General features: G+C 48.0%; 57 protein-coding genes (2 of these 57 cut by a window edge). 39 read left to right on the top strand and 18 right to left on the bottom strand.

The genetic code is table 11. The features are described from left to right. The 4 genes from BZ167_RS05625 to BZ167_RS05610 form a co-directional block, all read right to left on the bottom strand. On the bottom strand, positions 1 to 369 hold the beginning of the coding sequence (locus BZ167_RS05625) for a shikimate dehydrogenase (RefSeq protein WP_077391969.1). The gene continues 516 nt to the left of window position 1, outside the view; the window shows 369 of its 885 coding nt (coding positions 1–369); its start codon is at positions 367 to 369; its stop codon lies off the left edge, out of view. A gap of 65 nt (positions 370 to 434) precedes the next feature. Then, positions 435 to 1,196, bottom strand: a complete 762-nt coding sequence (gene aroD / locus BZ167_RS05620; RefSeq protein WP_015417031.1) for a type I 3-dehydroquinate dehydratase — start codon at positions 1,194 to 1,196, stop codon at positions 435 to 437. Positions 1,197 to 1,222: 26 nt separating this feature from the next. Beyond that, on the bottom strand, positions 1,223 to 2,416 hold the full coding sequence (locus BZ167_RS05615; protein ID WP_053573587.1) for an MFS transporter: 1,194 nt from the start codon (positions 2,414 to 2,416) through the stop codon (positions 1,223 to 1,225). Between the two features lie 336 nt (positions 2,417 to 2,752). Beyond that, a complete protein-coding gene (locus BZ167_RS05610; RefSeq protein ID WP_108702396.1) occupies positions 2,753 to 2,968 on the bottom strand; it encodes a DUF1128 domain-containing protein in 216 nt (71 codons plus the stop codon). A 155-nt stretch (positions 2,969 to 3,123) separates the two neighbouring features. Here BZ167_RS05610 and BZ167_RS05605 point away from each other — a divergent pair, with 155 nt between their 5' ends. Genes BZ167_RS05605 through BZ167_RS05595 form a run of 3 tightly spaced genes read left to right on the top strand, consistent with a single transcriptional unit; the run spans position 3,124 to position 4,788 of the window. After that, positions 3,124 to 3,597, top strand: coding sequence for a low molecular weight protein-tyrosine-phosphatase (locus BZ167_RS05605; protein WP_053573589.1), 474 nt, complete (start codon positions 3,124 to 3,126; stop codon positions 3,595 to 3,597). A gap of 13 nt (positions 3,598 to 3,610) precedes the next feature. Then, positions 3,611 to 3,937 (top strand): hypothetical protein, encoded by a 327-nt coding sequence (locus BZ167_RS05600; RefSeq protein WP_015239397.1) that lies wholly within the window; start codon positions 3,611 to 3,613, stop codon positions 3,935 to 3,937. Between the two features lie 11 nt (positions 3,938 to 3,948). Beyond that, entirely contained in the window at positions 3,949 to 4,788 is an 840-nt protein-coding gene (locus BZ167_RS05595) for a YihY family inner membrane protein (RefSeq protein WP_007408509.1), read from the top strand. A 186-nt stretch (positions 4,789 to 4,974) separates the two neighbouring features. On the opposite strand, the gene BZ167_RS05590 is transcribed toward BZ167_RS05595, so the two are convergent. Next, positions 4,975 to 6,153 (bottom strand): MFS transporter, encoded by a 1,179-nt coding sequence (locus BZ167_RS05590; protein WP_031378888.1) that lies wholly within the window; start codon positions 6,151 to 6,153, stop codon positions 4,975 to 4,977. 158 nt (positions 6,154 to 6,311) lie between these two features. Between BZ167_RS05590 and cax the strand changes: the two genes are divergently transcribed. Then, positions 6,312 to 7,367, top strand: a complete 1,056-nt coding sequence (gene cax, locus BZ167_RS05585; RefSeq protein WP_007408511.1) for a calcium/proton exchanger — start codon at positions 6,312 to 6,314, stop codon at positions 7,365 to 7,367. A 70-nt stretch (positions 7,368 to 7,437) separates the two neighbouring features. Then, on the top strand, positions 7,438 to 8,232 hold the full coding sequence (locus BZ167_RS05580; RefSeq protein WP_023356782.1) for a YfkD famly protein: 795 nt from the start codon (positions 7,438 to 7,440) through the stop codon (positions 8,230 to 8,232). Between the two features lie 28 nt (positions 8,233 to 8,260). Here the strand turns inward: BZ167_RS05580 and BZ167_RS05575 are convergent, their stop codons facing one another. After that, complete coding sequence (locus BZ167_RS05575) at positions 8,261 to 9,094, bottom strand: mechanosensitive ion channel family protein (RefSeq protein ID WP_007408513.1); 834 nt, start codon at positions 9,092 to 9,094, stop codon at positions 8,261 to 8,263. A 6-nt stretch (positions 9,095 to 9,100) separates the two neighbouring features. Then, positions 9,101 to 10,222, bottom strand: a complete 1,122-nt coding sequence (gene yfkAB, locus BZ167_RS05570) for a radical SAM/CxCxxxxC motif protein YfkAB (protein WP_014417201.1) — start codon at positions 10,220 to 10,222, stop codon at positions 9,101 to 9,103. 146 nt (positions 10,223 to 10,368) lie between these two features. Between yfkAB and BZ167_RS05565 the strand changes: the two genes are divergently transcribed. Both BZ167_RS05565 and pdaA read left to right on the top strand, forming a co-directional pair. Next, complete coding sequence (locus BZ167_RS05565) at positions 10,369 to 10,554, top strand: SE1561 family protein (RefSeq protein WP_003155558.1); 186 nt, start codon at positions 10,369 to 10,371, stop codon at positions 10,552 to 10,554. Between the two features lie 100 nt (positions 10,555 to 10,654). Next, positions 10,655 to 11,446 (top strand): delta-lactam-biosynthetic de-N-acetylase, encoded by a 792-nt coding sequence (pdaA, locus tag BZ167_RS05560; protein ID WP_003155556.1) that lies wholly within the window; start codon positions 10,655 to 10,657, stop codon positions 11,444 to 11,446. 34 nt (positions 11,447 to 11,480) lie between these two features. On the opposite strand, the gene BZ167_RS05555 is transcribed toward pdaA, so the two are convergent. The 3 genes from BZ167_RS05555 to corA form a co-directional block, all read right to left on the bottom strand. Continuing rightward, on the bottom strand, positions 11,481 to 12,341 hold the full coding sequence (locus tag BZ167_RS05555; protein ID WP_015417037.1) for an NAD(P)-dependent oxidoreductase: 861 nt from the start codon (positions 12,339 to 12,341) through the stop codon (positions 11,481 to 11,483). Between the two features lie 50 nt (positions 12,342 to 12,391). After that, the gene (locus BZ167_RS05550; RefSeq protein WP_061890495.1) at positions 12,392 to 13,039 is read right to left on the bottom strand and encodes a hypothetical protein; all 648 of its coding nucleotides are present in this window, start codon (positions 13,037 to 13,039) and stop codon (positions 12,392 to 12,394) included. Between the two features lie 63 nt (positions 13,040 to 13,102). After that, complete coding sequence (gene corA / locus BZ167_RS05545; RefSeq protein ID WP_012117086.1) at positions 13,103 to 14,062, bottom strand: magnesium/cobalt transporter CorA; 960 nt, start codon at positions 14,060 to 14,062, stop codon at positions 13,103 to 13,105. Between the two features lie 106 nt (positions 14,063 to 14,168). Between corA and BZ167_RS05540 the strand changes: the two genes are divergently transcribed. The 21 genes from BZ167_RS05540 to cyoE all read left to right on the top strand — a co-directional run bounded on the left by BZ167_RS05540 (position 14,169) and on the right by cyoE (position 40,097). Next, positions 14,169 to 15,032 (top strand): DNA-3-methyladenine glycosylase family protein, encoded by an 864-nt coding sequence (locus BZ167_RS05540; protein ID WP_031378890.1) that lies wholly within the window; start codon positions 14,169 to 14,171, stop codon positions 15,030 to 15,032. Positions 15,033 to 15,166: 134 nt separating this feature from the next. After that, the gene (gene rlmD, locus BZ167_RS05535) at positions 15,167 to 16,567 is read left to right on the top strand and encodes a 23S rRNA (uracil(1939)-C(5))-methyltransferase RlmD (RefSeq protein WP_015417040.1); all 1,401 of its coding nucleotides are present in this window, start codon (positions 15,167 to 15,169) and stop codon (positions 16,565 to 16,567) included. Between the two features lie 400 nt (positions 16,568 to 16,967). Further along, the gene (locus BZ167_RS20310; RefSeq protein ID WP_202631770.1) at positions 16,968 to 17,087 is read left to right on the top strand and encodes a class III lanthipeptide; all 120 of its coding nucleotides are present in this window, start codon (positions 16,968 to 16,970) and stop codon (positions 17,085 to 17,087) included. A 266-nt stretch (positions 17,088 to 17,353) separates the two neighbouring features. Beyond that, positions 17,354 to 17,653: a YfzA family protein gene (locus tag BZ167_RS05530; RefSeq protein WP_015417041.1), complete on the top strand. Its 300-nt coding sequence runs from the start codon at positions 17,354 to 17,356 to the stop codon at positions 17,651 to 17,653. Positions 17,654 to 18,354: 701 nt separating this feature from the next. Then, positions 18,355 to 19,338, top strand: coding sequence for a tRNA dihydrouridine synthase (locus BZ167_RS05525; RefSeq protein WP_007408522.1), 984 nt, complete (start codon positions 18,355 to 18,357; stop codon positions 19,336 to 19,338). A gap of 156 nt (positions 19,339 to 19,494) precedes the next feature. After that, a complete protein-coding gene (locus BZ167_RS05515; RefSeq protein ID WP_015417042.1) occupies positions 19,495 to 19,974 on the top strand; it encodes a DUF6884 domain-containing protein in 480 nt (159 codons plus the stop codon). Between the two features lie 276 nt (positions 19,975 to 20,250). Then, entirely contained in the window at positions 20,251 to 21,252 is a 1,002-nt protein-coding gene (gene acoA / locus BZ167_RS05510) for an acetoin:2,6-dichlorophenolindophenol oxidoreductase subunit alpha (protein WP_003155540.1), read from the top strand. 1 nt (position 21,253) lies between these two features. Continuing rightward, positions 21,254 to 22,282: an acetoin:2,6-dichlorophenolindophenol oxidoreductase subunit beta gene (gene acoB / locus BZ167_RS05505; RefSeq protein ID WP_061861978.1), complete on the top strand. Its 1,029-nt coding sequence runs from the start codon at positions 21,254 to 21,256 to the stop codon at positions 22,280 to 22,282. A gap of 14 nt (positions 22,283 to 22,296) precedes the next feature. Further along, positions 22,297 to 23,490 (top strand): dihydrolipoamide acetyltransferase family protein, encoded by a 1,194-nt coding sequence (locus BZ167_RS05500; RefSeq protein WP_015417044.1) that lies wholly within the window; start codon positions 22,297 to 22,299, stop codon positions 23,488 to 23,490. Positions 23,491 to 23,504: 14 nt separating this feature from the next. Further along, complete coding sequence (lpdA, locus tag BZ167_RS05495; protein ID WP_077391968.1) at positions 23,505 to 24,884, top strand: dihydrolipoyl dehydrogenase; 1,380 nt, start codon at positions 23,505 to 23,507, stop codon at positions 24,882 to 24,884. A 106-nt stretch (positions 24,885 to 24,990) separates the two neighbouring features. Continuing rightward, positions 24,991 to 26,799: a sigma-54-dependent Fis family transcriptional regulator gene (locus tag BZ167_RS05490; protein ID WP_015417046.1), complete on the top strand. Its 1,809-nt coding sequence runs from the start codon at positions 24,991 to 24,993 to the stop codon at positions 26,797 to 26,799. A 65-nt stretch (positions 26,800 to 26,864) separates the two neighbouring features. Next, entirely contained in the window at positions 26,865 to 27,047 is a 183-nt protein-coding gene (locus tag BZ167_RS05485; protein WP_003155535.1) for an H-type small acid-soluble spore protein, read from the top strand. Positions 27,048 to 27,217: 170 nt separating this feature from the next. Then, a complete protein-coding gene (gene glvA / locus BZ167_RS05480; RefSeq protein WP_031378893.1) occupies positions 27,218 to 28,567 on the top strand; it encodes a maltose-6'-phosphate glucosidase in 1,350 nt (449 codons plus the stop codon). Between the two features lie 68 nt (positions 28,568 to 28,635). Continuing rightward, positions 28,636 to 29,397: a MurR/RpiR family transcriptional regulator gene (locus BZ167_RS05475; RefSeq protein WP_077391967.1), complete on the top strand. Its 762-nt coding sequence runs from the start codon at positions 28,636 to 28,638 to the stop codon at positions 29,395 to 29,397. 16 nt (positions 29,398 to 29,413) lie between these two features. Then, positions 29,414 to 31,000 (top strand): alpha-glucoside-specific PTS transporter subunit IIBC, encoded by a 1,587-nt coding sequence (locus BZ167_RS05470; RefSeq protein WP_012117097.1) that lies wholly within the window; start codon positions 29,414 to 29,416, stop codon positions 30,998 to 31,000. Positions 31,001 to 31,188: 188 nt separating this feature from the next. Further along, positions 31,189 to 33,513 carry a peptidase G2 autoproteolytic cleavage domain-containing protein gene (locus BZ167_RS05465; RefSeq protein WP_053573599.1) on the top strand — a complete coding sequence of 775 codons (2,325 nt, stop codon included), beginning with the start codon at positions 31,189 to 31,191 and terminating at the stop codon, positions 33,511 to 33,513. Positions 33,514 to 33,806: 293 nt separating this feature from the next. Next, positions 33,807 to 35,540 carry an ABC transporter ATP-binding protein gene (locus tag BZ167_RS05460; protein WP_015239413.1) on the top strand — a complete coding sequence of 578 codons (1,734 nt, stop codon included), beginning with the start codon at positions 33,807 to 33,809 and terminating at the stop codon, positions 35,538 to 35,540. Beyond that, positions 35,521 to 37,338: an ABC transporter ATP-binding protein gene (locus BZ167_RS05455; protein ID WP_060674556.1), complete on the top strand. Its 1,818-nt coding sequence runs from the start codon at positions 35,521 to 35,523 to the stop codon at positions 37,336 to 37,338. The genes BZ167_RS05460 and BZ167_RS05455 overlap by 20 nt, the downstream gene beginning before the upstream one ends. Before the next feature lie 167 nt (positions 37,339 to 37,505). Beyond that, on the top strand, positions 37,506 to 37,910 hold the full coding sequence (locus tag BZ167_RS05450) for a DoxX family oxidoreductase CatD (RefSeq protein WP_012117101.1): 405 nt from the start codon (positions 37,506 to 37,508) through the stop codon (positions 37,908 to 37,910). Positions 37,911 to 37,926: 16 nt separating this feature from the next. Beyond that, on the top strand, positions 37,927 to 38,784 hold the full coding sequence (locus BZ167_RS05445) for a catechol 2,3-dioxygenase (protein WP_015417049.1): 858 nt from the start codon (positions 37,927 to 37,929) through the stop codon (positions 38,782 to 38,784). A gap of 365 nt (positions 38,785 to 39,149) precedes the next feature. Beyond that, positions 39,150 to 40,097, top strand: a complete 948-nt coding sequence (gene cyoE / locus BZ167_RS05435; RefSeq protein ID WP_015417050.1) for a heme o synthase — start codon at positions 39,150 to 39,152, stop codon at positions 40,095 to 40,097. A 37-nt stretch (positions 40,098 to 40,134) separates the two neighbouring features. Here cyoE and BZ167_RS05430 read toward each other — a convergent pair whose 3' ends face one another. Next, complete coding sequence (locus BZ167_RS05430) at positions 40,135 to 40,686, bottom strand: PadR family transcriptional regulator (RefSeq protein ID WP_012117104.1); 552 nt, start codon at positions 40,684 to 40,686, stop codon at positions 40,135 to 40,137. A gap of 232 nt (positions 40,687 to 40,918) precedes the next feature. Between BZ167_RS05430 and BZ167_RS05425 the strand changes: the two genes are divergently transcribed. From BZ167_RS05425 to bstA, 5 genes are all read left to right on the top strand, one after another. Beyond that, positions 40,919 to 41,521 (top strand): NAD(P)H-dependent oxidoreductase, encoded by a 603-nt coding sequence (locus BZ167_RS05425; RefSeq protein ID WP_007408540.1) that lies wholly within the window; start codon positions 40,919 to 40,921, stop codon positions 41,519 to 41,521. Further along, the gene (locus tag BZ167_RS05420) at positions 41,512 to 42,600 is read left to right on the top strand and encodes an acyltransferase family protein (RefSeq protein WP_033574998.1); all 1,089 of its coding nucleotides are present in this window, start codon (positions 41,512 to 41,514) and stop codon (positions 42,598 to 42,600) included. Before BZ167_RS05425 ends, BZ167_RS05420 begins: the two co-directional genes overlap by 10 nt. Before the next feature lie 324 nt (positions 42,601 to 42,924). Beyond that, entirely contained in the window at positions 42,925 to 45,336 is a 2,412-nt protein-coding gene (locus BZ167_RS05415) for a PEP/pyruvate-binding domain-containing protein (protein WP_077391966.1), read from the top strand. Between the two features lie 22 nt (positions 45,337 to 45,358). Further along, entirely contained in the window at positions 45,359 to 45,631 is a 273-nt protein-coding gene (locus BZ167_RS05410; RefSeq protein WP_033575012.1) for a ribonuclease inhibitor Barstar, read from the top strand. 25 nt (positions 45,632 to 45,656) lie between these two features. Beyond that, positions 45,657 to 46,199: a bacillithiol transferase BstA gene (bstA, locus tag BZ167_RS05405; protein ID WP_077391965.1), complete on the top strand. Its 543-nt coding sequence runs from the start codon at positions 45,657 to 45,659 to the stop codon at positions 46,197 to 46,199. On the opposite strand, the gene BZ167_RS05400 is transcribed toward bstA, so the two are convergent. Continuing rightward, complete coding sequence (locus tag BZ167_RS05400) at positions 46,159 to 47,751, bottom strand: MFS transporter (protein WP_077391964.1); 1,593 nt, start codon at positions 47,749 to 47,751, stop codon at positions 46,159 to 46,161. The two genes, bstA and BZ167_RS05400, sit on opposite strands and share 41 nt — an antisense overlap. Positions 47,752 to 47,859: 108 nt before the next feature. Next, complete coding sequence (locus tag BZ167_RS05395) at positions 47,860 to 48,342, bottom strand: MarR family transcriptional regulator (RefSeq protein ID WP_012117110.1); 483 nt, start codon at positions 48,340 to 48,342, stop codon at positions 47,860 to 47,862. Positions 48,343 to 48,510: 168 nt separating this feature from the next. Here BZ167_RS05395 and mprF point away from each other — a divergent pair, with 168 nt between their 5' ends. From mprF to BZ167_RS05380, 3 genes are all read left to right on the top strand, one after another. Further along, the gene (mprF, locus tag BZ167_RS05390) at positions 48,511 to 51,081 is read left to right on the top strand and encodes a bifunctional lysylphosphatidylglycerol flippase/synthetase MprF (protein WP_031378901.1); all 2,571 of its coding nucleotides are present in this window, start codon (positions 48,511 to 48,513) and stop codon (positions 51,079 to 51,081) included. A 94-nt stretch (positions 51,082 to 51,175) separates the two neighbouring features. Beyond that, a complete protein-coding gene (locus BZ167_RS05385) occupies positions 51,176 to 52,060 on the top strand; it encodes a PhzF family phenazine biosynthesis isomerase (protein WP_015417057.1) in 885 nt (294 codons plus the stop codon). A 76-nt stretch (positions 52,061 to 52,136) separates the two neighbouring features. Further along, positions 52,137 to 52,721 (top strand): nitroreductase family protein, encoded by a 585-nt coding sequence (locus BZ167_RS05380; RefSeq protein WP_007408549.1) that lies wholly within the window; start codon positions 52,137 to 52,139, stop codon positions 52,719 to 52,721. 38 nt (positions 52,722 to 52,759) lie between these two features. On the opposite strand, the gene BZ167_RS05375 is transcribed toward BZ167_RS05380, so the two are convergent. The 3 genes from BZ167_RS05375 to BZ167_RS05365 all read right to left on the bottom strand — a co-directional run bounded on the left by BZ167_RS05375 (position 52,760) and on the right by BZ167_RS05365 (position 54,087). Then, the gene (locus BZ167_RS05375) at positions 52,760 to 52,951 is read right to left on the bottom strand and encodes a YfhD family protein (protein ID WP_003155508.1); all 192 of its coding nucleotides are present in this window, start codon (positions 52,949 to 52,951) and stop codon (positions 52,760 to 52,762) included. A gap of 70 nt (positions 52,952 to 53,021) precedes the next feature. Further along, positions 53,022 to 53,132: a YfhE family protein gene (locus tag BZ167_RS05370; RefSeq protein WP_003155504.1), complete on the bottom strand. Its 111-nt coding sequence runs from the start codon at positions 53,130 to 53,132 to the stop codon at positions 53,022 to 53,024. A gap of 55 nt (positions 53,133 to 53,187) precedes the next feature. Further along, positions 53,188 to 54,087 (bottom strand): TIGR01777 family oxidoreductase, encoded by a 900-nt coding sequence (locus tag BZ167_RS05365; RefSeq protein WP_077391963.1) that lies wholly within the window; start codon positions 54,085 to 54,087, stop codon positions 53,188 to 53,190. 91 nt (positions 54,088 to 54,178) lie between these two features. Here BZ167_RS05365 and recX point away from each other — a divergent pair, with 91 nt between their 5' ends. The 3 genes from recX (at position 54,179) to BZ167_RS05350 (ending at position 56,629) form a co-directional block, all read left to right on the top strand. Further along, positions 54,179 to 54,970 carry a recombination regulator RecX gene (recX, locus tag BZ167_RS05360; RefSeq protein ID WP_077391962.1) on the top strand — a complete coding sequence of 264 codons (792 nt, stop codon included), beginning with the start codon at positions 54,179 to 54,181 and terminating at the stop codon, positions 54,968 to 54,970. Positions 54,971 to 54,976: 6 nt separating this feature from the next. Further along, on the top strand, positions 54,977 to 55,291 hold the full coding sequence (locus BZ167_RS05355) for a YfhH family protein (RefSeq protein WP_077391961.1): 315 nt from the start codon (positions 54,977 to 54,979) through the stop codon (positions 55,289 to 55,291). 144 nt (positions 55,292 to 55,435) lie between these two features. Continuing rightward, entirely contained in the window at positions 55,436 to 56,629 is a 1,194-nt protein-coding gene (locus tag BZ167_RS05350; protein ID WP_095352312.1) for an MFS transporter, read from the top strand. Between the two features lie 39 nt (positions 56,630 to 56,668). On the opposite strand, the gene BZ167_RS05345 is transcribed toward BZ167_RS05350, so the two are convergent. Together BZ167_RS05345 and BZ167_RS05340 are read right to left on the bottom strand one after the other, a co-directional pair. Further along, positions 56,669 to 57,058 (bottom strand): DUF2606 family protein, encoded by a 390-nt coding sequence (locus tag BZ167_RS05345; protein ID WP_077391960.1) that lies wholly within the window; start codon positions 57,056 to 57,058, stop codon positions 56,669 to 56,671. Further along, positions 57,021 to 57,671, bottom strand: partial view of a trypsin-like serine peptidase gene (locus tag BZ167_RS05340; protein WP_015417062.1) — the 3' portion only. 261 nt of this gene lie beyond the right edge of the window; the window shows 651 of its 912 coding nt (coding positions 262–912); the start codon falls outside the window, past its right edge; the stop codon is at positions 57,021 to 57,023. Before BZ167_RS05340 ends, BZ167_RS05345 begins: the two co-directional genes overlap by 38 nt.

Here is a 57,671-nt window from a genome sequence, read left to right as displayed (position 1 = left end):
GTGTTCTTTTAAGTTGCGGACGTATCCCATACCGTCAGTGGAGTGTCCGATCAGTCTTCCGTTTTCATTAACGACTGTATTCACCGCGCCGGTGAATTTCGCTGAATCCGCGAGTTCATCGAGGTAAGGGAGAATGTTCATCTTGTTCGGCATCGAGATATTGAAGCCTCTGACGTTTAAGGCGCGCATTCCCGTTACCACATCTTCCAGCTGTTCATTGCCGACTTCAAACGCGAGGTATGCGTAGTTCAATCCTAATTTTTTAAACGCCAGGTTGTGCATCGCCGGAGATAATGAGTGTCCGATCGGTGTCGCGAATAATCCGATAAGCTGAGTTTTTCCGTTAATCCGTCCTAATTCTTTCTTCATGATGTATTCCTCCGTTAGTCCATTCATTTGTTTTTCAACCCGCTTTGAGGGCAGAAAAACGCTGATTACATATGTTTATTTAAAATGCTGAGTACGCTGCGCAATTCTTCAACGGGAATCTGTCCGGGCGCTGATGCTTCTTTGCCCGCGCCGAACGTGCACGCTGAGCCGAAGACTTCGCCGGCCAGGCGGCTGATCAGACCTGTTCCCGCCATTGACATCGTGATGATCGGCCGGTCTGCGTATTGTGTTTTCATCGTGTGAGTGGCATCCAATAAGACGAAAACATCTTCCGTGCTTTGCGGCATCACCGCGATTTTCGGAATGTGCGCGCCGTACGCCTGCATGTTCCGCAGCCGGGAAATGATTTCTTCTTTTTTCGGTGTCTGATGAAAATCATGATTGGACATGACAACATATACGCCGTTGTCTTCAGCGGTTTTCACAATTGATTTGACTTCCGCTTCTCCCGTAAACAACTCAACGTCTGCAAGGTCAATGTGTTTTGTTTCGATGGCGGTTTTAAGCAATTCAATGTAGAAGCGATCATCAATAACTTTATTTCCGCCTTCTTTATGAGTTCTGAATGTGAAAAGCAGCGGTGTTGCGCCTGCGGCTTTCCGCAGCTTTTCAAGCATGCCTTTTACGGCGTCCAGGCTGTCAACGTGCTCGTACACATCCGCCCGCCACTCAATGATATCCGGGCGAAGCCTGTTGACGGCTTCAATTTCTTCGAGCAGTTCTTTCTCTCCGGGCGCCATCAGCGGCACAATGATCTTCGGAAGCCCTTCGCCGATGACCGTGTTTCTGATCGTGATAGATTGCATGATAAATCCTCTCCCTTAAAAAATAGTCAGGCTTTCATCACTTGCTTAAAGCGGATTCCGATAAACAATGCGAGAAGGGCGCTGACAACCGCAATTCCGATATCAAGCAGAAAAACAGGCGTCAGGCCGGCCGCTTTGGATATCGCTCCCGTTACAAGCGGAATGACAATAAAAGATAAGCTTGATGCTATATTAACAAAAGATGTGATCGTACCTTTATTTTTAGGGAATAAAACAGCCATAACCGTCATCGCCAATTGCAGAATGCCCGCAGTTGAAAGTCCGATGACAAAGGAGCTGATGACTGATACGGCCGGCTGATGAATGAAAATCAGAGCAAGCAGCGCGATTGCCGCGATCACAGGGTACAGCACCATTACCGTAATCGGCTGAATCACTCTGTTTAACAGCACGGCCAGCAATAATACGGACACAAGCGCACCGATGCTGTAATAGCTCAGCAATTTGACAGCCTGCACCTCAGGCATGCCCAAAACGGTTTGCCCGAACTTAGGAAGCCATACTTGAACGAGCATAAACAGCGCCGTAGATGAAAAGCCTAACAGAATGATCGCAAGGCCTTCACGCCATATCGACGGCTGTGATGTGAACGCGTCATCAGACGGAGAGGCTTCCGTCCGGCCGCCGTCTTCTTTTTGCTTATGATTCGGAAACGGAACTTTTAACAGGAAAAAGCCGTTCAGGAAGAAAATAATGCCCGGTACGAAAAACGTCCAGCCGTAAAACAAATGCCTGTCCGCAATAAACGCGATAAAAAACGGAAGCACCGTCGCGCCGATGGATACAAACGCTTTGATTAACACGGTTGCAGAGCTTGCGTTTTTCGGAAATCCTTCAATAAGCGCCGGATATGTCCCGGAATCCAAGAAGGAATTGGCGATCCCGGCGAAAATGGCGAAGATAAACGCGGCCGTATAGTTTGTCGAAAGCGGAATTCCGATTAGGAAAATCAGATACAGAAAGGCGCCCGACACGATAAACGGCCGTCTCCCGAATGTATCCGAAAGCTTCCCGGCAAACAGAAGCGAAATCAGCTTCCCGATCCCGATGGCGGAGACCAAATAGCTGACCCCGGCTGCGGATGTATGAAGCTGTTTTGATAATGCCTCCATATTGGATGCGATAATAATATTGATCATGCCCAGCAGGAAATAATTAACATAAAGACCCGCTGCCATTTTGGTGTATATGTTTTTCATGATGACATCCCCTAATGCGGTTAATAAAGAATTAAATTAATTTTTAAATTAACAAAAGCACAGAACCATTCCCCTTTATTGAACCACTGCCTTTCTTTGAAAACTGGTTTGATAAAACGGTTGCAGAGACAAACTTGAATAACGCTGATATCACAACGAGTATATCGTTCTACTAAATAAAAAAAGATAAGCGGCCCGCTCATTTAGTATATCGTTCTACCAAGTTCACAGTTACTATACTCCTTCTTTTTATATGTGTCAAACCGATGAACTTTTATTTTTCACTTTTTTAAATCAAAAAAAGACCCGCCGTTTTTCGGCAGGTCTGACATGGGTTTATTTTCTGAGAGAGGCGAGCTCCTCGGCAATGGCCTGCATTTCACTCGGGCTGAATGATGCTTTTTTCATGACCATTTGATGAAGGTATGTAAGATCTTCTATTTTTTCATCACTGAAATCTTCCGCTCTGATGACGCCGACATTGAGCATGTTGAGCTTTTGCGAAATGTCTTCAATCATTTTGTTTAACGTTTCTGTTTTTTGGCTCGGCAAATTCATGCATCCTTTCATGACCGTTTTCGTACCCTTTATTCTAACAGAATTCATTTAGAATAAAAGCTTATTTCCACAGCAGCAGAAAAGTTGCTAAGATGATGATAAGGTTTTTGATCCTCAAAATGCGGGGAAAGACTAGGGAGGTTATCGATATGATACATGTGTTGTTTGTCTGTCTGGGAAATATTTGCCGGTCGCCTATGGCAGAGGCGGTATTTTCTGATATGGTGAAGAAAAACGGGCTGAACGGGCAGATTAACATTGATTCAGCGGGAATCGGCGCCTGGCATGCGGGAAATCCGCCGCATGAAGGGACAAAGGAGATCCTAAAGGAGAAAGGGATCAGCGTAAGCGGCATCACGGCGAGGCAGGTGCGTGAGTCTGATCTGACCGATTTTGATTACGTCATTGCGATGGATGCAGAAAATATCGGACATCTGCGCAGCATGGCCGGTTATAAAAAAGCGGCGCCGCGTATTGCAAGGCTGCTTGATTATGTACCGGAGTCGGACCTTGCGGACGTGCCCGATCCGTATTATACCGGGAATTTCAGCGAGGTGTACGCTTTGGTCGAGTCCGGGTGCCGTCATTTGCTGGAGACAATAAAGAAAGACCATCATTTATAAGGGGGATTGACCGATGAAGCAGACACGCATCATGGCAAAAGCGATTCTGATCGGCGCTGCCGCCGGGGGAGCACTGTCCTTATTACATAAGCCGACAAGAGAGGCATGTTTCCGGAACATGGACGCGTGCAGGCAGCGTGCGGCATTCTACCGAAAACATCCTGAAGTGCTGAAACAGCAGGCATCTGCAAAACTTGATCAAGTGAAGACCATCGCCAATACCGTATCGGATGATCTGAGTTTTTTAAACGGCCAGATCACTAAGCTGAAGCAGACGACACCGCAGGTCATTGACCTGTTAAAAGAAACGAAGGAGCATTTTTCGAAAAACGATCATTGAGGTGGGATGTCATGAGTTTTATAAAGGAGCTGTTTGCAAGGTTTTCTCTCCATGAAGGACAAAGTAAATCGGCGGAGCTGGCGTATTTTTTCCTGCTGTCATTGTTTCCGTTAATGATTTTCATGCTGACGCTCACCGCCTATCTTCCCATATCGGCAGAAGACGTGCTCGGGGCGGTCGATCAATACGCGCCCGACAGCGCCATGTCTATGGTGAAATCCATAACAGAGCAAACGCTGAACAAGCGCAGCGGCGGGCTTTTGTCATTCGGGATTATCGCCGTCATCTGGTCGGCTTCGAATGGTATGAACGCGATTGTCAGAGCATTTAACCATGCCTACGAAGTCGAGGAAAACCGCTCATTTATCATCATTCGCCTGACCTCAATTTTTTTAACCATCGCGATGGTGGTTACGATTTTAATCGCATTGCTTCTGCCGGTGTTCGGCAGAGAAATCGGAATGCTGGCCGCAGATTTCATCGGCGCCTCCGGCCTGTTTTTGCAGGTGTGGTCGGTTGTCCGCTGGGGTATCAGTCCGCTTATCCTTTTAATCGTGTTTACCGCGCTTTACATTTTCGCGCCGAATAAAAGGCTTTCCCTCCGTTTTGTGCTGCCGGGAGCCGTATTTGCGGCAGCCGGCTGGATTATCGTCAGTATGCTGTTCTCATTTTACGTCGGCACCTTTGCCAACTACAGCGCCACATACGGGAGCATCGGGGGAATTATCGTCCTTATGATCTGGTTTTACCTTACGGGAACACTGCTGATTTTAGGAGGCGAAATCAACGCGCTTTTACATAAACGTAAAAAGCTTCCTGATGAAAATCCGTACCGCGGGAGCAAGCTATAGAGGAACGGATGACGTTCAAGCTGAAAAACGGAGGGAATCGGCTATGACCAAGCATACGAAAAAAGGCGGAAGCCATAATAAACAAAACTCAAAAAACGGCCCGAAGAATAAAACAAGCGGAAGCGCTAACGGGCAGAACGGATACCACTAGAAAGAAGCCGCCTGACTTAGATCAGGCGGCTTTTTTTATGAGGACGGAAAAGAATGGGATTCGGATGCGGGGCTGTGCTTTGTTTTCCCGAAGACGAGCGCAAGCCAAATACAGACCAGAATCACCGTAATAAAGTAAAACAAATTGGCGCTTTCAAACCGCTGCATATACCAGCCGCCCGCCACCGGGCCGATCATGCTGCCGAGGCTGAAGGAAATGCCGCAGAGCAGATTGCCCGCCGGCAGCAGATGGGAGGGCAGCAGGTCGCTCATATAGCTGATGCCGAGGGAAAACATACTGCCGACCGCCATTCCCGCCGTGAAAAAGCAGCAGCCGATGACAGAAGGCGAGGGAAACAGTCCGGCCGTCAAAAAGCAAAGGGCACCCGTTAATAAGATGACGAGCAGGACACGTTTTCTCCCGAATCGATCGCTTAATAAACCGAGAGGGAACTGGAATACAATACTTCCGATGGCAAAAGCGGGCAATATCAGCGCGACGGCATCGACGGATATGCCTAAGCGCAGGGCGTACACGGGAAAGCTTCCGTTCAGCGCCGTTTCTAAAAAACCGTATCCGAAAGCCGGGAGAAAAGCGACCCAGCCGAAAAGAAGGGCGCGGTAAAACCGTTTTGCGCTGTTATCCCCGGATGTTTCATCCGGACCTTGCGCCGGGTACTCGTTACGTAAGACAAATACAAATAGCCAGGCGGCAAGACTGATACAGCCGGATACGATAAACGGAAGGGACGGACTTGTTTTCACAAGAGGGACCATGAACGGGCCGACAGCGAATCCGAGCCCGAAGGACAGTCCGTACAGCGAAATGTTTCTTCCTCTGTTTCGGGGCGTTGACTTTGACGTCACCCACGTTTGGGTTGAAAAATGCAGCATATGATCACCGATTCCGATAAGCAGCCGAAGAAAAAACCATAACCATATGGATTGAAGCCAAATAAAACTGAATAAGCTGATGATAACAAGAAATCCGCCCATGACCATCAGAGGTTTGAATCCGAGCTTGCGCAGCGGGGCCTCCATAAACGGCGACGCCAGAAGCACGCCGATATAAAGGCCGGTTGCGTGAAGTCCGTTTATAGCGGCTGATTCCCCGTTCGTTTCAAAAATGACGGAGATCACCGGCAGAAGCATGCCTTGGGAAAATCCGGAGATGGAAACAAGCAGAACCAAAATAAAGAAGTACAGTCGTGACATCGCGTATTTCTCCTTCTTCAGTATCTTTCTTGATCGTACACGGATTTGTCGCGTCCGGCAACCTGAAAATGCCAATTCGGGCTGCCGCGGAAGTGTAATTGAGGGAGTTTTTGAGAAGGATATAAAAAGACTCATTCGAAAAAAGGAGCCAGGCAGATATGAATCGGATTTTTTTCTTTACAGCTGCGGCGGGAGTGCCGCTTTCAGTCATCGGCGGCCTGATGCACTGGCCGTCAGCGGTTTTGTTTATTATTTATTGCTTGACGATTATTGCGCTTGCAAGTTATATGGGGAGAGCGACTGAATCTCTTGCCATTATCGCGGGACCGCGGATCGGCGGTCTGCTGAATGCCACGTTCGGCAATGCGGTAGAGCTGATTATATCGCTTTTCGCCCTAAAAGAAGGGCTGACGGGCATCGTGCTTGCTTCACTGACCGGTTCGGTGCTCGGCAATCTTTTGCTCGTCGCGGGATTGTCGTTTTTTATCGGTGGTTTGAAATACAAGCGGCAGGAATTCAATATTCATGATGCACGGCATAATTCCGGATTGCTGATTTTTGCCATTATCGTTGCTTTTGTCATTCCCGAAGTGTTTTCCATGGATATGGGGGAAAAAAACAAGCTTGATTTGAGTGTCGGCATCAGCATCATCATGATCCTTTTGTACGTGGCAGCTCTTTATTTCAAGCTCGTCACCCACCGCGGTGTTTATCAGCCGAATCAGCCGGAGGCAAAGGAAGAAGAGGAGCAGCCTGAGTGGTCGGGGAAAAGAGCGACAGCCGTCTTATTTATTTCAACCATTATCGTCGCCTACATATCTGAAAACCTTGTCCATACGTTTCATGCGGTGGCTGAACAGTTTGGCTGGAGCGAGCTGTTTATCGGAGTGATTATCGTCGCAATCGTCGGAAATGCCGCAGAGCATGCGTCGGCGATTATTATGGCGTACAAAGACAAGATGGATGTCGCCGTTGAAATCGCGGTAGGCTCGACTTTGCAGATCGCCATGTTTGTGGCTCCGGTTCTTGTGATCTGTTCCATCTTTTTTCCGGTCAATATGCCGCTTGTATTCACATTGCCCGAGCTTGTGGCGATGATCTCATCCGTCCTTTTGATGACAATGATTTCAAATGACGGTGATTCGAACTGGTTTGAAGGGGCTACGCTCCTTGCCGCTTATGTCATTATGGCGATCGGTTTTTTCCTGCTTTAACCTGTAAAAAATGCGGATAACAACGATTGCGGAGGAAAAGACTAAAGGAAAATGCTATAGAAAGAGTGATATGATGAGAAAGCTGTTTCATGCCACACTGATTCTGCTGTTATCCTTTAGTTTTTTCGCAACGCCGTCTGCCGCTGCAAAAAAACCGTTTAAGGTTCCCAACTCTGTCGTAAGCATTTCAAAGGAAAATACGTATCCGAATGCTTCACAGGACCAGCCGATGCTTCAGCCGAGCAAACTGGCAAAGGAATTGTTAGATACATCCGAGATCAACATCGAAAATCCGCATCTGATAAAGATGCTGAATGAATCCTCGGTTTCCGGTTCACCGCTTGCCATCGGATACCGGGCGACAATATTTCTCGGGAAATGGGCGCTCGGCTATCAATCGAACGAAACGGTCGCCAACTGGGAATATAAAAAAATCAACACAAACAGAGCGGATAACCGGGGCGGACAGCAAACCGCGGTTATCTCATACGCCCAAGAACAGCAATACAAAATCAAAGGCGGGCTCACAGCGAAGGTGCCGAACGCAGAAGACGTAAAAAGCATGATGATGCAAAAAGCGATGAAGAAAACAAAACTGCCGCTCGCGTTTGAAACGGTTATCGGCGCAGGCACAAAACGCGATCAAACCTACAAAATTTCTCCGCAGCGGCTCGGCTACCTGCACGCCTACGCTCCGGCCGTTAATGAAAAAGGAAAAGTAACATACGGTGAAGTGTATTTGGTGCTGAAAGGCAGCAAGCGGAAACTTGTCGTCAAAAATGTGACTTCGCAAGGAATCGGGGCTTGGATTCCGGTGCAGGATCACGTCACATTCGGTTTTCAAATGACAGCGCAGCCGAGATAAATAAAAAAAGCTGATTCCGGTTCGGGAATCAGCTTTTTTGTGTGTGATACATTTCCTCGAGCAATTGCACATTGTTGTTGTACAGCTCCCGGGCAAGAACGCGTCTCACCGCAAGGCTCGCCGAGAAGTATTCTGTGTCTTGAACCATGCCTTTCACTGTAAATTCAATGCCTCTGGTTAATTTGTTGAGACTCATAATTCCATGCACTTGAAACGGCTCCGTCGCATTGAGAAATTCATCCCGCTTCAGTGAATCGCGAAGCTCATCATTGAGCATGTCGCAGGCTTTTTCTAACACGGCATATACCCGCTCGGGATCTTCCTTGTAACTGATCACGACGGACTCGGTAATCCGCATAAAATCAATGTTATAGTTTTGAAGCTGTCTGACCTCACCGTTAGATATGGTAAGCAGCTTGCCGGTCCACTCACGGATCTGGAGGGAACGGAGTCCGATTTCTTCGACTGTGCCGTTGAACAGATTGTTAATCGTCACGTAATCACCTTTATGAAGCTGGCGTTCGTATATTAAAAAGACACCGGCCAATATGTCCTTGATTAACGACTGGGCGCCGAAACCGATGACGATACCGGCAACACCCGCCCCGGCTAAAATTCGGCCGAAATCATGAACGAATAAAGAAATGACGTAAAAGATAAAACCGATCGTCGCCGTATACTGGGTGATGGATCGGACGAGGCTTTCAATCGTTTTCCCTTTCCGTTCCTCCAAGAAATCCGTGCGTTTAAATAACACCTGGACAAAGCGGTTGATCAGAAAAACACCGGCGTAAAGCACGAGAGCGACGATGATGATCTCAACCACTTTGCTTTTCAAAATGTCCGTAATTGTCGTTTCCATCTTTTGTTAACCTCTGGCTTTTCGTAATGAAAAATCTGTGTCCTGATAATAACTGTTTTTGACAAGGACGTTCGGGCCGAGGCACCGGACGTTTGTGCAGCGGCAGTTCAGCTCTTTGCTCAGCTTCGTCTGTCTCCACTTGTCATATGCTTCAGGAAGGCTGTCTGTTTTAATATTGCCGAGCGGCGGTGTATCGCCGAAATCCGTGACAATGATATTTCCGTCAAAAATGTTGACATTCAGGCGGGAGCGGCCGTCAGGGTCGTTTCGCACCGTAACGTTTTTCGCTTCCCGCAGGCGGCGGAGGAGCTTCTGATCTTCTTCATCAGGGCTGCATGCGTAAAACGGGAGCGTACCGAACAGCATCCATGTCTCTTCATCGCGAATGTCGAGCAGATGATGAATGGCCTGTCTCATGTCCTTCAGGCTGAGTGATTCAAGCGCGCTGGCGAAATCACTCGGATACATCGGATGGACTTCGTGCCGCTGGCATTTCATTTCTTCCGTAATCTGCCGGTGAATATGTTCAATATGCGGCAGCGTCCGTTTGTTCAGCATCGTTTCCGCTGAAACCATTACGCCTGCTTCGACCAGCGTGCGGCTGTTTTCAATCATTTTGTCAAAATAGCGCGCCCGCTGTTCAAATGTCGGTTTCTTCTCCATCATCGCAAATCCGATGTCGGCAAAGTCCTCGACTGTTCCCCAGTTGTGAGAAATGTGAAGAACGTCCAAATAAGGAATAATCCGTTCATAGCGCCCGATATCAAGCGTCAGGTTTGAATTGATCTGTGTGCGCACGCCGCGTTCATGGGCATATTTTAAAAGCGGGACGACGTATTCCTTTACCGATTTCAGCGAAAGCATCGGTTCGCCGCCCGTAATGCTGATAGAGCGTAACAGAGGAATTTCATCAAGCCGCTTTAATAAAAGGTCGATCGGCAGCGCATTCGGGTCTTTCGGCTGGAGCGTGTACCCGACGGCGCAGTGCTCGCATCTCATATTGCACAAAGTCGTCGTTGTGAATTCAACGTTCGTCAGTTTCATATCTCCATACTGGTCGACATCCATGTACGCTTCCCAAGGATCGTACTCCGGTGTGATCGGACGCAGTGTTGTGTTTTGTGTCATGACTATCTAACTCCTTTATAAATGGGGCATACTAACGTCTGCCAAGTGTTAATTTTAGACCTGATCTGCCAAGATCGCAAGTAGCGGAACCATTGAAAAACGGCAAAAAATACGCTACCATTATAAAAAATGAATGGAGTGGAAGTATGGGGAATGCAGTAAACAGCAAAGATCAGCAGCTCGATTACCTGAAGAACAGACTCGATATGTTTATGAATGTCATTGATTCATTAGACCCTGAATCAACGGACGTTGAAGATATAGACCGGCTCATCGGCATGCTTGATGATCTGGAAGCAAAATACGAACGCTTTAAAAAGGATTGGGAATAAACCCCGGCGGATGCCGGGGTTTTTCTTTTTCCATAATGCGGCTGTATAAAAGGGCAGGGCCTACTGCAAAATAAGGAAAAATGCAGAAGGAGTGCTGGTCATGAAATGGTTTTGTTCAATTTGCTGCATGGCCGTTTTACTTGCGGGAGGCATCAACAGCGCAGAAGCCGTGCCGAATGAACGGATAAACTGGGGCTTTAAACGCAGCGTCAATCATCAGCCGCCGGATGCCGGCAGACAGCTGGACAATCTGGTCAAAAAATATGATGCCTTTTATTTGGGCAATACGAAAGAAAAGACCATCTATTTAACATTTGATAACGGATATGAAAATGGGTACACCCCGAAAGTGCTTGATGTGTTAAAAAAACATCACGTCACGGGCACTTTTTTTGTCACGGGTCATTTTGTGAAAGAGCAGCCTGATTTGATTAAACGGATGTCAAAGGAAGGCCATATCATCGGCAATCATTCTTTTCATCATCCTGATCTGACGACAAAAACGGGCGATCAGATTCAAGACGAACTCGATTCCGTCACGGAAGCCGTGTACAACATTACCGGGAAGCGGGACAACCTATATCTCCGTCCGCCGCGCGGCGTATTCAGCGAATATGTCCTCAAAGAAACGAAGCGCCTCGGCTACCAAACCGTTTTCTGGTCCGTCGCATTTGTCGACTGGAAGGTTAACGAGCAAAAAGGGAAACAATACGCCTATGATCACATGATAAAGCAGGCGCATCCCGGCGCGATCTACCTTCTTCACACCGTTTCAAAGGACAATTCAGAAGCTCTGGACGATGCCATTACCGATTTGAAAAAAGAAGGCTACACGTTTAAAAGCATTGATGACCTGATGTTCGAGAAAGAAATGAAGCTGCCGCGCCTGTAAAAAACACCTCTCCTGGTAATGGAGAGGTGTTTTGTTATTTCAGGCATTTAATCAAAGCGGCCCAATCCAGATCCCCGAAGCCTTGTGCGATCCCGCTTTCAAAATGGCTCTTGGCCAGTTCGGCAAGAGGGAGTTTTGCGGAAACCTGTTCTGCGGCGGCGAGCGCCAGGTTGGTATCCTTCAGCCCTAAAGACATTTTGAAACCGGCCGGCTCAAATTTCTCCTCAGCCATGATCGTGCCGTAATTTTGATAGACGGGAGAGCCAAAGAGCGCGCCGGCGATTTCTAAAAATTGTTTTTGTTCTAACCCGTACTTCTCCATCATTAAGAACGATTCAGATAACGCCTCAAGCATGGACACGAGCAAGAAATTGACGCTGATTTTCGCGGCATTGGCCGTTTTTGTTTCTTCACCAGTGTCAAATACTTGCTGACTCAGGATGTTAAGCAGCGGTTCGGCCTTTTTCTTCGCTTCCGCCGGTCCGGCTGTGATGATGCGAAGCTCGGCCTTCTCGGCGGCATCGGGGCGGCCGAGGACGGGAGCGGCAATAAAGGACTGCCCTCTGCCCGAATGTGCGGCGGAAAGCTGTTCTGACAGCGCCGTACTGATCGTGCTCATTGAAATATGAATGCCGTTTTCAGATAACCCGGCAATAATGCCGCAAGCTCCGAAAGTCACGTCTGTTACGGCGTCATCGTCTGACAGCATGGACAGCACGATGTCCGCATGTTCAGCTGCCTGTCGGGGCGTTTCGGCATATTCTGCCCCTTTATCCAGCAGGTCAGCCGCTTTTTCTTTCGTCCGGTTATATACAGTCAGACTGTATCCGGCTTTCATGATATTTTCGGCGATGGGGCGGCCCATATTGCCGAGTCCGACGATGGCGATCTTCATTTCACAGTCCCTCCAATGAAAAGTTTTCCACCATTATACATGCAAAATGGTTAATCTGCTGTGTACAGGATTGCCACTTTCAGTTCAGGTTCTGAAGACCATCCGGAGTCTGAGGCGGCTTTCCCCTTATAAAATCCGGTAAATCGGGTTTTGATGATTGTTTTTGAACGGGGTTTTACAGTGAATGTTTTTGATTTGAATGTGACGTCCTTTATGTTTTCTGATAAGTCCGGGGTGACAGAAATGGTTTGTTCCCCTTTTCCGTAATGATTGATATAAAGTGTGCAGCTCATGCCCGCTCTTTTTCGCTCAACCAGATGACTGCATTCGCTGCGGTGCTTCACATATTCGACAGCCTCTTTTTCGGGCGCGAACTGTTTTAAGGAAAAAACGGCATATTCGGTGGCAGGACTGATACCGGAAGCGGCCCCCATACTGAGAAAGATCAGAAACAGCCCCGCCGCGGGAAGCGTCCGCCTGAACGCGGCGGCACACCAGATTAACGCCGCAAAGTAAAGCACAACCCCGGGAATGACGGAGATATGGACTCCATTTTCCGGCCAAGAGGAAAAGCCGAGCGACTCAAAGATGTAATCAGACACCGTACGGCCGTTATACAGCGGGGCAATGGACATGACACTGAAAGCCAGGAGGACAGAAGAAATGATTTTGTGAGAAAGGATGGTAACGGCGCACACCTCTTTACGTTTTTTTCCAGACTATCATGTTTTCTCAAAAAAAAGAACAGCCGGCAGCCGTTCTTACTTGAAAATATTAAACCAGCCTTTGCGGGCGAACCAAAACAGCATGGCGGCCACAAGAACGGCCATGACGCCCAAAACGATAAAATACCCGTATTTCCAATGAAGCTCAGGCATGTTATCGAAATTCATGCCGTAAACCCCCGCGATGAACGTCAGCGGGATAAAAATGGTCGAGACGATGGTTAATGTCATCATAATGGCGTTCATCCGGTTTGAATTCAGCGTCACGTAGCTGTCCCGCAAATCTGACGTCATATCACGGTTTGACTCGATCAGCTCAGCCAGTTTTAACAGGTGGTCATAAATATCGCTGAAATACGCTTTCGTTTCACGGCTTTCTTTTACATGGTCAAGGCTCAAAATCCGGTACATTAAATCGCGCATCGGAATGATCGTCCGCCTCAGGTTCAAAAGATCAGTCCGCAATTCAAACACTTCATTCATTAAAGTGCCGTAAGATTTATGGGTTCTGCTGTCTTCAATTTCATTCAGCCGGTCTTCAATTTTGTACAGCACGGGGAAATATTCATCGACAAGCTGATCCATCATCATATAAGTGATGTGCCCGGGCCCTTTTTTGGCTAATCCCGGAGAAGCGAAAAACCGTTCTCTCACCTTTGAGACGCCGGGCGATTCGTGCAAATGGAAGCTGACGATGAAACGGTCGGACTGAAAAATGTCCACCTCTTCCATTTCCAGTGTGTCCGGGTTCAAGGCGTGGAGCACATAAAAACGGTAGCCGTCATAATGGTCGATTTTCGGCCGCTGCATATGCTGAAAGCAATCCTCGATCGCAAGCGGATGAAAGTGAAAATAATCTCGCAGCAGCTCGGTTTCATGCATCTCAGCGCCGAAAAAATCAATCCAGTACCATGCGATGTCCGGTTGTTCTGTACGTGATAGGGGGATATTATCTAATATCTCATTATGTGTTGTGATTGCGGTTATATGTATCATAAACAACCCTCCGCCTGCCATTATATCATGCGGCGTTATGAAGAAAAGTATACGAATTGCCGCCCGGCCGCTTCATGATATACTTGGACAAAAAGGGGTGGAGCATATGTGGAAGGAAACGGTTTCGGTCACACCGCCGTATCATTTTGATAAAGTCCTTGAAAGGCTGTCGCTCGATCCGCTGAATGCGGTCGATCTTCATGCAAGATCAATCAAAGTGCCGCTCAGAACACGGGACGGCAAACTGTCCGTCATCACGGTTCAAGCGGAAGGCACCGCCGCAGACCCGGTCTTTCTCGTCAGCGGAGAAACGGACCGCGAGGAGATGATTGAACGGATCAAACACATTTTTCAGTGGGAGCAGCCGCTTCAGCCTGTGCTTGATCATTTCTCAAAAACAAATCTGTCGGCGCTTTTTGAGGAGCATGCGGGAACCCCGCTCGTCTTGGAATATGACGTCTACAACTGTCTCATGAAATGCATCATCCACCAGCAGCTCAACCTGTCCTTCGCTTTTACTTTAACGGAACGGTTCGTCCATGCCTTCGGTGAACAAAAAGACGGCGTCTGGTGCTATCCCGAGCCGAAAACGATCGCGGCGCTTGAGTATCAGGACTTGCGGGAGCTCCAGTTCAGCATGAGAAAAGCGGAATATGCGATTGACATTTCACGGATGATTGCAGAAGGAGCGCTCAATCTGGCGGAACTTACCCATTTATCGGATGAAGACATTATGAAAAAGCTGATCGCCATCAGAGGCATCGGCCCGTGGACCGTCCAAAACGTCCTCATGTTCGGCCTCGGCCGCCCGAATCTGTTTCCTTTGGCGGATATCGGCCTGCAAAACGCCGTCAAACGCCGCTTCGCCCTTGAGGATAAACCGTCAAAAGACGTGATGCTCCAGGTAAGCAGCGAATGGGCGCCGTATTTAAGCTATGCGTCCTTGTACTTGTGGAGAAGTATTGAATGATGAGGATTTTTGGAAACTTCCAGTGAAAAACATGAAGGAACTGCCGGCTGCATGTTATACTGAAAAGATGTGATATTTCAAATCAGCCGTTTTCCCAGGAGGAAGGCTTTATATAGAAACGGAGAGAAAAAAACGTGAATCAACATCAAAAAAAGGCGCCTGCCGAATTGAAAATCGGACAGACATTTCCGCTGACCATCAAACGTCTCGGCATTAACGGAGAGGGCGTCGGCTATTTTAAGAAAAAAGTTGTCTTCGTTCCCGGCGCTCTGCCCGGTGAAGAAGTCGTTGCCGAAGCGACAAATGTGCAGCCGAAATTTTCAGAAGCACGTGTCAAAAAAATCCGCAAGCCGTCTGAACACCGCGTCACGCCGCCATGCCCGGTCTACGACCAGTGCGGCGGCTGTCAGCTTCAGCATCTGGCATACACCCAGCAGCTTCGCGAAAAACGCGACATCGTCATTCAGTCTCTGGAACGTCATACGAGATTCAATGTCGAAGAAATGAACATTAAAGATACGATCGGAATGGACAACCCTTGGAATTACCGGAACAAAAGCCAGTTCCAAGTCGGACGCTCGCAAAGCGGCAGCATCATTGCCGGCTTATACGGACTGGATTCCCATAAAATCGTTCCGATTAAGGAATGCATTGTCCAGCATCCGGCGACAAACAAAACAACGGGTATCGTCCGCCGTATTTTGGAAAAACACAACGTATCCGTTTATAACGAACGGACCAAAAAAGGCGATGTCCGCACCATCGTGACGAGAGTCGGTTTTGAAACAGGCGAAGTGCAGGTCGTGCTTGTCACCGCGAAAGAGACACTGCCGAATAAAGACGAGATCGTCAAAGCCATTCAAAACCGTCTGCCGGAAGTGAAATCGATTATTCAAAACGTCAACGGCGCGCGCACATCCGTCATTTTCGGTGACAAAACAAAAGCGCTGGCCGGAAGCCATGCCATTCAAGAAGTGCTCGGTGACGTGTCATTTGAACTGAGCGCCCGCGCCTTCTTCCAGCTCAACCCTGAGCAGACGGTCAAGCTGTATGACGAAGTGAAACAAGCGGCTCAGCTGACAGGAAAAGAAAAAGTCGTAGACGCGTATTGCGGCGTCGGTACGATCGGCATGTGGGTCTCAAGCGGCGCAAAAGAGATCCGCGGCATGGACGTCATTAAAGAATCAATTGATGATGCGAAGAAAAACGCCAAAAAACACGGCATCAAAAACGCGGCATATGTCACAGGAACAGCCGAACACTGGCTCCCGAAATGGACGAAAGAAGGCTTCCGCCCTGACGTGGTCATCGTCGACCCGCCGAGAACCGGCTGTGACAGAACATTTTTAGATACCATCAAAAAAGTAAAACCGAAACGCTTCGTCTACGTATCCTGCAATCCTTCCACACTGGCGAAAGACTTGCAGACGATGTCGAAGGACTATCGCGTCGAATATATTCAGCCTGTTGATATGTTTCCGCAGACGGCTCATGTGGAAGCCGTGGCGAAGCTTGTATTAAAATCGTCTAACTAAAATAAACAATTCGTAATCAGACCTGGATTTCGGTAAATTAAACAATTCCGATTTCCGGGTTTTTTTATGTTTTGTGCCCTTGTCCTATCTGTCTTTTGTCTTTATTTAACTGATAAAAAGAGTTGAAAAAACGTATGGAAAAGAAAGTGAAAAACAGCCAAGTAGGCTGCTTCACTTTCTTTTTTTCGTTTGGAAACGGCATTACAGACAAAATATGAAGATCTTGTTGTGAACCAGAAGCAATAACAAGTCGTTCATGTTCCGTGAATACTTGTAATCTCAGTTAATATTTTGTAAACTTCTTTCTTAAAGAATAAAGTCCCCGACACTCATCGGCACTTCTACTATTGGCGATAGTTGTAATAAATGATAAAAAGGAGGTGAAACCGAATGAGAGATATTGGAACCTCAACCACTGAACGAAGGTTCTGAAGCAGAAGGTGTAAAAGGCAAGGTTGGCTTACTTACACTAATCACAACGGCAGTTGGAACATCTACTATTAGCAACAACTGTGGATAAAAGATCAAACACACTAAAAAAGCATGTTTGGTCGTTATACATGATATGAAAGCCTAAACAGGAAAAAAGGGCCCCGATTATTTTCCTTATTCCCAAAGAAGAAATAAATCCGAGGCGGAAACGCAAGTGATAACAACTATTACAGTAATACTTGCGATGGTTATATCCTTAATAAGTAATTATTGCGACAATCATGCTTCATCATATAATGATGTTAGATTGACACTTGGCTAAAAAGTATTGCAGAAAAGGAAATGGATAATGAAATGGATAAAGTAAACAAAAAACGACCGTTGTATAAAAAAAGTTGGTTTCTCACGGTTTTGGCATTTTTAGTTTCACAGCTTTATTTTAATTTTGCAGAATTAACGGGATGGGGTCCTAATTATAGAGAAATGAATGGATTCCCAGCAAACATAGTTGAACTGGATTTCTTTCAAACATATCTTTCATTCTATGATAATCCATGGTTTAATATTGTCACTGTTTTCTTGGGGGTTTTCACTGTTATACAAATCATCACAGGTATAACAAAGGATATTCGAAATGAAAGCAATAACTTCTGATGCCTTATTTAATGATGAAAGAAAATGAACACTTTTTTATTAATCTTATGAATGAGACTGCGACACTTAGTCAGCAGTCTATTTTATTGGTTCTGGATCAGGATTACCGAATCGTAACCTTATACAAACATTTATAGATGATTTCTGTGGCACCTTATAAATGTAATTATTTATTTTTTTATGCAGATATTTTGTTTATAAGTAATAACTTTAAAACTAAAACGTTATAAAGATATTGACATATGGCCAATTATTTTGCATTGGTAATAGGGAGAACTCATATGATATTCTATTTAGGTTGAAATCCTTTTGTCCAAAAAGAGCAAAAGTAAGGCCGCTAAGAAAAATGAAGGTCAGCGCTACTATTAATAAACCACAATATAAATAAAAAATAGGTGTAGATAATCATCACACTTTTTTCTCTCTCAAACCCTTTTAAAGGTTAAGGAGTTGGCTGAGTTGATCAGAAATGAGCGATATGGGGTTAACTATAGCGATAGTTTATTACGTTAACTCAATTAAGGTGTTCTGCTTCAGTTTGCATTTCACTTTTTCACGTGTAAAAAGTGAAATGTTCAAAATTTACTATCGTTTGATAAGAAGTGCTGACACATGCTATAAGTGTAAAAGAAGCATGGTCAGTTTTTAATTTTGGGATCAAGGTTTGACTGTATCCCATCATGAAAGGATTTGGATTTGTTATGACAGATAATTTCTGGCGTGAATTACCACGGCCATTTTTTGTACTGGCACCAATGGAAGATGTGACGGATGTCGTTTTTCGCCATGTTGTGAGTGAAGCCGGCAGACCTGATGTGTTTTTCACAGAGTTTACAAACTCAGAAAGCTATTGTCACCCGGATGGGAAGGATAGTGTGCGCGGCCGTTTGACTTTCACGGAGGATGAACAGCCGATGGTTGCCCACATATGGGGAGATAAGCCTGAAAACTTTCGCCAAATGAGTATTGGGATGGCGGAATTAGGGTTTAAGGGCCTGGATATCAATATGGGCTGTCCTGTACCTAATGTGGCGGGGAATGGAAAGGGAAGCGGCCTGATTTGCCGTCCTGAAGTTGCAGCCGAATTAATACAGGCGGCGAAAGCAGGAGGTCTGCCGGTAAGTGTGAAGACCAGACTTGGCTACACGGATATAGACGAATGGCGCGGCTGGCTGACACACATACTGAAACAAGACATTGCGAATCTTTCCATTCATCTGCGTACAAGAGCGGAAATGAGTAAAGTAGATGCGCATTGGGAGCTCATCCCGGAAATCAAGAAACTTCGTGATGAGATAGCGCCGGATACCCTATTGACGATCAATGGGGATATTCCTGACCGTGAAACCGGCTTGAAACTCGCTGAACAATACGGTGTTGACGGGATTATGATTGGACGAGGCATTTTTACTAATCCATTCGCCTTTGAAAAGGAGCCGAGAGAGCATAGCAGTAAGGAATTGCTTGATCTTTTGAGATTGCACCTGGATCTTCATGATGAATATTCAAAAGCAGAAGCTCGAGCATATAAACCGCTCCCCCGCTTTTTCAAGATATATCTCCGCGGATTCCGTGGAGCAAGTGAATTAAGAAATCAATGCATGAATACAAAGTCAACAGATGAAGTGCGTGCATTGCTCGATGACTTTGAGAGAAAGTATCTTGATGGGATGGAGCAAGAGTGACATAAATACCTCTTCATCCGGCCCGGATTTCGGTTTGAATTCCGGGTCTTTTTGTGTGCAGTTTTTACCCAGACAGATCCATGGCCAGTTTCGTCATGCAGAAATAAACGAATCATGGTACATTGATAGGACATACATCATAAAGGGGAGAGAAAAATGAAACGACTGTGCATCATCCCCTGCGGCAAGAAAAAAATTTGGGATGTCCATTCAGATACAGGTCCGGTAAGGGCGGAAGACGTTTATCTCAGCCCGTTTCATCAGGCGTGCGAGCGATATGCGAAAGCATTTTTCGATGAGTGGGTAATTTTGTCGGCAAAGCACGGATTCCTTCGTCCGGATGATATGGTTCCCGGAAATTACGATGTCACTTTTGGAACCGGTCATCCGGAGATCATGGCAGCGGACGAGCTGCGCCGTCAATTTCATGAAAAAGGCTTTTCCGACATCGAAGAGCTTGTCATGCTTGGCGGGAAAAAATACCGAAGCGTCCTAAACGCCGTCATCGGAGAGCATCAGCATATCACCTGGCCTTTGTCATCGTATAAAGGCATTGGCTACATGCTTCAAGCGCTGAATCGGGCTGTTGAAGAAAAGCATGAACTGCAGCACGCGGATATGAAAAAAAGAGTGTAACCACTCAAACGCCGCGATAGACTGTATGCAGAAGAATGAAGCAGTTAAAAGATTTCCGAGGAAATAAATACGTCGATCATTGTCAAAGACAGGGTGATGCCCGGTCTTTTTTGTATGCCATAAAACGAGACAAAGGGAACAGATCGAGACAAAATGAGACACCTGTCTCAAACTGTCTCCATTGTAAAAATAAAAACATTCATTTTACGGGCTTCAAAGGCTGGCATGCTTCTTGCATTTATAAGTGTGAACCCTAAATAGAAGGAGGCGCACAAAATGGAATTGTTAAAACGAGAAGGCTTGTCATTAACTGAGGAGAAAGCGCTGTGGATGTACCAAAAGATGCTGGAAATCAGGGGCTTTGAAGACAAAGTGCATGAACTGTTCGCGCAAGGAGTGCTTCCCGGATTCGTCCATTTGTATGCCGGTGAAGAAGCGGTAGCTGCGGGGGTGTGCGCTCATTTAGATGATGGCGACAGCATTACAAGCACACACAGGGGACATGGCCATTGTATCGCCAAAGGCTGTGATCTGGACGGCATGATGGCGGAAATATTCGGAAAAGCGACCGGACTGTGTAAAGGCAAAGGCGGTTCTATGCACATTGCGGATCTTGATAAAGGCATGTTAGGCGCAAATGGAATCGTCGGGGGCGGATTCACGCTCGCATGCGGATCAGCGCTCACGGCTAAATATAAACAAACTAAAAATGTAAGCGTTTGCTTTTTTGGGGACGGAGCCAATAACCAAGGGACTTTCCATGAAGGGCTGAACTTAGCGGCAGTATGGAATCTTCCTGTCGTGTTCATCGCCGAAAACAACGGCTACGGCGAAGCCACGACATTTGAGTACGCGTCAGCCTGTGATTCAATCGCCGATCGGGCGGCTGCCTACAACATGCCGGGGGTCACGGTGGACGGAAAAGATATTTTAGCAGTTTATCAGGCAGCCGGGGAAGCGATAGAAAGAGCAAGAAACGGCGGAGGCCCGTCTTTGATTGAATGTATGACTTACAGAAACTACGGCCATTTCGAAGGGGATGCCCAAACTTATAAAACAAAGGATGAAAAGACTGAGCATCTTGAAGAAAAGGATGCCATTCAAGGCTTTAAAAACTATCTTCTAAAAGAAACAGATGCAAATAAACTGTCAGACATCGAACAGCGTGTCAGCGAATCGATTGAAAAAGCCGTCTCGTTCAGCGAAAAGAGTCCATATCCGAAAGAGTCTGAGCTGTTGACAGACGTCTACGTGTCATATGAAAAAGGGGGAATGTGAGATGGCGAGAGTCATAAGCATGTCGGACGCGATCAATGAAGCAATGAAGCTTGCGATGAGAAAAGACGACAATGTGCTTGTAATCGGTGAAGATGTCGCCGGGGGAGCGGCGGTCGATCACTTGCAAGATGATGAAGCATGGGGCGGTGTACTGGGGGTCACAAAGGGGCTCGTACAGGAATTCGGCAGAAGCAGGGTGCTGGACACACCGATTTCTGAGGCGGGCTACATGGGTGCGGCCATGGCTGCGGCATCCACGGGGCTGAGACCGATTGCGGAACTGATGTTTAACGATTTTATCGGAACGTGCTTTGACCAAGTGATCAACCAAGGGGCGAAATTCCGCTATATGTTCGGCGGTAAAGCGCAAGTGCCGATCACCGTCCGCACCACATACGGAGCCGGGTTCCGGGCAGCCGCTCAGCATTCGCAGGCGCTGTATGGCCTGTTCACGAGCATCCCTGGACTGAAGACAGTTGTTCCATCCAATCCGTATGATGCCAAAGGTCTTCTGCTTGCAGCAATAGAAGACAATGATCCGGTGTTCTTCTTTGAAGACAAAACGTCCTACAACATGAAGGGCGAGGTGCCGGAAGATTATTATACAATTCCGCTCGGAAAGGCGGATATCAAACGCGAAGGCAGCGACATCACGCTCTTTGCAGTCGGCAAGCAGGTCAATACTGCGCTTGAAGCGGCTGCGCAGCTTTCTGAGAAAGGCATCGACGCCGAGGTGCTTGATCCCCGGAGTCTGTCTCCTTTAGATGAGGAAGCGATTTTCACATCGTTAGAAAAAACAAACCGGCTGATCATCATTGACGAAGCCAATCCGCGCTGCAGCATCGCCACGGATATTGCTGCGATTGTCGCCGATAAGGGCTTTGATTTGCTTGATGCACCGATTAAACGGATTACAGCGCCGCATACACCAGTGCCGTTTTCGCCGGTGCTTGAAGATCAATATTTGCCGACACCAGACCAAATTGTCAGCGTCACGCTTGAATTGCTTGGCGAGCCGGCAATGAATTAAAGGAGGGATATAGAATGGCTGTAAAAGTAGTAATGCCGAAGCTGGGAATGGCGATGAAGAAAGGTGAAGTATCCGTCTGGAATAAAAAAGTCGGCGACCCGGTTGAAAAGGGAGAAAGCATCGCCAGCATCAACTCGGAAAAAATAGAAATGGAAATAGAAGCGCCTGAAAGCGGCACGCTTCTTCATATTAAAGTCAAAGAGGGAGAAGGAGTCCCGCCGGGAACGCCCATCTGTTATATCGGGGAAAACGGCGAAGAAGTGCGGGAGAAGGAGGCGCCGGTTCCTGAAAATGCAGGGAAACCGCAAGCTGAACCTGAACATATTCCCGCTCCCAAAGCCGTGCAAAAGCGTAAACACCGCGTGAAAATATCTCCCGTTGCCCGAAAAATGGCGGAGAAAGCCGGGTTGAAAGTTGATACGCTGAACGGGACGGGGCCCGGAGGCAGAATCGTAAAAGCTGACGTCATCAAGGCCATGAAGACGGAAGCTGAACCGCAGTCTTCGGTTCAGACGGCACAGCCGGAGGGAAAACCGGCTTCAGCGATGAGAAAAGTGATTGCAGACCGAATGCACAAAAGCCTGCAAAACAGCGCCCAGCTGACGCTGACGATGAAAGCGGACATTACGGAGCTTGTAAAATGGCAGCAGCAGCTCGCCGACAGCGCGAAAAAGCGGAGCGGTGTTAAACTGACGGTCACACATTTCGTATCCCGGGCCGCGGTGCTTGCGCTGAAACAGCATCCTGAGCTGAACAGCTCTTATCAAGAGGAGCGGATCATCACCTATCCATATGTCCACCTCGGGATGGCGGTTTCTCTTGAAAACGGTCTCGTCGTGCCGGTGATTCGGGATGCGGAAAAGCTTTCATTCCTTGAGCTTGCGGATCACATCAGCACATCGGCACGCCGGGCGCGGGAAGGCAATGCTTCCGGAGATGACCTGCACGGATCGACATTTTCTATTACAAATCTCGGGGGTTACGGAATTGAGCATTTCACCCCGATTCTTAATCCGCCTGAAGCCGGTATTCTCGGAGTAGGCGCAAGCTATGAAACGCCTGCGTTTAAAGGAGATGAACTTGTCAAAAGCACCATGCTGCCGCTGAGCCTTACCTTTGACCACAGAGTATGTGACGGCGCACCGGCTGCGGACTTCCTGAAAACGGTCAAAGCGCTGCTTGAAGAGCCGGCCGGATTGATTTTATAGAGAGGGTGAAGAGATTGACACTAGCCATTATCGGCGGCGGGCCTGCCGGATATGCAGCTGCCGTGACTGCCGCGCGGAGGGGAGAAGAAGTCGTTCTGATCGACAAAGGGCCGCTCGGAGGCACTTGTCTCAATGAGGGATGCATCCCGACAAAGTCGCTTTTGGAAAGCGCGAATGTACTCGATAAAATCAGGCACGCAGATACATTCGGCATCGAACTACCGCAAAACATTACACTCAATTGGGCCCGCATGCAGGGGCGCAAACGGCAAATCGTCAGCCGGCTCGTGCAGGGAATTCAATACTTAATGAAAGCAAATCAGATTAAAGTCATCAGCGGGACAGCCTCATTTCTCACAGAGCAGACATTGTTTGTTGAAGGAGAAGGAGGCGCAAAAGACATTCTGGAAGCGGATCGGATATTGATTGCATCCGGATCTGAACCGGCGGAGCTGCCGTTTGCCCCATTTGACGGCGATTGGGTGATCGACAGCAAAGACGCGCTTTCTTTACAGCAAATTCCTTCTTCTCTGCTTATTGTCGGGGGAGGTGTGATCGGCTGTGAATTTGCCTCTTTATTCAGCCGGTTTAAAACGAAAGTGACGGTGATTGAATCGGCTGACCGGCTGCTCCCGGCAGAAGACGGAGAAATCGCCGCCGTTTTCGAAGACTCTTTAAGAGACAGCGGGGCTGATATTCAGACAAAAGCCGCCCTTCAACGGATTGACAAAGAAAGGAAAACCGCCGTGTGGACAAAAGACGGCAAAGAAATTGAGGCTCAGGCTGATCACATTTTGGTTGCAATCGGGAGAAAACCGCGTTTGCAAGGCCTGAATCTGGAGCAGGCCGGCATCCGGTATTCTCCGCGCGGTATTGAAGTCAATGACCATATGCAGACCAATGTGCCTCATATATATGCATGCGGCGATGCGGCCGGAGGAATGCAGCTCGCGCATGCCGCCATTCATGAAGGAATCACAGCCGCCGCGCATGCCTCGGGAAAGGACAGCAAAGTCAATATGCGGGCGGTGCCCCGCTGTATTTATACATCGCCGGAAATGGCCGCTGTCGGGCTGACGGAAACACAGGCGAGAGAGACATACGGAGATGTGAAAATCGGAGAATGCTCATTTTCTGCTAACGGAAAAGCGTTAATTAAACATCAGCATGGCGGCAAAATGAAAATCATTGCCGAACCGGAATTCGGAGAAATTGTCGGCGTGTCAATGATCGGGCCGGACGTGACGGAATTGATCGGTCAGGCGGTCATGATGATGAACGGTGAAATGACGGCTGATATGTCGGAGCACTTTATCGCGGCGCATCCGACTCTGTCAGAAACGCTTCAGGAAGCCCTGCTGAATGTCACCGGACTTGCGGTGCATTCCGTATAACCGGAATACCCTTTCTCAGATGAGAAGGGGTATTTTTCGTTGAAAGCGCTTTATTTTTCCCCTACAATATATGAAAAGATGGTCTGAACAGGGGGGAGCGAATACAATGAATGTCATTCGGAATGATTTTAAAACCTGGAAGCGTTTTGTGAAAGAAGGCGTGCTCGATGAATCCCGTATTCAGAAGCGGGTGGCCGCCTCATGGCACCGCTGCAAAAAAGCCGACGTCAACCCTTATCTCGAAAAGGGGCCGAATGTGATGCCGGCAGATCATTTAGAAAGACAGGCCGAAAAGCATGCGTTATTTTTAGCGGCCTCAACGCCGTATGCAGAAAGAATGAAAACGGCGATGCGGGAAATGGAAATGATGGTTCTCCTGATTGATTCTGACGGCGTTGTCCATTCAGTTGACGGCCACCCGCGCACCATTCATGAAGCGAACCGCATCAATTTCTTAAAAGGCGCCCGCTGGACGGAAACGGCCGTCGGCACGAATGCGATCGGGACGGCTCTTTATACAAATGAGCCGGTCATGATACACGGCTCTGAACATTATTCGCTCGCTTCTCATCAATGGAGCTGTTCCGCCGCGCCGATCCGTTATGAAGACGGGCGGCTGGCGGGTGTCATCGATATTTCCTGCCCCGCCGCCCGCGCTCAGCCGTTTATGCTCGGAATTGCCTCCTCCATCGCTTATACGGCGGAACGGGAGCTTGCCCTAAAGATCAAAATGACAGAACTTGATATGATCAGCAAATTCGCCGGGCTGACCCGGTCACACGATCCGATCGTGCTTTGCAATGAAATGAGCCGGGTTATCGCCGCAAGCCGTCCCGTTCAGCATTTTACCGGACATATGCTGCGCGAGCTTGAGGAACAGGGCTATCACATCAAGCAGGCGAAGCGGGAGGAGAACGGCTACACATGCGTTTATTTATCCAAACGAGAAGAAAAGCCGTCTTTTATATTCCATGGTGCGGCAGGCAAAAGCCCGTCATCCCGACATATGCTTCAGCAGCTGGAGCTTGTCGCCCGAACGGACGCGACCGTTTGTCTTGCGGGAGAAACCGGGACGGGAAAGGAGGTTGCCGCCCGGGCGATTCATAACAACAGCTCCAGGAAAAACGGCCCGTTTATCGCCGTCAATTGCGGAGCGGTCCCCGAAAAGCTGATTGAAAGCGAACTGTTCGGCTACTCGGAAGGCGCCTTCACCGGGGCCAAACGGAAAGGACATAACGGCGCTTTGCAAAAAGCCGATAAAGGCACGCTTTTCCTCGATGAAATCGGAGAAATATCACACTCCATGCAGGTCGCTCTGTTACGGGTGCTGCAGGAACGGAAAGTCACCCCGGTCGGCGGGACAAAAGAGATTCCCGTTGACATCAGAATCATCACTGCCACCCACACTGATCTGAGACAGCTTGTCCAATGCAAAAAGCTGAGAGAAGATTTATTTTACCGGCTTCACGTCTGTCCGATCTACCTCCCTCCATTAAGAGAACGCACCGAAGACATTCCCGGCCTCTTCCTTGAATTTCAGCGAAATCGCGGCTGGCGGGGGGAGCTTCCTGATGACTTTTTAGACCTATTAAAGAGCCGGAAATGGCAGGGGAATATCAGGGAATTGTTTAATGTATTTGAACGTCTTTCCGTCATGTTCCCGGACGGACGGCTGTCAGAACGCCCCATCGAAGCCCTGCTTGAAGCGTCAGGTCTTAAAGAGGCGGCCGAGTCTTATGAACAAGAAGAAGCGTCCCCTGTCTCCATCCGGGAGCACATTCAGAAAAACATCATCGTAAACGCGCTTGAATCAGCGAAGGGGAATGTCACGCTGGCCGCCAAAATGGCCGGAATCCCGCGGAGCACGTTTTACAAACGCCTCAAAAAATTCAAACTCACCACCGGACAATTGTAAGAAACAAGCATACTTCTCTTGGCTGCCGGACACGTTATGTGTGAGGCCTAAAGGAGGTTTGAGACGTGAATACACAGCGTGCGAAAGACATTTCAGAATCCGCCGCCATGGCGTATGTGACGTACGAAGGAGTTCCGATTTATATTCAGCATGTCAACGAAGACAAGGAAACAGCCAGAATTTTCCCGATCGGAAATCCGCAATTTGAGCAGGAAGTACTGCTTTCTGATTTACAAGAGCATTTTTGAGAATGGGTCTGCTGATGACAGCAGGCCTTTTTCGTACCTGTGGGAACTTTCCCGCTTTTTGAGAAAAATAACTAAAAATGATTAAATGATCTAACTCCTCCAAACCCGGTACAGATCGGACCTTCTCATGATATAAATAAAATGTAAACGTTATCAGAGGAGGGCTTCACATGACAGACAAATCATTCTCAATCGTTATTGCAGGCGGCGGCAGCACATTTACCCCCGGAATTGTATTAATGCTTTTGAATCACCTGGAAGAGTTTCCGATCAGAAAGCTGAAACTTTATGACAATGATAAAGAAAGGCAGGAGCGGATTGCGGGTGCGTGTGAGGTATTTATAAAAGAAAAAGCGCCGGACATTGAATTTCTGGCGACTGATGACCCAGAGACGGCTTTTACGGATGTTGACTTCGTCATGGCGCATATCCGCGTCGGAAAATATGCGATGCGCGCGCTCGATGAACAAATCCCGCTGAAGTACGGCGTGGTCGGCCAGGAAACATGCGGGCCGGGCGGAATCGCATACGGCATGCGCTCTATCGGCGGTGTTCTGGAGATTCTTGATTATATGGAAACGTACTCGCCCGACGCATGGATGCTGAATTACTCCAATCCGGCGGCGATTGTGGCCGAAGCTACACGGCGCCTCAGACCGAATTCGAAAATATTGAACATCTGCGACATGCCGGTCGGAATTGAGGATCGTATGGCGAACATCCTCGGATTATCTTCACGAAAAGAAATGAACGTCCGTTACTACGGCTTGAACCACTTTGGCTGGTGGACGTCCATCACAGACCGGCATGGCAATGATTTAATGCCGAAGCTGAAAGAGCATGTCCGTGAATACGGCTACGTTCCGAAGACGGAGGCCGAACAGACTGAAGCAAGCTGGAATGACACATTCAAAAAAGCGCGCGACGTACAGGCGGCTGATCCGGATACGCTTCCGAACACATATCTGCAATATTACTTATTCCCGGATGATATGGTGAAAAAATCAAATCCGAACCATACGAGAGCCAACGAAGTCATGGAAGGGCGGGAAGCTTTCATTTTCAGCCAATGCGATATGATTACGCGCGAACAATCATCGGAGAACAGTGAAATTAAAATTGATGATCATGCTTCCTATATCGTCGACCTTGCCCGGGCCATCGCTTACAACACAGGGGAGAGGATGCTGTTAATCGTTGAAAATAACGGCGCGATCGCAAACTTTGATTCGTCAGCCATGGTTGAGATTCCTTGTCTCGTAGGCTCAAACGGACCGGAACCGCTCTCAGTCGGGAACATACCGCAATTTCAAAAAGGCCTGATGGAACAGCAGGTGTCTGTCGAAAAACTGACGGCTGAAGCGTGGGAAGAGCGGTCATTTCAAAAGCTGTGGCAGGCGCTGATCCTGTCAAAAACAGTGCCGAACGCCCGTGTGGCAAGACTGATTCTTGAAGATCTGATGGAGGCTAACAAGGACTACTGGCCTGAGCTTGATGTAAGTCCGTCTCCTATTTCCTGATGACAATCTTCCCCGTTTTCTTTATCTGTTATTCTATATAATAGAAAGAAAACGGGGGGATTTTTGGGATGAGTCTTGAAGAACTGGTTAACCAGCATTACGCGAAATTAAATGATAACGATTTTTATATTTTAAAATATATATTAAATCATAAACATACGTGCTACCATCTCGGTATCAATGACATGGCGAAAGCCTGCAATGTCTCTCGGTCTTCCATCCTGCGGCTCGCCCAAAAACTGGGCTTCAGCGGCTACAGTGAATTCCGTGTTTTTCTGAAATGGGAGGATCAGCCTGAAGAGGGCGAGAATATGACGTTTGAAAAGCTGCTGGATGATATTGAAGCCAATGTAAAATACGTGAAGTCAAAAGATATGACGGAGATGTGCCGGCTGATAGATGAAGCAAAACGGATTTTCGTTTACGGATCGGGGACGGCTCAGAGGGTGTGCGCCCGTGAGCTGCAGCGGATGTTTGTATCCCGGCGGAAGTATCTGATTTTAATTCAGGACATCACAGAGTTTGATATCATGTGTGATGATTTTACGGTTGATGACGTATTCATCATTATTTCTTTATCAGGCGAAACACCCGAATTAATTCCGCAGGCAAGGACCCTGTCCGCAAAGGGAGTTCCGTTTATTTCAATCACCAATCTGAAAAACAACGTACTGGCGCAAACGACGCCGTATAATCTTTATGCGACCAGCAAGCCGGTGACGTTAAGCGATAAAACGGAAATCGTCGCATTCGCCCCGTTTTTTCTGGTGGGCGAAGCGTTATTCCGTGCATTTGTTGATTATAAAGAGCTCGAAAATTTTGATAAATAGCGGGAGGTCACGTGAAATGATGCAAAAAGTCCAGCGCTTCGGCAGCGCGATGTTTGTGCCTGTTTTATTATTTGCATTTTCCGGTATTATTGTCGGTCTGAGTACGCTGTTTAAAAATAAAACGCTGATGGGGCCGCTGGCTGATCCTGACGGGCTTTGGTATCAATGCTGGTACGTCATTGAACAGGGCGGCTGGACCGTCTTTAATCAAATGCCGCTCCTGTTTGCGATCGGCATACCTGTCGCCTTAGCGAAAAAAGCGCAGGCGCGGGCCTGTTTGGAAGCGCTTACAGTTTATCTGACATTCAATTACTTTATCAATGCGATTCTGACGGTTTGGGGCGGGGCTTTTCATGTCGATATGACTCAGGAAGCGGGCGGAACGAGCGGGCTGACGATGATCGCCGGGATCAAAACGCTTGATACGAATATTATCGGCGCCATCTTTATTTCATCTATTGTCGTGTATTTGCACAATCGTTATTTTGATAAAAAACTGCCGGATTTTCTGGGGATTTTTCAAGGATCTTCATACATCGTTATCATTTCTTTCTTTATTATGATACCGATTTCGCTTGCGGTGGCATACGTGTGGCCGATGGTTCAGTCCGGAATCGGATCGCTGCAAAGTTTTCTCGTTTCTTCCGGGGCGATCGGCGTGTGGATTTACACGTTCCTGGAGCGGATTTTAATTCCGACCGGCCTGCATCATTTTATTTACTCGCCGTTTATTTACGGTCCGGCTGTGGCTGAAGGCGGTATCGTCACCTATTGGGCCCAGCATCTCGGGGAATACTCTCAAAGCGTCAAACCGCTGAAAGAATTGTTCCCGCAGGGGGGCTTCGCGCTTCACGGCAACTCGAAAATCTTCGGCATTCCGGGAATCGCGCTCGCTTTTTACGCCACGGCTTCAAAGGAAAAGAAAAAAATCGTCGCCGGCCTATTGATCCCGGTCACCTTGACGTCCATTGTCGCGGGAATTACAGAGCCGATTGAATTTACATTCCTTTTTATCTCGCCGTTTTTATTTGCGGTTCATGCTTTGCTTGCCGCTTCCATGGCAACCGTCATGTATATGGCCGGCGTCGTCGGAAATATGGGAGGCGGTTTGATCGAAGCTGCGACCTTGAACTGGATCCCGCTGGCGTCAAGCCACGGCTTGACGTATGTATACCAGATCATCATCGGGTTGTGTTTTACCGCTGTTTACTTTTTCGTCTTCCGTTTCCTCATTCTCAAATTCAACATCGCCACACCGGGCAGAGAAAAAGAGGAGGGGCAGGAAACAAAGCTCTATTCGAAAAAGGAGTACAGAGAACGGAAGCAGGCTTCAAAAGAAACAGCGGCGGCAGACGAAACACAGCGGGATACAGCCGCTTTGTATATTGAAGCGCTGGGCGGAAAGGACAATATTACGGAGGTCACCAACTGCGCCACCCGTCTCCGCGTCACTGTCGCTGATGAATCAAAGGTCAAAAGTGACGCCGATTTCAGAGAGCTGGGAGCCCACGGAGTCGTCAGAAAAGGCAGGGCGCTTCAGGTCATTGTCGGATTAGGCGTTCCGCAAATGCGGGAGCGTGTCGAGAAAATATTGAACGGTTAAAATACTGCAGCAGCAGACTATGTGCAGAGCGCTTGTTAATCCGGCGCTCTTTTTATGTTTTGAAAAAATGTATGAATTTGTCATACCTTTGCCACCTGTACATGCAGGAGTGAAAATGAGGGGGTGCAAAAAACGAAATGACTTCTGCGGTATTTTTATATAACAATTAACAAATAGGAGGCAAGGCAATGACAAACTATACGACTTTCTTAGGACTTTACAAACCCGATAAAACGGAGGGAATTGAGGTTGAAAGCATTGCTCAAAACTTTGAAGCGATTGACAGCAAAATCGGTGCTGCGCTTAGCAATGGCACGTCAACTTATGAAAATTTAAACGAAAGACTTAAAATGTATGAAAACAGATTTGAACATGTGACAGAGCGGAACGTTATGGATTTTGGAGCTAAAGGTGACGGCGTAACGGATGATACGCAGGCATTTCATGATGCCATGGCCGACGGAGGTTATGTCGTAACAGTTCCCGCGGGTGTATTCAGAACATCGGGATTGTTTGTTCCTTCAAATACAATGCTTGTCGGAGCAGGCAAGAAAAGAACGGTCATTAAATTATTAGACGAAACACCGGTCGGCCATTCTGTTCTGACCAACAGTGATTATACGAACGGTAATGAAAATATTTATGTCGGCCATCTCACTTTGGATTGGAACAAGGATACGCGTCCTGCCGGCTGGAAGATTCCGAAAGGCCCCACTTCAAGCTGTTTGCTTTTTGCGAATGTTGACTATTCTTTTGTCGAGCATGTGTTTGCGAAGAACGCCGGCCTGCACGGCTTTGATTCTACAAGCCCGAACTATAACAGACATGGAGAAAAAGATGATCCAACTTATTATCAGCCCAACGGCTGTAACTTTGTAACGTTTTCACATTGTGAAGCAACAGGGTCCGGGGATGATAACTTTACTTGTCATTTTGGATTCCACACTACTTTCAGCCACTGTGTTTCCTATCACCCGATGGGAAATGGGAATGGCACGTCAAATTCAAATTGCTTTGAGATCGATGACGGTTCTCAAGATGTATTTGTAGATAGCTGTGTTGCAATTGGCGGTGCACGCGGTTTTGAAATTAAGGCGCATGACTATGCACCGGCGGCTAAACGAGTTCAACTGGCTAATTGCCGTGCTTACGAAAATGCGATCGGTTTTTGCATTAGACATATTGGCCATCATTTATCGGCTGAGCCGACATCAAAAACTGCCCATGATGTCCAATTAGTAAATTGTCAGGCAACAAATCCTAAACAAAATTCTATATATAAAGGCGTCGGAGCGAGTGCGTTGGTTGTTTCGGGCTATGATTCAGTTAATATAGTGAATTTCCAAGCTATTTGTGAAGATCGTTCATACGATTACAGCAATGACACGATCATTATGATTTATTACAAAGGGCGGTATGTCAATCTGAAGAATATTACGATCCGCGGGTTCCGCTCCGCTGCTCATGATCTGTATGTTCTTGGCGGAGAAAATGCGGTAGGTAAGTGCATGATTGACGGCGTTTTTCTAGTTGACGGCGGCACGACGGGGCTTGCTTTTGGCGGAGGCGTTGATAATTGTACAGTGAGCAATGTATACGGGCATAGATTGGGAGCCGGCAGCGGAACGGTCGGACTCTATTCTTCGGGTCCGGATCTGAATATATCAAATATTGATTTTCAAGGATATGAAACAACATTTCATGTAGGCGGTAAAAAAACACCGTATGAGTTGTTTAAACATAAAGGATCTTCTGTTATGGCATCTAAAGATTCCCATGTTACAGGAACTAATGGCTTTGTCGTCGGTTCTGTCCGGGGACAGGCTGCAGGAGGTTCTCAATCTGGAGTAATCGGTTCATATAATACGATTAACCCAAATGCGAACTCAACTGTATGGGGCTGGGGTGCCGGCAGCACTCCGTCATCAGCCAACAGAAAGATTGAGCTTCACGCAAAAGAAGGAACAATTAAGGCTACGGGAGGCGTAACAGGTTCCTCGACATTCTCTGACTACGCCGAGTATTTTGAAAGCCTGAGAGGGGAAAAGATTCCGACGGGAACACTTGTCACACTTGAAGGTGATAAGATCAGACCGGCTGAAAAAGGTGACCTCATGCTTGGGGTCATTTCCGAGACCGCCGGAGTGATTCTTGGCGAGTCGAGTTTTCACTGGTCGGGACGATACGTAAAGAATGAATTTGGCGGCTATGTTTATGAAGAACAGAAAGATGCGAACGGCCATACGGTCATGGCGCCAAAGGAAAATCCGGACTTTCGGCCTGAAGAAGACTACGCTTCAAGAGAAGAGAGAGACGAGTGGAACATTGTCGGACTCATCGGCCAGGTATATGTCAGATGCGATGAGACTGTGAAACCGGGAGATTTTATTCACGCTCATAACGGGATTGCAACAAAATCTGATGCTCCAAACCAGCGCTGGCAGGTCATGAAAGTGATCAATGAGTTTGATGCTGATAAAGGATTCGGGGTCGCTCTCGTTTTTATTCGTTAGATGAAATGACACGGTATGAATGATCATCTGACTAGCGGACGTCTGTTAAAGGCTCCGCTAGTCATTTTAAAATAAAAGGCTCCGGTTCAGGAGCTGGTAAAAAGAAAAGATAAGACAGCCTCCATATATCTGCACGCTTCATTCCCTCAATTTTTATCCTCAATGATTTCCGCTTTTTTTACACAAAATACATAATAAAAGTGGGAGTTCAAGGGTTAATCCTTTATTCATTTAAGACAAACAAATAAAATAAATATACATACATATTGAACAAAGGATTTGGAGGCTTACACATGTCAAAGGCTTTATCATATGTAAAACCGTATTCTCTTTTGGCGGGAATCGCTCTGTTTTTCATGCTCATCGAGCTTGCGGTAGAGCTGATACAGCCCCTGCTGATCGGGAAAATCATTGACGAAGGAATTTTAAAGCAGGATCTCGGAACGGTTTGGCTGTGGGGCGGCGTGATGATCGGACTGACCGCTGTTTCATTCGCATCGGGCATTTTAAATTCATTCTACTCCGCCCACATCAGCCAGAGCTATGCGTATGATACGCGAAAAGGGCTTTTTCAAAAAATTCAATCCTTCTCCTATTCGACATTTGCGCAATTCTCATCCACATCGTTTATCACCCGGCTGACAAACGATGTGACACAGGTTCAGAATATGCTTTTCATGAGTCTCCGGTTTATGCTCCGGGCGCCGTTAATGATTGCGGGGGGCATTATTCTCTCGCTGACCGTCAATGCGAAACTCGGGTTTTTTCTGCTGATCACGGTGCCGATTTTGCTTTTGTTTTTGCTGTGGGTGCTGAAAAGAGGCGGCGCGCTGTTTCGGTCTGTGCAAAAGCGGCTTGATCAGGTCAACACGATCATGCAGGAAAACCTGACGGCGATCAAACTGATTAAAGCGCTCCTCCGTGCAAACCACGAAGTGAAACGTTTTTTGAAATCGAATACGAAGCTGATGGAAAAAACGGTCTCCGCTTTTCGTCTCGTGGAAGCGGCGATGCCGATTTTAATGCTGCTGATGAACATTTGTATTTTGTTTATCTTATGGTTCGGCGCCAAAAGCATTGCTCAGGGCGGAGCGCAGGTCGGCGATGTCGTTTCCGTCATTAACTATGCGACGCGGATTACAGGCGCGCTGTCCGTCCTTCCTTTTCTCATCATGGTATTTTCCCGGGCGAAGGCTTCCGGAGAAAGAATCGGCGAGGTGCTGGAAACAGAAGGCGGCGAGGGAACGGGGCAGGACCCGGCACGGGCGCTTGCAGGCGGGATTGAGTTTCGCGAAGTGTCCTTCCGCTATCCGGGCATGGAAAAAGACGCGCTGCATCACGTGTCCTTTTCTGCCAGCCCGAAAGAAACGGTTGCCATTATGGGCGCGACAGGTTCAGGAAAATCAACGCTTTTTCAGCTGATTCCGCGCCTGTACACGGCTGATTCGGGCAGTATTTTCATAGACGGCAAACCGATCGGTGAATTCTCCGCTTGCGGGCTGCGCAGGGAAATCGGCTATGTTCCGCAGGAAGTGCTTCTGTTTTCGGGCACCATCCGTGAAAATATCGCCTGGGGGCGGGAGGATGCTTCACTAGATGAAGTAATGGAGGCGGCCAAAGACGCGCAAATCCATGACACGATTATGAAGCTGTCAAACGGATACGACACGGTGCTGGGACAGCGGGGCGTCAATTTGTCAGGCGGGCAGAAGCAGCGGATTTCCATCGCGCGCGCTTTTATCAGAAAGCCGTCCCTCCTGCTGTTAGATGACAGTACGAGCGCGCTTGATCTTCAAACGGAAGCGAAGCTTTTACAAGCGATCAGATCCTATGAATGCACGACACTGATTATTACGCAGAAAATAACGACTGCGATGAAGGCTGACACCATATTATTGCTTGAAGACGGCGAACTGCTGGCCAAAGGCACGCACAAAGAGCTGATGGCACAGTCTCATCTGTACCGGCAGATTTATGAATCACAATTCGGAAAGGAGGGAGCTGACAATGCAAAAAGACATTCGTAAACCTTTCCGATATCCGAAAATACCGCTCAAATCAAATGAAGGCGGCAGAAAACGCGCGAAAGCAAAAGATACAAAAGGCACGCTGCGCAGAATCTGGTCTTATGTAGCCGAGAAAAAAGGGCTTTTAACCCTTGTGATCATCATGGTAGTCATAAGCGCCATATTCGGCCTGCTCGGACCGTTCGTCATCGGGAAAGCGATTGATCATTTTATCGTCGGCCAGACGACAGACGGATTGGCGGGGGTGCTGTTCATCCTGTTTGGGATTTACCTCGTGCAATCATTGTCCTTATGGTTTCAAAACTATTGGATGATCAATATCTCGCAAAGCACCGTGTTTAAAATGCGGAGCGAGCTGTTTACCCATCTGCATGAGCTGCCGATTCCGTTTTTTGACAAACAGCGGCTCGGGGACTTAATGAGCCGGGTCACCAATGATATCGAAAATGTCAGCTCCACTTTAAATACATCCGTCATTCAAGTGCTGTCGAGCGTCATTACATTCGTCGGCACAATCTCCGTCATGCTGTACATGAGTCCGCTTTTAACATTGATCACGCTTTTGATTATTCCGATCATGCTTTTGAGCATTAAATGGATCACCAACCGGACGGGATTGCTGTTTAAGCAGCAGCAGAAAAACCTCGGCGAGCTGAACGGTTTTATTGAAGAGTCGATATCAGGGGCGAAGGTCATTAAAGCCTATTCGAGGGAAGACCGCGTCATGGAACAATTTTTAGAAAAAAACGCGGCGTTACAATCATCGGGGTTTTGGGCGCAGACAATTTCGGGATTCATTCCGAAAGTCATGAACTCTTTAAACAATTTAAGCTTTACGATTATAGCGGCGGTCGGCGGGCTGTTTGCGCTGAAGGGATGGATTTCAATCGGTTCCATCGTCGTATTCGCCGAATATTCGCGGCAGTTCACGCGCCCTTTAAATGATTTAGCCAATCAGTTCAATACGATGTTATCGGCCATCGCCGGGGCTGAACGGGTGTTTGACGTGCTTGATGAAAAAGAGGAGCGGGAAGATGAAGAGCATGCGCTGTACCAGCCGATCAAAACGGGAGAGATTGAATTCCGAGATGTCTCCTTCGGCTATCATGAAGACAGCCCGATCTTAAAACACCTGTCCTTCAGCGTTCCGAAAGGACAGTCCATCGCCTTCGTCGGACCGACCGGAGCGGGTAAAACAACCATTACGAGCCTGATCGCCCGTTTTTACGAGCCGAATAATGGAAAAATCCTCATTGACGGAACGGACATCAAAAAACTGACGAGATCCAGTCTGAGAAAAAACATGGGGTTTGTCCTGCAGGATTCCTTTCTCTTTCAGGGCACCATCAGGGAAAATATTCGCTACGGCCGTCTGGATGCTTCTGACAAAGAGGTGGAGGAAGCCGCAAAAGCCGCCAATGCCCACGGGTTCATCGAACGGCTCCCGAAAGGCTATGATACTGTTCTTACCCAAAACGGCGCGGGCATCAGCCAAGGACAAAAACAGCTCATTTCCATCGCGAGAGCTGTGCTGGCAGACCCGGTGCTGCTCATTTTGGATGAAGCGACGAGCAACATTGACACAGTGACCGAAGTGAAAATACAAGAAGCGCTCGGCCGTTTAATGGCGGGCAGAACAAGCGTCATCATCGCTCACAGGCTGAACACGATTCAAAAAGCGGATCAGATTCTTGTGCTGAAAGACGGCGAAATGGCTGAAAAAGGAACCCATGCCGAACTTCTCAGCCAGAACGGGTTTTACCGGGAATTATATGAAAGCCAGTTCCGGGAATTATAGATAGGGAAAAAGACCTCCGACAGAGTGCGGAGGTCTTTTTTTCGCGAAGGCAAATAGTACTTTTAAGTTATTTTCGTTAAATGTAACAAAATTACTTGACGTAAATAAGTTATGTATATATACTAGCTTACATAAAGTAAGTGATAATAATTTTCAAGGAGGATTTTATGAATAAATCATTCGAAACAGGAACACTGCTTTTAAGGGTTGTAACAGGTATTATCTTTTTTGTTCACGGTTTATCCAAGTTTCAAGGGTTGGAAGGAACTGCGCAATTTTTCCAGAGCATCGGGATTCCGGCCTTTATGGTCTATGTCATCGCGACGATTGAGCTTGTCGGCGGGGTTCTGATCTTTTTCGGTTTGGCAACGCGCATTATCGGCGTTCTGTTTGCCGTCACATTAGTCGGCGCCATCTTCACGGCGAAGCTTTCCTCACCATTTATGGGCGGATCGGAATTTGATTTCATCTTACTGGTTGCGTCAATTCACTTAGCGCTTTCAGGAAGCCGTCTGCTTTCATTGGATCAGCTCCTTTTCAAATCAAAAAAGGGAGAAACTTTTTCAGCATAAGAAAGAAGGCGTTCAAATGACCGGCATTCATCAAGATACGGCAATCGGTTATGTCAAATTGACCATTAAAAATATGGAACGCTCGCTCGGCTTTTACCGGAATGTAATCGGCCTTCAAGTCATCTCGCAGACAGATCGTTCAGCAAGACTGTCAGCAGACGGAAAACGCGTCCTGCTGGTGCTTGAAGAAAATCCAAGCGCCGTCGTTCTGCCGGAGCGGTCTGTCACCGGCCTTTACCATTTCGCGATACTTCTGCCTGACCGGAAAGAACTCGGCATCGCATTGGCCAGGCTGATTGAAAACGGCATCGCGCTCGGTCAGGGGGATCACGCGGTCAGTGAGGCTCTTTACCTGTCTGATCCGGACGGCAACGGTATTGAAATATACGCCGATCGTCCCCGCAGCACGTGGCGCCGGGATGCAGAGGGCAATTATGTCATGCAAACGGCGCCCGTCGATGTGGACGGGCTTTTGGAAGAAGCCGGAGCTGAACGGAAAAGCCGTCTTCCAGAAGGAACTGTTATCGGCCACATCCATCTTCATGTGACGGACTTACAGGAAGCCAAAGCGTTTTACACCGATATCCTCGGTTTTGACATTGTCGGCAATTACGCCGCCATGTCCGCTCTGTTTGTTTCAGCGGGAGGGTATCACCATCACATCGGTCTGAATATATGGGCCGGAAAACATGCGCCGCCGAAACCGGGAAATGCAAGCGGGCTGGATTATTACACCATCGCGCTGCCGCATCAAAAAGAGCTGTCACGTGTGACAAAAGCGCTGACCGATGCCGGCTTTGGGATCGAAGAAAAAGAAGAGGGCGTATTCGTCAAAGACCCTGTATCAGGGGCGGATATCGCATTTACACTGTAAGAAACAAACCTTGCCGTCTAATCGGCAAGGTTTTCTATTTTTCTGAAGTTTTCTTGAAAAGGCTCGGGAAAGAAGAACGTCGATTTGCAATATCCACACGGTTTTTGAGTGACTGAAGAGAGCGAACATCTCAGTGAGGCGCAAAAATGACGCGTGGAGCCGCCATCGCCGGCCCGAGCTCGGAGCATCCGCTGGATTGAAAAAGCTGTATGGACAGGATTTGAATAGAAAAAGGCAAAAGCCGCATCCGGTCACAAGATGCGGCTTTTCATACACAATTTACAATTGTGTGAAAAATACCCAAAATAAATTGCGCTTCCTGATTCTTCCTGATATGATAAGCCGAAAAAGGAGAACCTGAACAAATGAACTCAAATGCAGCACAGACGGAACAGCCGCTGAAGCATAACGGAAACCGGATGACGGTCAAGGACTTTATCATTCTTGCCAAACCGGGGATTATCATCTCAAATTCACTCGCCGCATTGGGCGGATTTTGGATCGCATGGATTCAGTCAGAAAGGACGGGCGGAGGGCCCGGTATATTTGCCGCCATGGCGGTTGCCATGATCGGAACGGCGTTAGTCATGGCATCAAGCACTGTTTTTAATAACTTTTTTGACCGCGGCATGGACGCAAAGATGGCGCGAACCCGCACCCGCGCCAGCGTCACGGGGAGAATACCGCCGCCGGTCATGATCCTGTACGGCACATGTCTCGGCGCATGCGGATTCATCATGCTTGTTTCGCTTAATGTACTGACCGCCGTTCTTGGCCTGCTTGCCTTTTTGCTGTATGCCGTCGTTTATACGCTTTGGTTTAAAAGACAATCCGTCTGGAGCACATTTGTCGGCAGCTTTCCCGGGGCGGCTCCGCCTTTAATCGGTTATTGCGCGCTCACCGGGTACATTGATATGCCCGCGATTTTGTTATACGCGATTATGTTTTTGTGGCAGCCGCCGCATTTCTGGGCGATCGGAATCAGGCGAAAGGAAGAGTATCGTGCCGCCGGCATTCCGCTTTTGCCGATCATAAAAGGCAACCGCGCCACAAAAATAAAAATGCTGCGCTATATTGCCGTTCTGACTGCGGTTTCGCTGCTCGTTCCTTTTTATATAGACGTCAGCCTGTTTTATACCGCGTCCGCTCTCCTGCTCGGAGCCATCTGGCTGTACCGGAGCGTCAAAGGCTTTCAGGCGGCGGATGACACGCAATGGTCGAAGGGGATGTTTTTTTATTCGATTGTGTATTTCAGTCTGCTTTTTCTTATTTTAATGGCTGATTCGTTTATCAATGCGGTTCTCAGAACGTAAACAGGCGGCTTGCAGATACAGAGCCGCCCCGTTTTGTTTATGCTTTTTTGATGAGAGCCAAAATATCTTCAAGCCAGGAAATATAATTCCGTTCCCGCTCAAGCGCTTTTGTCAGCACGAGATAATGGCCGAAATCAGGAGAAGAAAATGAATCCGCCTCCGCGGACGATGTCATCAGTTCTTGATAACTGTTTTCCAGATCGGACAATTTCTCCTTCCGCTTTACGAGCTGATCGGTGAATAGCTCATCTGCTTCTTCCTGCGTCAAAGCTGAGATGAAATAAGCCTTCAGCATAAATTCATCCTTCACCGTTTCCGGAATCGGGTCTTTTTTCGTCAGCCAGGCAGCAAGCTCCAGCTCTCCCTTGTCAGTCAGCGTGTACATTTTTTTCTCAAGCTTTGTTCCTTGAATCGCAGTGCGAAACGTAATAAATCCCTCAGCCGTCAGTTTTTTTAATTCCGGATAAATCTGGCTGTGCTTTGCGCTCCAAAACTGGCCGAGCTCTTCCTTAAAATAGCTCGATATATCATATCCGCTCAATTCGCCTTTTCGCAAAAGCCCTAAAATCGCGTACTTTAAAATTCTCATGTTGTCCTCCAAGCCATTCATTTGACAGCTAGTATACCATACGGCCGCTCAAAAACGCAGAAGTGCCGGATGCTTGTCATTGAATCCGCGGCGCCAAAATCAGCGAAAATATGCAGAAAGGGGATGTCGAAACGGCAGCGGAACTGGAAAAAGCCTTTCTCATGTCTTTGCCTCATTCATATGACATCATGATATAATCATTGTAAAAATTAAGAAATAATGGGAGGGACATATGAAGACGGTGATTGTGTATGCAAACCCGGATGAGAACAGTTTCAATGCGGCTCTCGTAAAATACGTCGTCATGGCTTTAAAGGACAGCGGCCAAAGCTATACGGTCATTGACTTATACGCCGACCAATTTGATCCCGTGCTGAAGTACGGCGGCGAAAAAAAGCGCTCTGACATGAACCGGGACGCTGAAACGAAGAAATACCGGAAACTGATGAAAGAAGCGGATCATCTCATTTTCATCTACCCGCTGTGGTGGGGAGGCGTTCCGGCGATTATGAAAGGCTTTTTTGACAGAGTGCTTGTCGCCGGAGAAGCCTACACATATGAAAACGGCCGCGTAAAAGGATTGCTCCGGGCAGAGACGGCACAGGTCTTTTATACGGCGGATTCCCCGGGCTGGTACTTAAAGTGGTTCCGGAAAAACTCGGACTGGATTACGCTGAAAAAAGGCATTCTGCAATTTTGCGGCATTCAAAAAGCCGAGCGGAACCTTTTTTCTGTCGTCAAAACGAGCACACCCGAGCTGCGGGAAAAATGGCTGCGCCAAGCATACGCTAAAGTCCGGCGCGCTTGTGAAAAAGGAGCGGCCGCATGCAGATAAAAGAAATTTTCGTGATTCGCTGCCTGTCCTGTTTAAGTGTGGTTCTGCTTCACGTAGTTTCAATGGTGCTGATGATTCAGGAAGAGTCCTTAGCCAGTGCCGCCCATACAGTTGATGCTTTTCGGACCCTGTTGATGTTCAGCACGCCGGCGTTTATCTTTATTTCGGAATTTCTGCTTGCCAGGTCATACCCGGGAGGCGTTCCCGCGGGTTTTTTAAAGAAAAGGGGCAAAGTCATTTTCGTGCCGTTTCTGTTTATTGCCGCGGTGGATGCCATTTTAATGAAAAGCGTGGCGGAAGAAGGAGCCGGATTCGTTTCAGTGATCGGTAAATTTTTAGAGAATGTGTTTTTAGGAAACTTCATCGGCTACTTCATTCTTGTGATCTTTCAATTTTACATTCTCCATATGCTGCTGCACCGCTGGCTGAACAACAAATCTCCCATGTGGGTGCTGTCTGTTTCGTTTATCATCAACGCCGTCTATCTGGCTTACTTTTCCATCTTTCATCCGCCGGCATCATCGGGGCTTGATTCTATTTTTCCGTTCTTTTGGGTTCCGTTTCCGGGCTGGGTGTTTTATTTCTGTCTGGCATTTTATTGCGGAAAGGAATATCCGCGTTTTTTATCGCTCATGAATCAGTACCGTTATGCGGTTTACTTCAGTGCGGCCGTATCGGCAATATTGATTGTGGCCGTTTCATATATCAGCGGCGGCTCCATTTCCTCTAAGCGTCCGGATATTATGATTTACGCGGTCAGTATGATCTTTCTGTGTTTTCATCTGTTTTCAAAGCTCAAAAAAGTGCCCGCGATTGTGATGATGATCAGCAACTATTCGTTTTCAATCTATCTGCTGCACTCCTACTTTTTAATCAGCGGATATCTTCTGGAAGGCTATTTGCGATCAATGCCTTTAGCGGCTGCCATCCTTCTTTTATTTTTGATCTGCACGCTCGGTCCCATTTTCGTATCTTGGGTGTGCAACCATTTCAGATACGGATACCTGTTTGTCGGGAAAGTGTATCAGCCGAAGCAGACCAAAAGAAATACGGCGGCGCATCAAGGCCGCACAGTCTGAAAAAAAGGCGGCGTTTTTTGCCGCCTTTTTTGATACGGAAGTTGTACATAACCTGCAAACGAAACCCTCCGCGGCAAGCCGGAAGCGAATGCCAGGCAAACAGTATCGGGCAGCCTATCTCTAATTTTAATAGCGCTTTCACTGTAAGGCTGAAGACCCCGCCTGCGGCCGTTTTGACGGATGCATTTATGACAACATAACGCCATCGATTTTCTCCCTTGTGAAGACCGATATATTGTATACTTATAGGAAATACTTTCAAAAAAAGTGAAAAAGAGAAAAACTGTGAGCTTGGATGAACGACTAAAAAGGAGCGGGGACATTATGAATGACTGTGTCAAAACATTCGGAGAACTTCCGGACGAACTTTATTCCTTTGCGGGAGGAAAAGGAAGCATTCTCTCTAAAATGTATCAAAGCGGGTATCCTGTGCCTGAAGGGTTTGTGATTTTGCCGTCTGCCTTTCAGGACGGACAGCTGCGCCATCAGGCGAGAGAGGCTATTGATCAATATGTGAAATCCATCCGCAGCCGCCATGCATCTGCGTTGTTTGCCGTACGCTCATCCGCGCTGAGCGAGGATTCCGCTCAGGCTTCCTTCGCCGGAGAATTCGATACGGTGTTGAATGTCAAAACAGATCAAGAAATGTCCAGGGCGATTGATGAAGTCCGCCGATCGGCACAGTCAGAAAGGGTAAAAGCGTACAGCGCCGTTCAGGGAATGGAAGATGAGCATGAAATCGCAATCGTCATCCAGCTGATGATACCGTCTGAGATATCCGGAGTGCTGTTTACCGCAGATCCGATTACGGGGAGCAGGCGGGAGATGACAGGCAATTACGTCTACGGTCTCGGGGAGCAGCTCGTTTCCGGGGAAGCCGATGCCTATTCTTTTAAACTGGCACGGCCTAAGAAAAAATATGACGGCCCCGGGGAATTTCGCAAATATGCGTCAAAGCTCTATAAACTGGCGAAAAAGCTGGAAAAAGATCTTGGAGGGCCGCAGGATATTGAATGGGCCGCCGCGGGCGGGACATTGTATATTCTTCAATCCCGCCCGATTACGACCTTACAGGCCGGAAATCTGGAAACCTATGAATGGAATGATTCTTTCAGCGGGGATTTTTTATGGACAAACACAAATATAGGAGAAGCGATTCCCGATGTGATGACGCCGCTGACATGGTCGCTCCTCCGGAATCTGGATGAAGAGTCGGGCATCATTCCGGGCTATTATGTCTGGTCCGGCAATATTTGCGGCAGAGCCTATAACAATATGAGCCAGCCTCTTTCCGTTCTCGCCGCTTTCGGTCTGAATCCGAAAGGCGGAAAAATAGGAAAAATGATGAGCGATACATTGGGAGAAATCCCGGCGGAAATGAAGATTCCTTTATATCCGTTCTCAAAGTATGAACTTTTGAAGATCATCTCGAAAAAACTGAAACCGTATCTGTCGAAAATGAAGCTCGTGAAAAAAAACATGTCCTCCTACTTGGACGAATCGCCGGAGTGGTGCTGGAATATTGAGGAAAAGCTGAAACGAGCCGAAACGGAGCGGGCATTATTAGCGATATGGAACAATGAGGTCTATCCGTATTTATGCAACGCGTGGTTTGCGTTAATATCCGGCGGGCGTGATTCTGCGCAATCCTCTTCGTCGTTAACCTCTCAATTAACAAAACTCGCAGGGATAGAAGATGCGAATCTCCTGCTGTCCAATCTGAGGGGAAAAGGCGGACTGGCCAGCCTGGAGCCGATTATCGGCATTGATCAAGTCATGAAAGGCCGTATGAGCGAGGAAGAATATCTCAGGAACCAAGGCCACCGTGGCCCGCATGAATACGAACTTTCCATACCGCATCCGGGAGAAAACCGGGATTGGCTGACGAAGCAGATCAAAGAACACAAGGAGTCGGGTATTGATGCCGAACAACTGCTTTTGAAACAGCAGCGGGCGCATGAACAGGCCTTCCGAAGATTTGAAGAAAAGTTTCCTCATAAGGTCAAATGGCTCAAAGCCAAAATGGAAAAAGCGTCAGAATACGCGAATATGAGAGAAACAACCAGATCCGAATTTGTCAGGGTGTACCGGACAGCCAGAGCATTCGCGCTCAGAGCGGCGGAAATGACCGGCATGAAGGACGATATTTTCTTCCTGTATCTGCATGAAATAACCGATCTGCTCGCGGGGAAAGAGCCGGCGGTTGCGTCGATTCAAGCGAGAAAGCAAAACTATGAAACCTATAAAAAACTGCCGCCGTTCCCATCCGTTATTAACGGAAGATTCAATCCGTTTAAATGGGCTGAAAATCCTGACAGAAGAGCGGATTATTACGATGCTTTTATGCCTGCGGAAGCTGATGATGCGCACACTTTAAAAGGTTTCGCGGGAGCGGCCGGGAGAGTGGAGGGCATTGTCCGTGTCCTTGATGTCCCGGAAGACGGGGATTCTTTTGCGGCGGGGGAAATTTTAGTGACGTCGACAACCAATGTAGGCTGGACCCCGCTTTTTCCAAGAGCGGCCGCTATCATAACAGACGTCGGCGCCCCTTTGTCCCACGCGGCAATCGTTGCCCGGGAACTGGGGATTCCTGCCGTTGTCGGGTGCGGAAATGCAACGTCAAAACTGAAAACGGGGGACAGGGTGGCCGTTGACGGCGGGCAAGGCATTGTCCAGCTGGAACCGCGGCAGACTCCGGTCACTTCTGAAGAGGAAAATGGTAAACTGATAGAATAAAAACATGGGAAAGGAGCCGCGCATGAATAAAGCAGTTATTAACGGGGAGCAAATCAGAAGTATGAGCGACCTGCACCAGACATTGAAAAAGGAACTTGCCCTTCCTGAATACTACGGTGAAAACCTTGACGCTTTATGGGATTGTCTGACCGGCTGGGTGGAATACCCCCTCGTTTTAGAATGGAGACAGTTTGAACAAAGTAAGCAGCTTACAAAAAATGGAGCCGAGAGTGTGCTTCAGGTCTTTCGTGAAGCGAAAGCGGAAGGCTGCGACATCACCATCATACTTTCATAATACGATCAACGGGAGAGAGACAAAAATGGAACAACAAATCCTCAGCTATCCGATTGGAGAGTATCAGCCGGCTGAATCGATTTCGGCCGGACAGAAACAAGAATGGATCAATACGCTCGAACACGCTCCGGCCAAACTGAAACAAGCTGTCAGAGCGATGTCGGACAGTCAGCTTGATACGCCGTACCGCGAAGGGGGATGGACTGTCCGCCAAGTGGTTCACCATCTGGCGGACAGCCACATGAACGGCTATACCCGGTTTAAATTGAGCTTAACGGAGAATGAACCGGAAATCCGTCCTTATGATGAAAAAGGCTGGGCCGATCTTCATGATTCCAAAACCGCCGCTTGCGGGGATGCGCTTGAGCTGTTAGCGATCCTGCACAGAAGATGGGCCGCTCTTTTGCGCTCCATGACGGAAGCCCAATTCAAACGGACATACTTCCATCCTGTATCTAAAGAGACGGTTACGCTGGAACAAGCGCTCGGACTATATGTCTGGCACTCTGAACATCACATCGCTCATATTACTGAGCTTTCCCGGAGGATGGGCTGGCATCTGTCTTAGAGGATGCCGGCTTTCGGAAAAACGCCAAAACAGCCGCAGATACAATCGTGCATAATGAAATGACGGCGGCTGCCGTATAAAGATGGTGGTAGCCGCTGGCAATGCCCGCTTCAATCGCATCAGAAACCGCTTTTTTGACAGCGGGAACGGGGATTCGGCTTACCTGCTCCTGCAACGAAGAAAGTCCGCCGCCGATATCCGGCGTTTGCGCCTGACCAGCGGGAATGCCGCTTTTCGCTAAACGGTTTTTGATGTCATCTCCGATCCGGTCAAAGCCCGCTGTAATGAAGCCGGCATATAAAGCCGGAGCGAGCGTCAGCCCGACCTGCCTTACGAGTGACAGCGTGCCGAGCGCTGTTCCTTTGTTTTGGCCCGCCGTTTCTGATACAAGCACATTCAGCGGAGCCCCGAGCAGAAATCCGAAACCGATCCCCGCAATGACACTCGCTGTGACAAATTCCCATTTATCCGTCACCCATAACGGAAACAGGCTGAAGCCTGCAAATGCGATGGCGCCTGATACAACCGCGGAGAAGACCGGCCCTTTTTTATCCGTGATCGCCCCGCCGAGCCACGCTCCGATTCCTGACGCCAACGCGAGCGGCGTCATCCAATAACCCGCTTTCTCCGCCGATACGTGCAAATATTGCTCCGCATAAGAAGGAATAAAAATGACCGCAGCGAGCAGCCCTCCCGATAAAAATCCGATGACGAGCGTCCATTGAAACACTTTATTTTGCAGCAGCGAGTAGGCGAGAATCGGATCGCCACCTCGGTTTTCAACCCGCTTTTCGACCTTAAGCAGCACCAGAAAGAGAAGTGCCGATCCCAAAAGATAACCGTACACCTTTACGTTCATTATGCTTTCTGACAGCTTCGCCCCATCGAGATTCGTGATACCGATCATGCAAGATAAGATCGCAAGAGACAGCAGCATTGTGCCGGCGAGGTCAAGCCGTTTCGCCTCAGGCTCTTTCGTTTCAGCGATAAACAAACCGCCGCACACAACCAAAGCGGCGGCAATCGGCAGATTAATCAAGAACAGCCAATGCCACGATCCGGTTACATCAAGCAAAAAGCTCCCGATATTCGGTCCGAGGACGGCCGCCATACCGTTCATCGCCCCTAAAAGCCCGAGAGCTTTCCCTTGTTTCTCCTTCGGAAGCACGGCCAGCACATGCGAACTCCCGATAATAAAAATTCCGCCGCCGCCAAGCGCCTGAATGAGCCGTGCCGCCAAAAACATCGGGAAGCTCTGACTGAGTGCGACAAGCAAAGAGCCGAGTCCGAACAGCCCGACTTCAATCATAAACAGCTTTTTCCGCCCGTATCGGTCCGACAGCTTGCCGACAATCGGCACACTGACACTGAGTCCCAATGTGTAAAGGGTCACTCCCCACGATCCCCATGAAGGAGAAACATCAAAAGAGCTGTTAATCGTCGTCAGAGCAGCGGAAATAATTCCGTTGTCCAGCGCCGCCATGAACACACCGATCGTAAAGAGAGTGATGGCCCGGCTCTGGTTTTTTTCTGTTTGCAATGGCTCCGGCATACTGATCAATCCTCCTGTTTTTAATTCACTTCGAATATATTATTCACTTCAAGTGAATTAAATGTCAAACAAAAAAAGGCCGCCGATACCGGCAGGCCTTTTTCACCTCTATCCCTGTTTGGAAGAATCAAGCGCTCTTGCCAAAATGGCAAGCCCTTGATTGACCGTTTGTTTTTCTTCAGCGGTCAGTGTTTCCAATGAACGCTTCAATTTTACATGTCCTTTTTGATAAAGGCTGCGGAAAATATCTTTCGCGTTTTCCGTTAATTGAACGACGACTGAACGGCGGTCTTCTTCTGACGGAGCGCGTGTAATGAAACATGATTTTTCTAAACGGTCAAGCAGCCCCGTCGTATTTGAAAGGGAAGCGCCCATTTTCTCCGCTATGTCACTCACCTTAAGCGTCCCGTGGTTGTTCAGAAGCATCAGCACTTTCATTTGCGGCATGCTCATATCAAGCTTCATCCACTCCGACACATCGCCGAGCCCCGCCGATGTCATCACTTTCATGTACAGCACCCAAATATCCCGTTCCTCAGGAGAAAAAATATCGCCGCTTAATACTGTTGTATCATGCAGATTATAATCCATCGTCTCACTTCCTCATTTATACTCCTGCATACCATATTACTGATTTTAATCAGAGAAAGAAAGTTGCAGACGAGTTTTGTTTGAATGTGAGGTGGTAGTGTATAATATGTTGGAGATTATTGGGGGAATTATAATAAATAAGCTATTTTATGATGATTGGAGAGAACATTGCTGACTAAAAAGAATGCCTTATCGATATTAAAAGTATTATTTCCTATTGCAGTTTTGCTTTTAGTCATTTATCAGTCCAAAAAGGAATTGACAGACCTTTCTTTTAAACGAACGCTGTACATTATTAACGGGATTGAGCGTTACGATTTATTTATTCTCGTTCTGCTCGGCCTTCTTGCCGTCAGCGCGATGTCCTTTTATGACTTTGTGCTGAAACGGACGCTTCGCCTCAACATTCCGAATTGGAAAGTATTCAGGGTCTCTTTTATCGCCAATTCCTTTAACAATGTCCTTGGATTCGGCGGTCTGGCGGGCGTCGGGCTGCGGACGATGCTTTACAAAGAACATACGAATGACGTAAAACGCCTCGTCGCAGGCATCGCCTGGCTTACGTCCTCAGCGCTGCTCGGGCTGTCCGTCTTCAGTATCCTGACCATCGCCCGGGTTCTGCCGGTTGGAGAGATTACAGGTGAGAAACCGTGGCTGTGGGCTGTTATCGCCGGAGTGGCGCTTATTGTGCCGGCAGCCTTAATCGCCGCTGGGATCAACAATAAAAAAGCTGGCGCAGAAGACGGTGAAGCAAAACCGAGGCATCCGGTTTTTTCTTACATCGGGGCATCGTTTGCCGAATGGTTTGCGGCGGCTGTCGTCATGTATTATTCCCTGTATGTCATGGGAATTCACGCGGATGTCCGCCATGTATTCGGTGTATTTGCCATTGCCGCTATCGGGGGAATCATCAGTCTTGTGCCGGGAGGATTCGGTTCGTTTGACCTTCTGTTTCTGCTCGGCATGCAGAATATGGGCTTTCCGCAGGAGGCGGTTGTGACATCCATCGTCATCTACCGGATTGTGTATTCATTTATTCCGTTTGTGTTCGGGCTGTTCTTTGCGGCTGGCGATTTAACGGAAAATACGCTTAAACGGCTGGAATCAAATCCGAAGATGGCGCCTGCTGTGGAAACGACGAACGTGCTTCTCGTATTCCAGCGCGCTATCTTAATCAGGGTACTTTACGGTTCGCTGTCGCTTTTGGTTTTCATGGCGGGAGTCGTCGTGCTGGCGTCCGTCGCCCTGCCGATTGACAGGGAGACGGTCATCCCGCATATTCCGCGCCCGGCGCTCCTTGCGTTTAACGCGTTATCGTTAAGCGCGGCTTTGATTCTTTTAATCCTGCCGATTGAATTATACAAACGGACGAAACGTTCTTATTCAATGGCGGTTGCCGCGCTGGTCGGCGGTTTTGTGTTCAGTTTCTTAAAAGGATTGAACATCAGCGCGATCTTTATTCTGCCTGTCGTCATCGTATTGCTTGTGCTGTTAAAGCGGCAGTTTATCAGAGAGCAGGCTTCGTATACGCTCGGCCAGATGATTTTTGCGGCCGCTCTGTTTATTATCGCCTTGTTTAACTACAATCTCATTGCCGGCTTTATTTGGGATAAAATGAATCGGCTCTTGCGCCACGACTATTTCGTCCATAACAATTCGCACATTACATATGCCACGATGACGGCCATTATTGTTGTGCCGCTGTTTTTCCTTTTGTTTACGTTCTTTTATCATAAAAGATCGAAGCCGATCGGAGAAGAGGCCGATCCTGAACGGCTGAAGTCCTTTTTGGCGGAAGAAGGCGGAAATGCGCTCAGCCATCTCGGCTTTCTCGGGGATAAGCGGTTTTATTTCTCAAGCGACGGCAAAGCGCTTTTATTGTTCAGCCAGATTTCCAGAAGGCTTGTCGTGCTCGGTGATCCGTCAGGACAGAGAGACTCTTTTCCGCTTGTGATTGAGGAATTTCTGAATGAAGCGCATAAGCAGGGGCTGAGTGTCATGTTTTATCAGATCGAACGTGAAGATCTGGCGCTGTACCATGACTTCGGCTATAACTTCTTCAAGCTTGGAGAAGAAGCGTTCGTGGATATGGAGGCCTTTACGCTCTCAGGTAAGAAAAAAGCGGGGCTGCGGGCGATTAACAACAAATTTGACCGCGAAGGCTACACATTTCATGTCGGGGAACCGCCGTTTTCCTCCGAGTTTATCGCCAAACTGAAAGACATTTCGGACGAATGGCTCGGACCGAAAAAAGAGAAAGGTTTTTCTCTCGGTTTCTTCGACCGGGATTATTTGGAACAGGCGCCGATTGCTTACGTGAAAGACGAGGAAGGGGAGATCATCGCTTTTGCCAACCTGATGCCGATGTATCAGGAAGGCGAGATATCCGTCGACTTGATGCGTTATCGGAAAAGCGCGCCGAACGGTATTATGGACGCGCTTTTCATCCGTCTGTTTCTCTGGGCGCAGGAAAAAGGCTATACCACCTTCAATATGGGCATGGCGCCTTTGTCAAACGTAGGTACGGCTTTTACATCTTTCTGGTCGGAAAGAGCCGCGGCCGTCATCTTCAACAACGTCCGGTATATGTACAGCTTCAGCGGGCTGCGGGCCTTTAAAGAAAAATACAAACCGGAGTGGCGCGGGAAATACTTGGCATACCGCAAAAACAGATCGCTGTCCGTCACGATGATCCTCGTCACCCGCCTGATCGGAAAAACCAAAAAAAGACGCCGTTAAAAGGCGTCTTTTTTTTTGAATAATTGACTAAAAATTCTAATTTCACTCTGTTATACTGAATAACATGATCATAAGGTGAAAGGATGGCTGATGAATGAAACAGGCAACCGTGTTTAAATATGAAGCGTTTTCCGATATTCCGGATTTGGGAAATCCCGCGGGAATCGTCTTTAACGGAGATGATTATTCAGATGAAGAGATGCAGATGATCGCCGAAATGGCAGGGTACAATGAAACCTCATTTCTCTGTAAAAGCGGGGAAGCCGATCTGCGCATCCGCTATTTTACACCCGGCCACGAAATGAATTTATGCGGACATGCTACCGTCGCCTCTCTTTACGCATTAATTGAAAAGGGAAGGCTTCAGGCTGATCAGATATATCAAATTGAAACAAAAGCCGGCATTCTTCCCGCAAAAGCCGCTGAACGAAACGGCCGGGTATACATCACACTCGATCAGGCTCCCCCGCAATTTCTGCCGTTTACGGGCGACAAAGAAAAGCTTGCGGCCTCGCTCGGGATTACGGCTGAGGATTTTCACAGCGGGCTGCCGATTGTTTACGGATCAACGGGGATCTGGACACTGATTGTTCCGCTGAGATCACTTAAAGCATCACGGAATATGGTGCCGGACAACGCACAATTCCCCGCTATTTTGCGCGATCTTCCGAAAGCGAGCGTTCATCCGTTTTCTCTGGAAACCGTTCATCCGGAAAGTGATCTGCACGGACGCCATTTTTCTTCCCCTTTCTCCGGAACGACCGAAGATCCCGTCACGGGAACCGCTTCAGGCGTCATGGCAGCCTATATGCGGCAATACGGAGGCTCTGAAGCCGAATGCCTCACGATTGAACAAGGCCAGGAAATCGGGAAAGACGGAAAAGTGGAAATCAGGATCACGGAGGAAAACGGAGAGATGAACATCAAGATGACGGGAACGGCCGTGTATGCCGAAACAATCAATTTTCAGCTTCCGTAACGGTTTACAAAAGCCGGTCGTATCCGTTATATTATAAATGATAATCATTTTCATTTGGATAGGAAGGTGAATCGGCATGCCGAAAACCGAACAATTACAGCAAAACGAAAGTCTTGCACATACAATCAGAAACAGAAGATCCATCCGGTCGTTTAAACCGGAAACCGTACCTTCTGAAGTCATATTAGATATGCTTGAAACGGCCGTTTACGCACCGAACCACAGGCTGACGGAGCCATGGCGTTTTATCTACGCAGCAAGCGAAGCGGGAAAAGCAAAGCTTGCGGACAGCTACGTCTCATTTTTCAAAAAGATAAAAGATGATTTCAACGAGGAAAAAGAGCGGAACATGAGAAAAAATCTCAGCGCCGTTCCGGGATTTTTGCTGGTCGTCTTAAAAGAAGATGAAAATGAATTTACGAGAAACGATGATTTCGCGGCGCTGAGCGGCATGATTCAAAACCTTCAGCTTCTCGCACATGAAAACGGCATCGGCATGGTCTGGAAAAGCGGCCGCATTATGTATGACAAACAGGTGCACCAAGACTTCGGCCTTGCTGACAATGAGCGCTTTGCCGCCATCATTCAAACGGGCTATCCGGATGAACAGCCTAAGGCGAAAGAACGGACGCCTGCAAAAAGCCTGTTTACCGAACTGTAAAAAAATCCCCGTCTCTATACAGAGGCGGGGATTTCGTATTAGCGGGTTTTGCTTTTAGCTCTGTTGTCAGCGGCTTTCATCCGCGCCTGCGCTTCACGGTCAGCGGAATCAGCAAGCTCGCTTGAATATTCCTCATATGTGCCGTCTGTTTCGCGTTTCAAAGCATCCGGAACTTGAGGAAGTTTTTGTTTGTTTTTATCACGGTTTTTGTGAGTATGATTTCTGCCCATATCAATCGCCCCCTGAAAAAAGTGATATCAAACAAACATAGTATCTGCCCAATCCCGATCTTTATTCAGTTTATTTCCGTTTGGCTGCTCTTTCCGCTTTTTTGAATTCACCGGAATAAAGGACTTCCTGCATTTTTTTCAGATTGGCTCCCTGCTGATGTTTTTCGCGCTTCTTTTCCAAAAGAAGACCCTCCTTCAAAACAGAATACCAATAGGATTGGCTTTTATTTCCGTTTTTATGCAGATAAGAGATCCTTTAAAGCGGAATCAAGTTCTTCATACGTAAATTGAAAACCGGATGTCAGCGCCTGCTTAGGCAGGGCGCGCTGGCCTTTTACGATCAGCAGGCTCATTTCTCCCAAGGCCTTCTCCAGAAAAAATTCCGGTACGGGAATCCAATGGGGGCGGTGCAGGACGCTTGCGATCATTTTTCCGAATCGCTTCATTTCCACGGGGTTCGGCGATGTCACATTCATGGGACCGGACAAGTCATCATGCTCCGCCGCATAAGCGATGAGTTCCGCGGCGTCATCCACATGAACCCATGACAGCCATTGCCGTCCAGAGCCGATGGTGCCGCCGGCTAACAGTTTATAAGGGAGAACCATGAGCGGCAGGGCGCCTTTTTCACCGAGCATCACCCCGAATCTGGCATATACCGTCCGGATGCCGAGCGCTTCAATTTTCTGGCCTTCACGTTCCCACATATGAGCCGTATGACTGAGAAAATCTTCATTTGACGTATCTGACTGTTCGGTGAACGTTTTTTCTGTGCTTGTGCCGTAAATGCCGACGGCGCTGGCCTGAATCAAAGCCCGGGGTTTTTTCGGCTGCTGCTTTATAATCCGTCTGACTTCTCTCGTCGCTTCTATTCTGCTTGAGATGATTTGTTCCTTCGTTGTGTCCGTCCAGCGGTCAAAGATGGATTTGCCGGCGAGGTTCACCCATACATCAATAGGGGGAAGCTCGCGCTCAGGCGCCGCGTTTTCGGCCAGCCATTGAACATATGTCACATTTTTTTGTTCGGTTTCTCTCTGTTTTCTTGATAAAATATAGACATGATGTCCCCGGCGGGTAAACACACCTGTCAGATGCCGGCCCAGAAAACCAGTGCCGCCTGTCATCGCGATATTCATATCCATCTCTCCTTACACGTTGATACATATACTGTACCTCATTTGCCAAAAAGAAAAACGCCTGAACATCGGGGCGGGAAAGGAGACCGGGATGCCGTTTATTACAAAAATATCGACCCAAAAGAAAAATACCGAGCGCTTCAACATCTTTCTTGATGAGAAATATGCATTCAGCGTCGACGCCGACGTGCTTGTGCGTTTTGACCTGAAAAAAGGGAAAGAACTGGACGAGCTTGACATTCTTGAAATCCAGTACGGCGATGACGTGAAAAAAGCCTTTAACCGCGCCGTAGAATTTTTATCATACCGGATGCGCTCTGAAAAAGAAGTCCGGGATCATCTGAAGAAAAAAGAAACACCGGACATGGTCATTTCTGAAGTCATCCATAAACTGTACGATTACAGCTACTTAAATGACAAAGAATTTGCCGAAGCCTATGCGAGCACCCACAAAAAAACAAACGGCAAAGGCCCTGACGTCCTGTTCCGCGAGCTGAAAGCGAAAGGAATAGACGACGATACCATCAAGGAGACGCTCAGTGCGTTTACATTTGATGAGCAGATACAAGAAGCGCTGAAACATATCGGCAAAATCCTGAAAAAGGACAAAAAGCTGTCCACAAAAGAGATCAAACAGCGGGCGCAGATGCAGCTTCAGCGAAAAGGTTTCCCTTTCGACGTCATCAATGCCGCTCTGGAACAGACGGAGTATGAAAATGATGATGAAGCCGAGATGGAAGCTCTGAAGGCTCATGCGGAAAAAGCGATCAGGAAATACCGCTATGACGGCAGCTATGAAAGCGGAATGAAGGTTAAACAGTACTTATTCAGAAAAGGATTCTCGATTGACGATATTGATCAATTCTTGCAGGAAGAGGAGTAAACTGAAATGGACAAACGATACAGTCAAATGACGCCTCATGAACTACAGACAGAAATTGCAGGACTGACGGAAAAAGCGCGAAAAGCGGAACAGATGGGCATTGTAAATGAACTTGCCGTGCTTGAACGGAAAATTACGATGGCCAAAGCTTACATGCTGAACCCGGAAGACTTTCGGCCCGGCGGGGTGTATCAGATAGAAGGTTCTAATGACACTTTCCGCATTGATTACATCAACGGCGTATTCGCCTGGGGACACAGATCTTCCCCGTCTGACGGGGAAGAAGCACTGCCGATTTCCGTTTTAAAAGAAAAAAAATAACAAAAGAGGCCGGTTCCGGCCTCTTTTTCTTTTCGGGCACATTCGTTTCAACCTTTCAGTAAAAAATGATTGAATTCATTTTTGATATCTTTTAAGATGGAATTCGTTGTTTTTTTAATAAAAAGGAGGCGATTTGCGTTGAATATCAAAATGAAACAGCCATCAGTGAAATTAATGATTTTTGTTTTAATGATTTGCACATTTTCCATCGGGTATACGGAATATGCTGTCATGGGTATTCTGACGTCGATTGCCGATGACTTTCATATACATGTATCTTCAGCGGGCATGCTTGTTACGGCGTACGCGGCAAGCGTCTGCCTGACGGGCCCGATCGTAACCATTATCGCGGTTAAGCTGCCGAGAAAGCCGGTGCTGCTAGGGTTGATGGGCATCTTCGTCCTTGCCAACCTGATGAGCGTCTTTGCGCCAAACTTCGCCGTGCTGGCGATTTCCAGAATTTTATCCGCATCCATCCACGGAGCTTTTTTTGCGATCGCCATGGTGTTTGCGAGTGAAATGGTGCCGCCTGAAAAACGTTCCGCCGCCGCGGCTTCCATGAACGGCGGATTAACCGTGGCGCTGATGCTCGGTGTCCCGTTCGGCTCTTATTTAGGAGATGCCCTTAACTGGCGGGCCGTCTTTTTCATTATTTCCGTTTTAGGCATGATCGGGCTGATCGGACTGATGCTGGTCGTACCGAACCGGAAACCGAAAGTGATTCCGATGCTGATGAATGAATGGAGTGTCTTTAAGCATAAGCAAGTGATTTTTTCCTTTGCGATCACCATTCTCGGCTACTCAGGCGTATTTATCGCTTACACGTTTATTGAGCCGATTTTAAGAGATTCAGCGGGGTTCGGCACAGTCGGCATTACAGGCGCATTATTTGCCTACGGTCTCGGCGGAGTGTCGGGGAATTTCTTCGCGGGGAAAGTGCCGCTCAAACTGCTGACACGCACGATGATCGGTGTGATGATCGGCTTGATCGGCGTCTTGGCAATTTTCCCTTATATCGCTGTTTTTCCCGCCGCCGCCGTTTCAGCGACATTTTTGTTCGGCGCATGTGCGTTCGGCACGCCGCCGCTTTTGCAGACCAAGGTTATTTCTTCCTCAGAAAACGGCACGACAATCGCCGCTGCTGTGAGCGTTTCCGCCTTTAACCTGGCAAACGCGCTCGGCGCCTGGATCGGCGGATTGATTCTCGGGGGAACGGGATCTTACTCATGGCTGTTTGCCGGCGGTGCGCTGATGACGGCTCTCGGCCTTGTGCTTTCCACGTTCGCTCATCTGTCTGAGAAGAAAGATATCTATGAATACCAAGTGCATAAAGGATAACAAAAAGCTTGCAGGGGATATTCCGCCTGCAAGCTTTTTTCAGTGTTTCAATGTAATGCTGATCACCGTATGTTTATCATTCTCAGCTAAGGAAATATTCCGGTTTTCCGGTACTCCGTCTTTTTCAAAAACGACGGCATAGGTTCCTTTCGCGCCGCTTTTCCATGCAATCTCGCCATGGTGATCAGTCTTGCCTATTATCTCTCCGCGGTCTATATTCGGCTGATGATCTGACTCCGCCGCTTTCATCACGGTGACCGTCACACCGGCCGCCGGTGAACCGTCTGCATCCTCAACATGGAGCGTAACGGGCAATACTTTTTTGGCGGCGGAATCATCCGCTTTGCCGCATCCGCATAAAACGGCCGCGGCGAGAAAGAAAACAAAAGCTTTATTGATTTGACCAATATTGAATGTTGTCGAATACACTGTTTGTCACCCTTGTTCCCAGATTGTAAGACGACCCGCCGTTTGTATGAATCGCAATGGCGGTCTGGCCGGTGTCGCTGTAATTGCGGTAAACGGGCGATCCGCTCTGGCAGCCGAACGTATCTGTCGTATAAGTGAGTTTATATGTCTCGGCAGAACGAATCGGCTTGCTGTCCGACCACATGGAACCGGACACTTTGTCGCACGGATATCCTGTCACGGTTGAGGAAAGCCCGGCCGGACTGGAACTGTTGGTCGTCCGGTAGCCGTACCAGCCGACAGTATTCCCGGGCGACCCGTTTACTTTGATTGCCCCGTAGTCATAGTTTGTGTCACCGTTTTCTGTCCACCCTTTGACACTGTAGAATGTCTTGCCTGAATAAGAGCCGTACGGGTACGATGATCCGTTGCGGCCGGGAGCTGCCGTAATTTTCGATGCCCAGCCGTTTTTCTGGTCATACACGCAATGTCCCGCCGTAACGATCGTGTCGGCATTGACAAAAAAACCGGTGCATCCGTAGGTGCTTGTGCTGCCGCTGTATGTAACGGTCAGCTGTGCTGTCGCTCGATATGGAAATGATGTTGTAGGAGAAATTCTGATTCGTTCGTCTGT

It is taken from the genome of Bacillus sp. 275, assembly GCF_001999205.1.
Classification (GTDB): Bacteria; Bacillota; Bacilli; order Bacillales; family Bacillaceae; genus Bacillus; species Bacillus velezensis.
Note: the sequence above shows the minus strand (reverse complement) of the source record. Positions and strands in the feature narration are given on the sequence as shown.

Bases quoted from the DNA above. Each gene is read 5' to 3' on its own strand.
- BZ167_RS05415 (WP_077391966.1), top strand. From the start codon at position 42,925: ATGAATGACTGTGTCAAAACATTCGGAGAACTTCCGGACGAACTTTAT.
- BZ167_RS05470 (WP_012117097.1), top strand. From the start codon at position 29,414: ATGATGCAAAAAGTCCAGCGCTTCGGCAGCGCGATGTTTGTGCCTGTT.
- BZ167_RS05375 (WP_003155508.1), bottom strand. From the start codon at position 52,951: ATGGGCAGAAATCATACTCACAAAAACCGTGATAAAAACAAACAAAAA.
- BZ167_RS05380 (WP_007408549.1), top strand. From the start codon at position 52,137: ATGCCGAAAACCGAACAATTACAGCAAAACGAAAGTCTTGCACATACA.
- BZ167_RS05400 (WP_077391964.1), bottom strand. From the start codon at position 47,751: ATGCCGGAGCCATTGCAAACAGAAAAAAACCAGAGCCGGGCCATCACT.
- BZ167_RS05445 (WP_015417049.1), top strand. From the start codon at position 37,927: ATGACCGGCATTCATCAAGATACGGCAATCGGTTATGTCAAATTGACC.
- acoB (WP_061861978.1), top strand. From the start codon at position 21,254: ATGGCGAGAGTCATAAGCATGTCGGACGCGATCAATGAAGCAATGAAG.
- BZ167_RS05420 (WP_033574998.1), top strand. From the start codon at position 41,512: ATGCAGATAAAAGAAATTTTCGTGATTCGCTGCCTGTCCTGTTTAAGT.
- BZ167_RS05450 (WP_012117101.1), top strand. From the start codon at position 37,506: ATGAATAAATCATTCGAAACAGGAACACTGCTTTTAAGGGTTGTAACA.
- corA (WP_012117086.1), bottom strand. From the start codon at position 14,062: ATGATACATATAACCGCAATCACAACACATAATGAGATATTAGATAAT.
- BZ167_RS05425 (WP_007408540.1), top strand. From the start codon at position 40,919: ATGAAGACGGTGATTGTGTATGCAAACCCGGATGAGAACAGTTTCAAT.
- BZ167_RS05540 (WP_031378890.1), top strand. From the start codon at position 14,169: ATGTGGAAGGAAACGGTTTCGGTCACACCGCCGTATCATTTTGATAAA.
- bstA (WP_077391965.1), top strand. From the start codon at position 45,657: ATGGAACAACAAATCCTCAGCTATCCGATTGGAGAGTATCAGCCGGCT.
- pdaA (WP_003155556.1), top strand. From the start codon at position 10,655: ATGAAATGGTTTTGTTCAATTTGCTGCATGGCCGTTTTACTTGCGGGA.
- BZ167_RS05475 (WP_077391967.1), top strand. From the start codon at position 28,636: ATGAGTCTTGAAGAACTGGTTAACCAGCATTACGCGAAATTAAATGAT.
- BZ167_RS05580 (WP_023356782.1), top strand. From the start codon at position 7,438: ATGATGAGAAAGCTGTTTCATGCCACACTGATTCTGCTGTTATCCTTT.
- BZ167_RS05590 (WP_031378888.1), bottom strand. From the start codon at position 6,153: ATGTCACGACTGTACTTCTTTATTTTGGTTCTGCTTGTTTCCATCTCC.
- cax (WP_007408511.1), top strand. From the start codon at position 6,312: ATGAATCGGATTTTTTTCTTTACAGCTGCGGCGGGAGTGCCGCTTTCA.
- BZ167_RS05430 (WP_012117104.1), bottom strand. From the start codon at position 40,686: ATGAGAATTTTAAAGTACGCGATTTTAGGGCTTTTGCGAAAAGGCGAA.
- BZ167_RS05525 (WP_007408522.1), top strand. From the start codon at position 18,355: ATGACAGATAATTTCTGGCGTGAATTACCACGGCCATTTTTTGTACTG.
- BZ167_RS05595 (WP_007408509.1), top strand. From the start codon at position 3,949: ATGAGTTTTATAAAGGAGCTGTTTGCAAGGTTTTCTCTCCATGAAGGA.
- BZ167_RS05385 (WP_015417057.1), top strand. From the start codon at position 51,176: ATGAAACAGGCAACCGTGTTTAAATATGAAGCGTTTTCCGATATTCCG.
- glvA (WP_031378893.1), top strand. From the start codon at position 27,218: ATGACAGACAAATCATTCTCAATCGTTATTGCAGGCGGCGGCAGCACA.
- BZ167_RS05455 (WP_060674556.1), top strand. From the start codon at position 35,521: ATGCAAAAAGACATTCGTAAACCTTTCCGATATCCGAAAATACCGCTC.
- BZ167_RS05515 (WP_015417042.1), top strand. From the start codon at position 19,495: ATGAAACGACTGTGCATCATCCCCTGCGGCAAGAAAAAAATTTGGGAT.
- BZ167_RS05490 (WP_015417046.1), top strand. From the start codon at position 24,991: ATGAATGTCATTCGGAATGATTTTAAAACCTGGAAGCGTTTTGTGAAA.
- BZ167_RS05365 (WP_077391963.1), bottom strand. From the start codon at position 54,087: ATGAATATCGCGATGACAGGCGGCACTGGTTTTCTGGGCCGGCATCTG.
- BZ167_RS05460 (WP_015239413.1), top strand. From the start codon at position 33,807: ATGTCAAAGGCTTTATCATATGTAAAACCGTATTCTCTTTTGGCGGGA.
- BZ167_RS05600 (WP_015239397.1), top strand. From the start codon at position 3,611: ATGAAGCAGACACGCATCATGGCAAAAGCGATTCTGATCGGCGCTGCC.
- acoA (WP_003155540.1), top strand. From the start codon at position 20,251: ATGGAATTGTTAAAACGAGAAGGCTTGTCATTAACTGAGGAGAAAGCG.
- BZ167_RS05355 (WP_077391961.1), top strand. From the start codon at position 54,977: ATGGACAAACGATACAGTCAAATGACGCCTCATGAACTACAGACAGAA.
- BZ167_RS05615 (WP_053573587.1), bottom strand. From the start codon at position 2,416: ATGAAAAACATATACACCAAAATGGCAGCGGGTCTTTATGTTAATTAT.
- recX (WP_077391962.1), top strand. From the start codon at position 54,179: ATGCCGTTTATTACAAAAATATCGACCCAAAAGAAAAATACCGAGCGC.
- BZ167_RS05500 (WP_015417044.1), top strand. From the start codon at position 22,297: ATGGCTGTAAAAGTAGTAATGCCGAAGCTGGGAATGGCGATGAAGAAA.
- BZ167_RS05605 (WP_053573589.1), top strand. From the start codon at position 3,124: ATGATACATGTGTTGTTTGTCTGTCTGGGAAATATTTGCCGGTCGCCT.
- cyoE (WP_015417050.1), top strand. From the start codon at position 39,150: ATGAACTCAAATGCAGCACAGACGGAACAGCCGCTGAAGCATAACGGA.
- BZ167_RS05575 (WP_007408513.1), bottom strand. From the start codon at position 9,094: ATGGAAACGACAATTACGGACATTTTGAAAAGCAAAGTGGTTGAGATC.
- BZ167_RS05465 (WP_053573599.1), top strand. From the start codon at position 31,189: ATGACAAACTATACGACTTTCTTAGGACTTTACAAACCCGATAAAACG.
- aroD (WP_015417031.1), bottom strand. From the start codon at position 1,196: ATGCAATCTATCACGATCAGAAACACGGTCATCGGCGAAGGGCTTCCG.
- BZ167_RS05395 (WP_012117110.1), bottom strand. From the start codon at position 48,342: ATGGATTATAATCTGCATGATACAACAGTATTAAGCGGCGATATTTTT.
- BZ167_RS05410 (WP_033575012.1), top strand. From the start codon at position 45,359: ATGAATAAAGCAGTTATTAACGGGGAGCAAATCAGAAGTATGAGCGAC.
- BZ167_RS05565 (WP_003155558.1), top strand. From the start codon at position 10,369: ATGGGGAATGCAGTAAACAGCAAAGATCAGCAGCTCGATTACCTGAAG.
- BZ167_RS05555 (WP_015417037.1), bottom strand. From the start codon at position 12,341: ATGAAGATCGCCATCGTCGGACTCGGCAATATGGGCCGCCCCATCGCC.
- yfkAB (WP_014417201.1), bottom strand. From the start codon at position 10,222: ATGACACAAAACACAACACTGCGTCCGATCACACCGGAGTACGATCCT.
- BZ167_RS05530 (WP_015417041.1), top strand. From the start codon at position 17,354: ATGGATAAAGTAAACAAAAAACGACCGTTGTATAAAAAAAGTTGGTTT.